General features: G+C 73.6%; 55 protein-coding genes (2 of these 55 only partly in view). 22 read left to right on the top strand and 33 right to left on the bottom strand.

The annotated features are described in order from the left end of the window. Positions 1–393: the start of a zinc-dependent alcohol dehydrogenase gene (locus Phou_RS42445; protein WP_173068732.1), read on the bottom strand. Its footprint begins 597 nt before the window's first position; the window shows 393 of its 990 coding nt (coding positions 1–393); its start codon is at positions 391–393; its stop codon lies beyond the left edge, outside the window. 116 nt (positions 394–509) lie between these two features. On the opposite strand from Phou_RS42445, the gene Phou_RS53925 reads away from it, so the two are divergent. Both Phou_RS53925 and Phou_RS53920 read left to right on the top strand, forming a co-directional pair. Then, the gene (locus Phou_RS53925; RefSeq protein WP_246274389.1) at positions 510–947 is read left to right on the top strand and encodes a CDP-alcohol phosphatidyltransferase family protein; all 438 of its coding nucleotides are present in this window, start codon (positions 510–512) and stop codon (positions 945–947) included. Then, the gene (locus Phou_RS53920) at positions 914–1,345 is read left to right on the top strand and encodes a hypothetical protein (protein ID WP_246274388.1); all 432 of its coding nucleotides are present in this window, start codon (positions 914–916) and stop codon (positions 1,343–1,345) included. The genes Phou_RS53925 and Phou_RS53920 overlap by 34 nt, the downstream gene beginning before the upstream one ends. Here the strand turns inward: Phou_RS53920 and Phou_RS42435 are convergent. Further along, positions 1,261–1,980, bottom strand: a complete 720-nt coding sequence (locus Phou_RS42435) for an NUDIX hydrolase (protein ID WP_173068729.1) — start codon at positions 1,978–1,980, stop codon at positions 1,261–1,263. The genes Phou_RS53920 and Phou_RS42435 overlap by 85 nt on opposite strands. 35 nt (positions 1,981–2,015) lie before the next feature. After that, a complete protein-coding gene (locus tag Phou_RS42430) occupies positions 2,016–4,154 on the bottom strand; it encodes a glycoside hydrolase family 99 protein (RefSeq protein ID WP_173068725.1) in 2,139 nt (712 codons plus the stop codon). 226 nt (positions 4,155–4,380) lie between these two features. Between Phou_RS42430 and Phou_RS42425 the strand changes: the two genes are divergently transcribed. Together Phou_RS42425 and Phou_RS42420 are read left to right on the top strand one after the other, a co-directional pair. Further along, entirely contained in the window at positions 4,381–4,503 is a 123-nt protein-coding gene (locus Phou_RS42425; RefSeq protein ID WP_173068722.1) for a 50S ribosomal protein L36, read from the top strand. 25 nt (positions 4,504–4,528) lie between these two features. Beyond that, the gene (locus Phou_RS42420) at positions 4,529–5,431 is read left to right on the top strand and encodes a ketopantoate reductase family protein (protein WP_173068719.1); all 903 of its coding nucleotides are present in this window, start codon (positions 4,529–4,531) and stop codon (positions 5,429–5,431) included. Positions 5,432–5,466: 35 nt separating this feature from the next. Here the strand turns inward: Phou_RS42420 and Phou_RS42415 are convergent, their stop codons facing one another. The 8 genes from Phou_RS42415 to Phou_RS42380 form a co-directional block, all read right to left on the bottom strand. Continuing rightward, entirely contained in the window at positions 5,467–6,258 is a 792-nt protein-coding gene (locus Phou_RS42415; RefSeq protein ID WP_246274387.1) for a class I SAM-dependent methyltransferase, read from the bottom strand. Positions 6,259–6,309: 51 nt separating this feature from the next. After that, entirely contained in the window at positions 6,310–6,858 is a 549-nt protein-coding gene (locus Phou_RS42410; protein ID WP_246274386.1) for an anthrone oxygenase family protein, read from the bottom strand. Between the two features lie 71 nt (positions 6,859–6,929). Continuing rightward, positions 6,930–9,362 (bottom strand): glycoside hydrolase family 44 protein, encoded by a 2,433-nt coding sequence (locus tag Phou_RS42405; protein ID WP_173068716.1) that lies wholly within the window; start codon positions 9,360–9,362, stop codon positions 6,930–6,932. Positions 9,363–9,519: 157 nt separating this feature from the next. After that, positions 9,520–10,386: a peptidoglycan-binding domain-containing protein gene (locus tag Phou_RS42400; protein WP_173068713.1), complete on the bottom strand. Its 867-nt coding sequence runs from the start codon at positions 10,384–10,386 to the stop codon at positions 9,520–9,522. A gap of 149 nt (positions 10,387–10,535) precedes the next feature. Then, a complete protein-coding gene (locus Phou_RS42395; protein WP_246274385.1) occupies positions 10,536–11,147 on the bottom strand; it encodes a histidine phosphatase family protein in 612 nt (203 codons plus the stop codon). Further along, positions 11,135–12,550, bottom strand: coding sequence for a hypothetical protein (locus tag Phou_RS42390; protein ID WP_173068710.1), 1,416 nt, complete (start codon positions 12,548–12,550; stop codon positions 11,135–11,137). The genes Phou_RS42395 and Phou_RS42390 overlap by 13 nt, the downstream gene beginning before the upstream one ends. A 5-nt stretch (positions 12,551–12,555) precedes the next feature. Next, positions 12,556–12,885: a PadR family transcriptional regulator gene (locus tag Phou_RS42385; RefSeq protein WP_173069201.1), complete on the bottom strand. Its 330-nt coding sequence runs from the start codon at positions 12,883–12,885 to the stop codon at positions 12,556–12,558. 38 nt (positions 12,886–12,923) lie between these two features. Further along, a complete protein-coding gene (locus Phou_RS42380) occupies positions 12,924–13,322 on the bottom strand; it encodes a DUF1622 domain-containing protein (protein WP_173068707.1) in 399 nt (132 codons plus the stop codon). 84 nt (positions 13,323–13,406) lie between these two features. Between Phou_RS42380 and Phou_RS42375 the strand changes: the two genes are divergently transcribed. From Phou_RS42375 to Phou_RS42365, 3 genes are read left to right on the top strand one after another with little or no spacing between them, the layout of a single operon-like run. Continuing rightward, entirely contained in the window at positions 13,407–14,168 is a 762-nt protein-coding gene (locus tag Phou_RS42375; RefSeq protein WP_173068704.1) for a YdcF family protein, read from the top strand. A gap of 38 nt (positions 14,169–14,206) precedes the next feature. Continuing rightward, on the top strand, positions 14,207–16,387 hold the full coding sequence (locus Phou_RS42370; protein WP_173068701.1) for an ArnT family glycosyltransferase: 2,181 nt from the start codon (positions 14,207–14,209) through the stop codon (positions 16,385–16,387). A gap of 17 nt (positions 16,388–16,404) precedes the next feature. Then, entirely contained in the window at positions 16,405–17,454 is a 1,050-nt protein-coding gene (locus tag Phou_RS42365; protein ID WP_173068698.1) for an aldo/keto reductase, read from the top strand. A 1,173-nt stretch (positions 17,455–18,627) separates the two neighbouring features. On the opposite strand, the gene Phou_RS42360 is transcribed toward Phou_RS42365, so the two are convergent. The 3 genes from Phou_RS42360 to Phou_RS42350 form a co-directional block, all read right to left on the bottom strand. Then, positions 18,628–19,503, bottom strand: a complete 876-nt coding sequence (locus Phou_RS42360; protein WP_173068695.1) for an endonuclease/exonuclease/phosphatase family protein — start codon at positions 19,501–19,503, stop codon at positions 18,628–18,630. Further along, positions 19,500–19,691, bottom strand: a complete 192-nt coding sequence (locus tag Phou_RS42355) for a hypothetical protein (RefSeq protein ID WP_173068692.1) — start codon at positions 19,689–19,691, stop codon at positions 19,500–19,502. The genes Phou_RS42360 and Phou_RS42355 overlap by 4 nt, the downstream gene beginning before the upstream one ends. An 81-nt stretch (positions 19,692–19,772) precedes the next feature. Further along, entirely contained in the window at positions 19,773–20,996 is a 1,224-nt protein-coding gene (locus Phou_RS42350) for a serine hydrolase domain-containing protein (protein ID WP_246274384.1), read from the bottom strand. A gap of 173 nt (positions 20,997–21,169) precedes the next feature. Between Phou_RS42350 and Phou_RS50765 the strand changes: the two genes are divergently transcribed. Further along, on the top strand, positions 21,170–22,684 hold the full coding sequence (locus Phou_RS50765) for a serine/threonine-protein kinase (protein ID WP_246274383.1): 1,515 nt from the start codon (positions 21,170–21,172) through the stop codon (positions 22,682–22,684). On the opposite strand, the gene Phou_RS42340 is transcribed toward Phou_RS50765, so the two are convergent. From Phou_RS42340 to Phou_RS42320, 5 genes are read right to left on the bottom strand one after another with little or no spacing between them, the layout of a single operon-like run. Then, a complete protein-coding gene (locus Phou_RS42340; protein WP_173068690.1) occupies positions 22,668–24,728 on the bottom strand; it encodes an alpha-galactosidase in 2,061 nt (686 codons plus the stop codon). The genes Phou_RS50765 and Phou_RS42340 overlap by 17 nt on opposite strands. Next, entirely contained in the window at positions 24,725–25,969 is a 1,245-nt protein-coding gene (locus Phou_RS42335) for a cellulase-like family protein (RefSeq protein WP_218579516.1), read from the bottom strand. Before Phou_RS42335 ends, Phou_RS42340 begins: the two co-directional genes overlap by 4 nt. Continuing rightward, complete coding sequence (locus Phou_RS42330) at positions 25,966–26,790, bottom strand: carbohydrate ABC transporter permease (protein ID WP_246274382.1); 825 nt, start codon at positions 26,788–26,790, stop codon at positions 25,966–25,968. Before Phou_RS42330 ends, Phou_RS42335 begins: the two co-directional genes overlap by 4 nt. Continuing rightward, positions 26,787–27,680, bottom strand: coding sequence for a carbohydrate ABC transporter permease (locus tag Phou_RS42325; protein WP_173068687.1), 894 nt, complete (start codon positions 27,678–27,680; stop codon positions 26,787–26,789). The genes Phou_RS42330 and Phou_RS42325 overlap by 4 nt, the downstream gene beginning before the upstream one ends. After that, a complete protein-coding gene (locus Phou_RS42320) occupies positions 27,677–28,957 on the bottom strand; it encodes an ABC transporter substrate-binding protein (RefSeq protein ID WP_173068685.1) in 1,281 nt (426 codons plus the stop codon). The genes Phou_RS42325 and Phou_RS42320 overlap by 4 nt, the downstream gene beginning before the upstream one ends. A 212-nt stretch (positions 28,958–29,169) precedes the next feature. Here Phou_RS42320 and Phou_RS42315 point away from each other — a divergent pair, with 212 nt between their 5' ends. Genes Phou_RS42315 through Phou_RS42300 form a run of 4 tightly spaced genes read left to right on the top strand, consistent with a single transcriptional unit; the run spans position 29,170 to position 32,579 of the window. Further along, on the top strand, positions 29,170–29,901 hold the full coding sequence (locus Phou_RS42315) for an SDR family NAD(P)-dependent oxidoreductase (RefSeq protein WP_173068683.1): 732 nt from the start codon (positions 29,170–29,172) through the stop codon (positions 29,899–29,901). A gap of 25 nt (positions 29,902–29,926) precedes the next feature. After that, positions 29,927–30,622, top strand: a complete 696-nt coding sequence (locus Phou_RS42310; RefSeq protein WP_173068681.1) for a FadR/GntR family transcriptional regulator — start codon at positions 29,927–29,929, stop codon at positions 30,620–30,622. Continuing rightward, a complete protein-coding gene (gene dgoD, locus Phou_RS42305) occupies positions 30,619–31,764 on the top strand; it encodes a galactonate dehydratase (RefSeq protein WP_173068679.1) in 1,146 nt (381 codons plus the stop codon). Before Phou_RS42310 ends, dgoD begins: the two co-directional genes overlap by 4 nt. Beyond that, positions 31,758–32,579 (top strand): hypothetical protein, encoded by an 822-nt coding sequence (locus tag Phou_RS42300; protein ID WP_173068676.1) that lies wholly within the window; start codon positions 31,758–31,760, stop codon positions 32,577–32,579. The genes dgoD and Phou_RS42300 overlap by 7 nt, the downstream gene beginning before the upstream one ends. Here Phou_RS42300 and Phou_RS42295 read toward each other — a convergent pair. After that, the gene (locus tag Phou_RS42295; protein ID WP_173068673.1) at positions 32,506–33,207 is read right to left on the bottom strand and encodes an alpha/beta fold hydrolase; all 702 of its coding nucleotides are present in this window, start codon (positions 33,205–33,207) and stop codon (positions 32,506–32,508) included. The two genes, Phou_RS42300 and Phou_RS42295, sit on opposite strands and share 74 nt — an antisense overlap. Position 33,208: 1 nt before the next feature. Beyond that, positions 33,209–33,697 carry a pyridoxamine 5'-phosphate oxidase family protein gene (locus Phou_RS42290; RefSeq protein WP_173068671.1) on the bottom strand — a complete coding sequence of 163 codons (489 nt, stop codon included), beginning with the start codon at positions 33,695–33,697 and terminating at the stop codon, positions 33,209–33,211. Between the two features lie 57 nt (positions 33,698–33,754). Between Phou_RS42290 and Phou_RS42285 the strand changes: the two genes are divergently transcribed. Further along, entirely contained in the window at positions 33,755–34,420 is a 666-nt protein-coding gene (locus Phou_RS42285; protein WP_218579515.1) for a winged helix-turn-helix transcriptional regulator, read from the top strand. Between the two features lie 73 nt (positions 34,421–34,493). Then, complete coding sequence (locus tag Phou_RS42280) at positions 34,494–34,973, top strand: peroxiredoxin (protein ID WP_281365165.1); 480 nt, start codon at positions 34,494–34,496, stop codon at positions 34,971–34,973. Positions 34,974–34,976: 3 nt separating this feature from the next. On the opposite strand, the gene Phou_RS42275 is transcribed toward Phou_RS42280, so the two are convergent. The 3 genes from Phou_RS42275 to Phou_RS42265 all read right to left on the bottom strand — a co-directional run bounded on the left by Phou_RS42275 (position 34,977) and on the right by Phou_RS42265 (position 37,217). Then, the gene (locus Phou_RS42275; protein WP_173068668.1) at positions 34,977–35,924 is read right to left on the bottom strand and encodes an AraC family transcriptional regulator; all 948 of its coding nucleotides are present in this window, start codon (positions 35,922–35,924) and stop codon (positions 34,977–34,979) included. A gap of 65 nt (positions 35,925–35,989) precedes the next feature. Then, positions 35,990–36,373, bottom strand: a complete 384-nt coding sequence (locus tag Phou_RS42270; protein WP_173068665.1) for a VOC family protein — start codon at positions 36,371–36,373, stop codon at positions 35,990–35,992. Between the two features lie 55 nt (positions 36,374–36,428). Then, a complete protein-coding gene (locus tag Phou_RS42265; protein WP_173068662.1) occupies positions 36,429–37,217 on the bottom strand; it encodes a helix-turn-helix domain-containing protein in 789 nt (262 codons plus the stop codon). 78 nt (positions 37,218–37,295) lie between these two features. Between Phou_RS42265 and Phou_RS42260 the strand changes: the two genes are divergently transcribed. Next, entirely contained in the window at positions 37,296–38,264 is a 969-nt protein-coding gene (locus Phou_RS42260; RefSeq protein WP_281365164.1) for an acetylxylan esterase, read from the top strand. Here the strand turns inward: Phou_RS42260 and Phou_RS42255 are convergent, their stop codons facing one another. Further along, complete coding sequence (locus Phou_RS42255; RefSeq protein WP_173068659.1) at positions 38,265–39,980, bottom strand: IlvD/Edd family dehydratase; 1,716 nt, start codon at positions 39,978–39,980, stop codon at positions 38,265–38,267. Between the two features lie 66 nt (positions 39,981–40,046). Here Phou_RS42255 and Phou_RS42250 point away from each other — a divergent pair, with 66 nt between their 5' ends. Next, positions 40,047–41,573 (top strand): class I SAM-dependent methyltransferase, encoded by a 1,527-nt coding sequence (locus tag Phou_RS42250; protein ID WP_246274381.1) that lies wholly within the window; start codon positions 40,047–40,049, stop codon positions 41,571–41,573. Between the two features lie 15 nt (positions 41,574–41,588). Here Phou_RS42250 and Phou_RS42245 read toward each other — a convergent pair whose 3' ends face one another. The 5 genes from Phou_RS42245 to Phou_RS42225 form a co-directional block, all read right to left on the bottom strand. Then, the gene (locus Phou_RS42245) at positions 41,589–42,140 is read right to left on the bottom strand and encodes a DsbA family protein (protein WP_173068653.1); all 552 of its coding nucleotides are present in this window, start codon (positions 42,138–42,140) and stop codon (positions 41,589–41,591) included. Positions 42,141–42,175: 35 nt separating this feature from the next. Continuing rightward, on the bottom strand, positions 42,176–43,864 hold the full coding sequence (locus Phou_RS42240; protein WP_173068650.1) for an MFS transporter: 1,689 nt from the start codon (positions 43,862–43,864) through the stop codon (positions 42,176–42,178). Continuing rightward, the gene (locus Phou_RS42235; RefSeq protein ID WP_173068647.1) at positions 43,861–44,547 is read right to left on the bottom strand and encodes an SDR family NAD(P)-dependent oxidoreductase; all 687 of its coding nucleotides are present in this window, start codon (positions 44,545–44,547) and stop codon (positions 43,861–43,863) included. The genes Phou_RS42240 and Phou_RS42235 overlap by 4 nt, the downstream gene beginning before the upstream one ends. Positions 44,548–44,673: 126 nt before the next feature. Further along, positions 44,674–47,610: a LuxR family transcriptional regulator gene (locus tag Phou_RS42230; protein ID WP_173068644.1), complete on the bottom strand. Its 2,937-nt coding sequence runs from the start codon at positions 47,608–47,610 to the stop codon at positions 44,674–44,676. 80 nt (positions 47,611–47,690) lie between these two features. Next, entirely contained in the window at positions 47,691–48,578 is an 888-nt protein-coding gene (locus Phou_RS42225; protein WP_173068642.1) for a LysR family transcriptional regulator, read from the bottom strand. A gap of 81 nt (positions 48,579–48,659) precedes the next feature. Between Phou_RS42225 and Phou_RS42220 the strand changes: the two genes are divergently transcribed. Next, positions 48,660–49,514 (top strand): oxidoreductase, encoded by an 855-nt coding sequence (locus Phou_RS42220; protein ID WP_173068640.1) that lies wholly within the window; start codon positions 48,660–48,662, stop codon positions 49,512–49,514. Between the two features lie 489 nt (positions 49,515–50,003). Further along, on the top strand, positions 50,004–50,336 hold the full coding sequence (locus Phou_RS42215; protein WP_173068638.1) for a hypothetical protein: 333 nt from the start codon (positions 50,004–50,006) through the stop codon (positions 50,334–50,336). Here the strand turns inward: Phou_RS42215 and Phou_RS42210 are convergent. Continuing rightward, positions 50,314–51,216, bottom strand: a complete 903-nt coding sequence (locus Phou_RS42210) for a bile acid:sodium symporter family protein (RefSeq protein ID WP_173068636.1) — start codon at positions 51,214–51,216, stop codon at positions 50,314–50,316. The genes Phou_RS42215 and Phou_RS42210 overlap by 23 nt on opposite strands. A 94-nt stretch (positions 51,217–51,310) precedes the next feature. Here Phou_RS42210 and Phou_RS42205 point away from each other — a divergent pair, with 94 nt between their 5' ends. From Phou_RS42205 to Phou_RS42195, 3 genes are read left to right on the top strand one after another with little or no spacing between them, the layout of a single operon-like run. Beyond that, the gene (locus Phou_RS42205; RefSeq protein WP_173068634.1) at positions 51,311–52,174 is read left to right on the top strand and encodes an MEDS and STAS domain-containing protein; all 864 of its coding nucleotides are present in this window, start codon (positions 51,311–51,313) and stop codon (positions 52,172–52,174) included. Further along, complete coding sequence (locus tag Phou_RS42200) at positions 52,161–52,610, top strand: ATP-binding protein (protein ID WP_173068632.1); 450 nt, start codon at positions 52,161–52,163, stop codon at positions 52,608–52,610. The genes Phou_RS42205 and Phou_RS42200 overlap by 14 nt, the downstream gene beginning before the upstream one ends. A 45-nt stretch (positions 52,611–52,655) precedes the next feature. Next, on the top strand, positions 52,656–53,324 hold the full coding sequence (locus Phou_RS42195; protein WP_173068630.1) for a class I SAM-dependent methyltransferase: 669 nt from the start codon (positions 52,656–52,658) through the stop codon (positions 53,322–53,324). A 106-nt stretch (positions 53,325–53,430) separates the two neighbouring features. Here Phou_RS42195 and Phou_RS42190 read toward each other — a convergent pair whose 3' ends face one another. Beyond that, positions 53,431–54,123, bottom strand: coding sequence for a hypothetical protein (locus Phou_RS42190; RefSeq protein WP_173068628.1), 693 nt, complete (start codon positions 54,121–54,123; stop codon positions 53,431–53,433). Positions 54,124–54,318: 195 nt separating this feature from the next. Here Phou_RS42190 and Phou_RS42185 point away from each other — a divergent pair, with 195 nt between their 5' ends. Further along, positions 54,319–55,239, top strand: a complete 921-nt coding sequence (locus Phou_RS42185; protein ID WP_281365163.1) for a TAXI family TRAP transporter solute-binding subunit — start codon at positions 54,319–54,321, stop codon at positions 55,237–55,239. Here Phou_RS42185 and Phou_RS42180 read toward each other — a convergent pair. Beyond that, a protein-coding gene (locus tag Phou_RS42180) for a sensor histidine kinase (RefSeq protein WP_173068624.1) crosses the window boundary here: on the bottom strand, positions 55,236–56,243 show its 3' portion. 459 nt of this gene lie beyond the right edge of the window; the window shows 1,008 of its 1,467 coding nt (coding positions 460–1,467); its start codon lies beyond the right edge, outside the window — the gene reads right to left on this strand; its stop codon occupies positions 55,236–55,238. The genes Phou_RS42185 and Phou_RS42180 overlap by 4 nt on opposite strands.

The raw sequence follows: 56,243 nt of genomic DNA, 5'->3' as shown, positions 1-56,243 counted from the left end.
CACCGTGCCGGCCAGGACCGCCCGCCGCGCCGGCACCGCCTCGGGCACCGGGGTCACCGCGGACGCCGGGACGACGTAGCGCGTCTGGTGCGGGTACAGGCAGAAGACCGTGCGCCCGCGCAGCTCGTCGGGTCCTTCCTCGACGGTCCCGACGTTGAGGTAGCCGTACTTGACCGGCGCCGGGAAGTCGCCCTCCTGGAAGGGCGCGCGCATCGCCGCGTGCTGGCTGTGCGGCACGCCGCCGCGGAAGACGAGCGTCTCGGTGCCCCGGCTCACGCCCGACCAGAGCGCGCGCACGACCACCTCGTCCGGACCGGGTGGATCGAGGGTGACGGGGCGGATCTCACCGGCGCCGGGAGACCCGAGCCAGAACGCTCGACCACGGAGCGTCATGGATCTCCTTCCGCGACACGGTGAACCAAACCGGCCCGTTTCCCGTTTTCCAGACCGTGGGCCTTGGTAACCATACGTGGTGGGGCCCTACCCGCCCAGACAACTACGGAGGAACGTTGACCGTCAGCGACCGGCCCCTCGAAACCACACCAGCCGTCGAAGGGCATACCGCGGGCCTGGCGGTGCAGTTCGTCCTGCTCGGCATGCTGGCCGCGGGCGTCGGCCTGAACACGGCCGGCTGGGCGGTCGGCGTCGTCTTCGCCGCCGGCACCTGGGTCCTGCTCGGCCGCGCCCTCCGCCGTTCCGGCACCACGTTCCTCGGCCCGGCCAACCAGGTCACGCTCGCCCGCGCCACGCTGGTCGGCGGCGTGGCGGCGCTGGCCGCGGACTGGCTCACCGGGCACGCGGTACCCGTCGCGGTCTTCGTCACGCTGGCCGCCGTGGCGCTCGCGCTCGACGCCGTCGACGGGCAGGTGGCCCGCCGCACGAACAGCACCTCGGCGCTCGGGCCCGCTTCGACATGGAGGTCGACGCGATCCTCATCCTCGTGCTGAGCGCGGTGGTCGCGCAGTCGCTCGGCGTGTGGGTGCTGGCGATCGGCGCGTTCCGGTACGCGTTCGTGGTGGCGAGCTGGGCGCTGCCGTGGCTGCGGGCCGCGCTGCCGCACCGCCTGTCGCGCAAGGTGGTCGCCGCGATCCAGGGCATCGTGCTGGCGGTGGCCAGCTCCGGGCTGCTGCCGTACCCGCTGGCGATGGCCGTCGTGGGCACGGCGCTGGCGCTGCTGGTCTGGTCCTTCACCCGCGACGTGGCCTGGCTGTGGAGCGCCCACCAGTTCCGCCGCCACGTGCTGGCCGGCGTGAACCTGCCTCAGGTGGTGGTGCCGGAGGGCGCCGGCGGAAACGCGCCGCGCAGCATCGGGGGAAACAGGGTCCTGGCCGCGCCGCGGCGGTAGAGCGCGGCCGGGCGGCCGGTCGAAAGGACCCGCCGCTCGCCGGTCGGCTCCAGGAAGTCGTCCGCGGTGGTGACCTTGCGGTGGAAGTTGCGGGCGTCGATCGACACGCCCCACACCACCTCGTACACCCGGCGCAGCTCGGACATCGTGAAGACCTCGGGGCAGAAGGCCGTGGCGAGCGTCGTGTACTCCAGTTTGGACCGCGCGCGGTCGACCGCGTGCACGACGATCTCGCGGTGGTCGAAGGCGAGCGCGACCGTGCCGGCCAGGACCGAGGCCACCGGCTGCCAGCGGGCGGCGCGGGCGTCGCTGCCGCCGACCGGCACCGGAAGGTCGGGCGCGATCGCCAGGTAGGCGATGGTGACGACCCGGCCGCGGGGGTCGCGCTCCGGCGCGGCGAACGTGCGCAGCTGCTCGAGGTAGAGGCCGCCGCCGTCGAGCGCGGTCTCCTCGGCCAGCTCGCGGCGGGCGGCGGGCTCGGCGTCCTCGTGCTCCCGGATGAACCCGCCGGGCAGCGCCAGCGTCCCGCGGAACGGCTCGATGCCGCGCTCGACGAGGAGCACCTGGAGCTGGTCGTCGCGGATCGTCAGCACGACCACGTCGACGGTCACGGCCACCCCGGTCACGGTCGCCATGCTAGCTTATCGTCGCCGTGACGCGAATGCGCCGCTCAGGACGCGTACACCTCCAGTTCGGAGAGCTGCCCCGCCGGCCAGCCGGTGTTGGCGGTGACGTGTATCCGCACGTAGCGCGCGGTCTCCGGGGTGAACGTGAGCGTCACGGTGTTGCCGGTCGCCGGGTTGAAGGTACGCCCGGCGGAGGCGACCAGCGTCGTGAAGCTCGTGCCGTTGGCGCTGCCCTGTACCGAGAGCGTCTGCGTCCGGGTGGCCCAGGCGGCGGCCGGCGGGAGCTTCAGCACCACGCGGCCCACCGCGAGGGCCGAGCCGAGGTCGGCCTGTATCCACTGTGGAAACGCGTTGTTCGCGCTCTCCCAGTAGCTGCCCGCGTTGCCGTCGAGCGCGTTGCCCGGCCCGAAGCTCTGGGTCTGGCTGCTCGCGCTCGCCGGCCGCCCCGCCGCCAGGTTGCCGCCCGGCTGCGGCGGCGGGTCGGTGGGCTGGCCGTCGGCCGCGTACACCTCGACGGCGGCGAGCTGGGCGGCCGGCCAGCCGGTGTTCGCCGTGACGGTGACCCGCACGTAGCGCGCGCTCGTCGCCGGGAACGTCAGCGTCACCGTGTTGCCGGACGCGGGGTCGAAGACCCGCCCGGCCGAGGCGACCAGCGTCGTGAACGTCGAGCCGTTGGCGCTGCCCTGCACCGACAGCGTCTGCGTGCGCGCGCCCCAGCCCGCGGGCAGCCTGAGCACCACCCGGTTGACCGACGCGGCCGTGCCGAGGTCGACCTGCAGCCACTGTGGGAACGCGCCGTTGACGCCCTCCCAGTAGGTGCCGCCGTTGTTGTCCACCGCGTTGGCGGCGACGAAACCGCCGTTCTGGCTGCTGGCCGACGCGGGCCGCCCGGCCGCCAGGTCGCCGCCGGGCTGCGGGCCGGGTCCCCCTCCGGCGACCGGTGGCGTGGGGCGCACCGCGGTGAGCGCGAGCTGGCCCTTGAGCATCCGGCCGCCGTCCGCGGTGATCCGCAGGTAGTAGTCGGAGGAGCAGAACGTGCCGTCCTCGTCGAGCGGCCGGATCCCGCTGCCGGCCGGCACGGTCGCCGCGGTCTCGGCCGTCTTGGCGATCTGGTTGCCCTCGTTGTACTCGTCGAACATCGAGATGTAGATGCCCTGGCAGCCGACCCGCACCATGTTGTAGAAGTGCCGCCAGTAGAAGTCGCCGTGCCGGCGGGCCCCGGTGGACAGGTCGCCGGGCATCACGCAGGGCTGGTAGTCGATGCCGTGGGCGTTGCAGTCGGCCTGGTCGGGCACGTTGACGTTGGTGTAGAACCAGTCCAGCCCGTCGAGCGTGCCGGTGCGGCCCACCATCCACGGCGAGATCATGTTGAACGCGTGGTACACGTCGAGGAAGCCCGGCCGGGAGTCGTTGATGCCCTGCCGCCAGTACGTGGGCACGCCGCCGATCACGTAGCAGCCCTGCGCCTTGAACCAGTTGACCACCTCGAGGCAGGGTGCCGGCGCGAACGGGCGGCCCGAGTCGTTGAAGCCGAAGCCCCAGATGCACACCACGGGCTTGCCGTTCTGCCGGGCGTACGCCGGTGACGCGGTGTGCGCCGACATCTTTGTCGTCCAGTCGGTCTTGAGCTCGGACTGCATGTTCGTCCAGCTCGTAACGTCGTACATGATGTAGAACTTGCGCCCGGTCCGCTCCGCGGCGCCGCGCACCTTCACCGCCATGGCGTCCCGCGTGGGGCCTTCGTCGCCGAACGGGTTGAACCGCTGCAGCGCCGCGGTGTCGCAGCCGTTCTCCTGCATCCACCGGAAGTGGGTGTCGACGGTCTGCTGGTCGTACGAGGAGAACAGCTGTGCCGGCTGCCCGTTGCCGAGGTTCGGGTACGCCGTCGGGTAGCCCCGCGTGATCTCCCGCATGTCCGGCCACGAGACGATCGTGGTGTTGCTCGGCGAGGGCGGCTGGAAGCGGTCGCGGCTCCAGTGCCACCAGCCGCCGATCGGCGCGCCGTCGCCGGGGCAGGCGAACCACCCCTGGTAGCCGACGGAGATCTTTCCCACCACGTCGCCGGGCGGGCTGGCGGCGCTGGCCGCGCTGGTCAGGGCGGAGACGACCTCGGTGGTCGACACGGCGGCCAGGGCGGAGCCGGCGGCCACGGACGTCACGAAGGTGCGGCGCGAAACAGCCATGTCAGGCTCCTCGAGGGGCGGGGGATCGACGGCCATCGTGCCAGGACCCGACGCATCCCCGCAATAGTTGAATCGAAACTCGAAATCTTGCGACAATCTCGCCGTAAGAATCGATGGACGCTGCCGGGAATCATGGGCGGCCCCCTCGCGTTCCGTATGCCGCGACGGCTCCGGCGAGATACCGGAGACACGCGATAGTGAAACGCCAGGTGGAAAGAGGACGATGATGAAGGTTCGTAGCTCGCTACGTTCGCTGGCCCGCAAGCCCGGCGCGGTGGTGGTCCGCCGCGGCGGCCGGGTCCGCGTGATCAACCGGCGCGACCCCCGGTGGAACGGCCGCCAGGGCTGACGCCGGCGACCCTGAGGGAGGGCACGTGACGCAGTCGCCGTGGAGTGTTGCGGTGGTCGGGCCGGGTGGCGTGGGAGGTCTGGTCGGCGCGGTGCTGACCCGGGCCGGCCACCCCGTGGTGTACGTGGCGCGGCCGCAGACCGCGGCCGCGCTGACCGCCGGCGGACTTTCCGTGACAAGCCCCCAGTACGGAGACTTCCACGTGCCCGCCGTCGCGGAGCACAAGCTCGCCGCGCCGGTCGACCTGTGCGTGATCGCGACCAAGGCCACCGACCTCGACGCCGCCCTCGACGGGGTGCCCGCGGAGGCGCTCGGCGCCGGCCTGGTGCTGCCGCTGCTCAACGGCGTCGACCACGTCGCCGCGCTGCGCGAGCGCTTTCCAGCCGCCCAGGTGCTCGCCGGTGCCATCCGGGTCGCCTCCGCGCGGACCGCGCCCGGCCAGATCGCGCACACCACCCCCTTCTGCAAGATCGAGGTGGCCGGCGACAACACCGCCCGCGAGCGCCTCGACACCCTCGCCGGGCAGCTGAACGCGGCCGGCATCGAAACGGCGGTGCGCGACTCCGAGGCCGCCGTGCTCTGGGACAAGCTCGCCTTCCTGGCGCCGCTGGCGCTGCTCACCACCGCCAACGGCGCGACCACCGGCGAGGTGCGGGACAAGTACCGCCCGGACCTGGAGGCCGTCATCGGCGAGGTGGTGGCGGTGGCACACGCCGCGGGCGCGACAGCGGACGCCGGCGCGGTCCTCGCGCTCTTCGACGGCGCGCCACCGGCGATGAAGTCCTCGATGCAGCGCGACGTCGAGGCCGGCCGCCCGGCCGAGGTCGACGCGATCGGCGGCGCCGTGCTCCGCGCGGCGGCGGCCCACGGCGTCGACGTGCCGGTGACCACCCGGTTGGTCGAGGACCTGCGCGAGCGCGGCGTCTGACCGTCGCCCGCGCGGATGGGCGGCCGCGGCAGCGCTCAGGCGGCGTGGCCGCGGACCGCCCACGCGCGTGCGGTCAGCTCGATCGCACCGTCCGGGTTGGACGGCAGGCGGTCGCGGAGCAGGTCGCGCACCGCGTCGCGGCGCTCTTCGCCGAGCGACATCGCGTACGCCGGCGCGGCGCCCTGCCCGCCCAGGAACGGCTCCCAGTAGTCCTCGAAGCTCGTGAACACGGTGGGGATGTCGATCGCCTCGACGCAGACGTCCACGAGGCCCGCGTCCATCCACAGTGCACGCAGCGGGCCTGGCCGGCAGACCGGAAACCGGCGGCCCTCGTCGAGCTCGGCGCCGTCCGGGTCGAGGGCGGCCGCCGCGTCCCAGAAGTGGCGCATCAGCTGCATGCCCTCGGCGTAGTCCCACACGTACGCGGCGACGACGCCGCCGGGCGCGGCGACCCGCGCGAACTCGGCGGCCGCCAGCTCCGGCTCGGGCACGAAGTTGACCGCCAGGCCGCTCACCACCGCGTCGAAGCGGTCGTCCGGCAGCGGCAGTGCGCGCGCGTCACCGGTCAGAAAGGACACCCGCGGGTCGGCGAGCTGGGCGTGCGCGGTCGCCAGGAAGCCGTCCGACGGGTCGACGCCGGCCACCTCGGCCGGGTCGGTGAGCGTCAGCACCGTCGCGCTGAGCGCGCCGGTGCCGCACCCCACGTCGAGCCACCGCCGCCCGGCCGGGACGTCGAGCCACCGGACGAACGTCGCCGCCACCCGCCGGCTCCACCGCCCCACGTACGCCTCGTACGCGTCTCCGCGCGCCCACACCTCGCGTGCCACGCCGCCCAGCCTATGCCCGAAGCGGCCGCGCCATCGCCAACCTGGGGGACCCTAGCGCCGCCGGCCGTTCAGCAGCAGCGCGACGCAGAGCAGCGCGAACGAGCCGGTGGTCAGCACGACCCGGACCCAGTTGAAGGCACGCCACCGGGCCTCGTCGAAGTCGCGGCGCACCTGGGCCAGGTCGCTGATGCTGTCCGGCGCGCCGGCCGACTTGATGGCGTCGTTGAGCGGCACGTTCACCGCCATCGTGATGATCACGACGACCAGGTACAGCGCGAACGCGACCGCGATCCACGGCAGCGCGCGCCGGCCGGCGGCGCCGAGGTGCAGCGCCCCGGCCAGCCCGGTGAGGATGAGCGCGCCGAAGAAGAACGTCATGAACAGCGGGTTGATGATGGCCCGGTCGATCTGCTGGAACGCCCCGACAAAGGTGCGGTCGTCGGTTTTGCCCAGTCCGGGCATGATCGTGTTCGCGTACAGGCCGAAGACGCCGGTGATGACACCGGTGGTCATGGTGGCCAGGACGAGCACGATCCCGGCGAGCAGCGAGGGGCCGGCGGCCTGTTCGGCGGCCACCTGGTACGAGGCGGGAGCGTTCACCCCGCCATCACACCACAGCCCTCCTTTCATGATCCTTTCATTTGCCCACGTCAGCGCGGGGTCGGGGACGATCAGGGCTCGGTGCCGCCGACGCGGACGCCGTCGAGGTACACGGTCACCCTCGCGGTGTTGGCGTACGAGGGCGCGTTCGGCGACCAGCTGTAGTCGTTCGACTCGGTGAACGCGCTCTGGTCGCGCTTGGCCACCCGCAGCTGCACCGGCCCGGTCACCGACGAGCCGCCCAGGATGCCCGCCGCGCCCGTGAAACCGACCTCGAGGTAGGCGTCGGCGCGCGGCCGGGGCGTCGCCAGCGTCACGACGCGTCTGGTCACCGCGCCGCACCCGACCGCCGCGGAGTCGCACCAGGTCTGGAAGGACGGCGCGCCGCCGTCGCGGGTGAACCAGTAGCGCAGCTTGAGCCGGGACAGGGCGATCGGCGTCGTGGTGGTGTTGGCCAGGCGCAGGCCCGGCCGGATCAGGCCGTCGGTGGGCGCCCAGTCGAGGTTGAGGTACTGGGCGACGAGCGGCGGGCCGCCCGGACGCTGGGCGGTCACCACGGTCACGGCCGGCGACGGCGGCGACTCGCGTCCGGCCGCGTCCCGGGCCCGCACGGTGAAGCGGTACTCGCCGGCCGGGTTCAGCCCGGTGACGGTCACCGAGGGACCGGTGGACGTGGCGGCCTTGTAAACGACGTCGGTGTGCTGCGCCCACACGTCGTACCCGGTCACGCCCACGTCGTCTGTGGACGGTGCCCAGCGCAGCCCGACGGACGTGTCGGTCACCCCGGTCACCTGCGGCTGGCCCGGCGCGGTCGGCGGCTGGCTGTCCACAGGGGAGCGCGGCAGCACGAAGAGCGTGACCGAGTCGGCCGGGTACGTGTGCGTGAAGCCGGCGTCGGCCGCCCCGCTCGGCATCAGCGCCACGGGCTGGTCCGGCGCGCGGGTGATGGCGGTGAGGTCGGCGGCACCGTACCGGTAGACCTGCGCCGTGCCCCCACGGCGGCCGAACATCCGCAGCTGGCTGGTCAGCTCCGTGCCGCTCTTGTTGACAACCATGAGCGTGAGCGCGCCGTCGGCGGTGCGCTCCGCGCCGTACACCGAAAGCTTTTCCTGGTCGGCGCTGGTGGCGCGGACGTTGACGTCGCCGAACCGGCCGCCGCTCCCGTCGTAGTTGCGGTACATGCGGAAGGCGTACGCGCCGGGCTCGCCCGCGGCCGGCGGCGCCCACAGCGTGGCCAGGTCGAGGCCCTCGCGGCCGAAGATGCCCAGGACGTCGGCCTGGGTGAGCGCGCCGTTGATGTGCCCGAGCGCACCCCAGTTGTACTCGGTGATCGCCGTCTTGGTGCCCGGGTAGTTGGCGGCGACGAGCTCGCGCATGCGCGGCACGAGGCGCACCTGCGTGTTGATCCAGCTCTCGTCCACGTAGGACGGATCCCACAGCGCGCGGGTGGAGCGCAGCCGCAGCGCGTTCGTCGCCGGGTCGGTGCCGCTGCCGAACGCGACGCCGGAGGCCTGAGGGTAGAAGTGCATGTCGAAGTAGTCCAGGACGCGGACGCCGTGCGCCTGCTCGTAGTCCCGCATCTGCCGCAGGTACCAGGTGGTGAACGGCAGCCCGTCGCGCGCCGGGCGGTCCGGCGGGTTTGCCCAGCAGCCGGTGCGGCCGCAGGTCTCCTGGTCCAGGCCGGAGTGATCCCACGACGTCCAGCCCCAGCCGACCGGGCCGAGCGTCGCGGCGGAGGGGTCGGCGGCCTTCACGGCGGCGCCGATCGCGTACGCCTGGTCGCGCAGCTCCGCCGAGCTCGCGCCGGTGGGGTGCACGTCGCGGTGGGTGCTGTGCCAGATGTCCGGCTCGTTGTCGAGGTTGTAGAACTTCACCCCGCCCTCGGCCGCGGTGCCGTACTTGGCGGTGAGGTGCGAAAGCCACGCCGTCACGTACTCCGGACCGACCGGCACGCTCGTGTCCCGCGGGTCGTTGCCGGTGACCGGGGTACCGTCCGGGCGCACGCCGTTTCCGCAGTCCGGCCGCCACTCGTCGGTGCGCTCCTGCGGGCCGTACTTGGCGACCGAGAAGCCGCACGAGCCGTCGCGCGCCTTCGGCGCCCACCCGATCAGCGGCAGCGTGAGGATGCTGTCGGTGCCGGTCCGCCGGTCCTGCTCGACGAACTCGTCGGTGGACGAGCCGTCCGGCAGCGCCGCCGGGTCCGCGTTCTCCTCGGCGATGTTTTCGAAGAACCAGTCCGAGGCGCGGTTCGTGGTGTCGTACGCGTAGTGGTAGCGGGTGGTCGCGTTGCCGCCCCAGCGCCGCACCGGCAGGTCGAGCTCGTCCGCGAGGGCCTCGTCGGCGAAGTTCATGCCGTAGACGTGCGGGCTGATCGGGTGCCGGTCGTTGGTGAGGTCGACGAAGAGGGCCGGCCCGTCGGCCGCCGCGGCGGGTGGCGTCGCGACGAAGGCACCGGTGGTGGCGAGCAGCGTCGCGGCGGCGAGCGGGAGGAGTCTTGTGCGCACAGGAGTCCCCGAGGTGTGAAAGGCGCCCCGGGCGCGCGGGCCCCGGGCATGCGGACGGTGGGCGGGCACCTGCCGCGGTGCCGTGGGTCCAGCCCGGACCCGGTCACGCTATCGCCACGTGGCGTGACCGGTCAATGACAAACGTCGATCCCGTTGCTCATCCCCGCCGGTACTGCTCCCACCACGTGAAGGGGACGCGGTAGGCGGTGGGCGTGTCGTCGGCCGCGTGGTTGGCCAGCCCGTTGCGGCCGAAGTAGTGGTCGTGCACCTGGTTGCGGGCGGCCTGGGCGAGGTCCGGGTCGGAGACGGCGACGGCGTGGATGTGGTACGGCCAGTCGCCCTGGGACGGGTTGCGCAGCCAGGCGGCGAAGCCGACCGTGCGCAGCGCCCGCACCGCCTGCCAGCGTTGCGTGGTGGTCAGGCTCGTCACCGAGATGTCGACGACCCCGCCGCCGTCGTGGGTGCCGGCGGAGCTGGGGTTCGACGACGTGTACGAGCCCTGGCTGAGCACCAGGCCGAAGGAGAGCGTGGCGTCGGCGGCGGCGAGCATGTCGCGGGTGCGGGTGTTGACCCGGCGGCCGCCGTACGTGTCGGTGCGGGAGCCGGTGGACACGGCCCTGGTCACCGTGAACCGGCCCTCGCCGAGCCGGGTCAGCGACGTGGGTCCGGGAATGCCGTTGGCGTCGAGGCCGGTGTAGCCGAGCGACCGCTGCCAGGCCGCGTAGGCCGAGACCGTCGAGGTGCCGAAGTGGCCGTCGACGGCGCCGGCGGAGAGCAGGCCCTTGGCGTTCAGCGCGGCCTCGACCTCGCGCACGTGGCCACTCGCGCCGGGGGTGAGGCCGGTGTCGGGCTTCGGCGGGTCGACCTGCGCGGCGAGCAGGACCAGCTCCATGTCGACGGCCGGCAGCGCGGACGCCCGGCCGGCGAAGATCGCGTTGGCGCCGGCGGCCGCCGCCGCGACGGTCAGGCCGCGGGCGAGCAGCCATCGCCTCGTCCGGCCGGTCAGGGGAAGTGGCAGCGCCATGTCGAGCTCCGTTCCGTATCCACCGACACCGATGGAGTGAATCTACGGCCCGCACCCGCCCTTTGGCAAAAACTTTCTCCCGCGACGTGATCGACGAAGAGTATTGACACCGTGGGTCGTGGGCTTGCCGACCGCGGAGGGTGAGGCCCCTAGACCGGGGGAGCGGTGCCCGGCGGGAAGCCGGTCCAGCGAAGGCGCTGCGGCAGGTGGCTCAGGTCGTTGAAGGCGACCAGCGCCGGTGGCCGGTCCGGGCGGTAGAGGATCGTGGTCAGGCCGGTGTTGGCCGCGTTCAGGCCGATCCACCGCGCGTCCGGCGCGGACAGGGCGTGCCGCACGAACCAGGCGACCGTGAAGCTGTGCGTGATGATCAGCTCGTGTGGCGGGCCGTCGGGGTGGGCGTGCCGGGCGATGGCGGCGGCGGCCAGTTCGGCGCCGTGCGCGTACTCGTCGGGGGTGACCCCGGCCAGGAAGCGGGCGTACGGCTCGGGCAGCGCCGCCGGGTCCGGCACCGGCGGGACGTAGTCGCCGGCCTCCGGTGCCGCGTGGACGGGGACGCCGGGCAGGTGGGCGGCGACGATCGCGGCGGTCTGCGCGGCGCGCGGCAACGGTCCATGGTGGACGGCCGCGACCGGCAGGCGGGACAGCCGGCGGCCCAGCAGCGTGGCCTGCTCGCGGCCGTCCGGGCTCAGGTCGCCGTCGTCGACCGCGTCGCCGTGCCGGGCGAGGTGCAGGAAGCGGTGCGCCGCCATCAGTCCAGCCACCAGGTGAGCGCGTCGCGGCCCAGGGGAGTGGCGGTCATCAGCGGGAGTGCCAGGGCGGTCGCGGCCGCCACCAGCAGCACGCGCCACGCGGTGCGGCCGGCGGCGGGGGTCACGGTGCGGCGGCTGGCCACGAGCAGGGGGACGGAGAGGCCGAGCAGGCCGGGGCTGGCCAGGAAACCCAGCAGGAACAGCAGGCTGACCAGGCTGTACCCCCAGGCGAACGGGTTGAGCGGGCCGACGCCGAACGGCACCAGATCCTTCGGGTCGTAGGCGCCGCCGAGCATGCCCTGGCGGTCGCCGCCGCTGGTGGCCAGGCGGGTCAGGTAGAGGGCGACGACGAAGCACCAGGCGCCGGCGAACGCCAGGTGCGCCGTGGCCGCCGACCACAGGCCGAGCCGCCACGGCTGCACGCCGCGGCCCGGGCGGGGTGGCAGGGCGGCGGCGAGCGCGGCCACCAGCAGCCACGCGCCGGCGAACAGGCTCAGCGGCTGCGCCCGGCTCAGCGCGACCGCCGGGAACATCGCGTCCATCGTGGACCATCCGCCGGCCGCGGTCGCGGCCACGCCGTGGTAGGCGGTGGAGAGCAGCACCGGCACGCCGGCCAGCAGACCCAGCCCGCCGAACACGACGACCACCGGGCGCAGGCGGCCGTCGTCGCGGCGGCAGCGGCGCAGCGCCCACCCGGCGCAGAGCCACCCGGCGAGCGCGCCGGCCCCGGCCCCGGCCAGGACGAGCGGTGCGAACCAGCCGGGCGCGCGGGTGTGCACGTCGGCCCAGAGTGGCTCGCTCGCGCCGGGATCCAGCGGGTACCCACCGATGTGGACGATCGTCCCGTCGCGGGCGGCCCAGAAGTCGAGCAGGCCGCCGTCGTCGCGGACCGGGGTCACCTCCCAGCCGGCGGCGGCGAGGCGGTCGCGCGCGGCGGCCACCTCGGCCGGTATCGCGCTCGGCGGCACGGCGTACGAGTAGCCGATCCGGGCCGACGCCGGGTCGAACCTGCCCTCCCCGGCCAGGTCGAACGGCTGGTCGTAGTGGAGCGGGTCGCGGACGGGCGGCCGCGCGATCGCGCTGTCGACGGCCGCGCGGGCCGCCGCCAGGTCGGGCGTGGTCGCGGTTGTCCGCCAGGACACCCAGCCGGCGCCGGCCGCGGTGGCGACGGCGGCCAGCAGGGCGACGAGCGTCGCCGCGAGCCCGGGCAGCGGGCCGCGCGGCACGGCCAGCCGGCGGCGCAGGCCGCCGAGCACCAGGTCGAGGGCGTCGCGGGCGGCCGGGCGGCGCTGGCCCGGCCGGGCCGCGTCGAGCAGCGTCGTCAGGATCTCGGTGCCCCGCTCGCGGCGGTAGCGGCGGGGGTAGGCCAGCAGCAGCCTGCGGTAGGCGCGCTCCAGCGCGCTCTCCGTCTCCACCGCGGTCAGCCGATCCCGCCAAAGGCGAACCCGGCGCGGCGCAGCTTGCCGGCGGCCAGCGACGCGTTCGCCCGCAGGCGGGTCACCTCGCGCTCCAGCTCGGCGGCGCCGTGGTCGGTCAGCCGGTAGTAGCGGCGCAGGCGGCCGTCGACCGCCTCCTCGCGGTCGACGGTGAGCAACCCGTCCTCGGTCAGCCGGTCGAGCGCGGCGTAGAGCGTGCCGGCGCGCAGCGACAGCCGCCCCTCGGAAAGGTCGGACACCGCGCGCATCACGCCGTAGCCGTGCAACGGCTCCTCGGCGAGCGCGGTGAGGATGAAGAACGTCGGCTCCTGCATCGCCATGCGGGCAACGTACCGGCCATCGGTATATGCCGTCAATCGGCAGGAGGCTCGGCGCGCTTCGCGGCCCGCGACATCATCGTCGCCCCGCTGGTCAGGGCGCGGCGCCACGGGGGTACGCCGTCGATCTCGATCTGCAGCGAGAAGCTGAGGAACGTCCGGATGAGCACGATCAGCCCCAGGACCCCCACGCTCTCCAGGGTCGGGGTCACCGCGACCGTGCGGATGAGGTCGGCGGCGACCAGCACCTCCAGGCCGAGCAGCAGCGCGCCGCCGAAGAGCTCGCGCAGCGACTGGTACGCCCGCCGGCCGCTCTCGCGCCGCCACACCCGGGCCGCGACCACGACCGACCAGACCAGGCCGACGACCAGCACCGCGGCGCCGATCAGCTCGAAGCCGCGGGCGACGTGCTCCATCAGGTCCTCGAACCCCACGGCGGCACGCTACCAACAAAACGGGCTATCCAGGCGCTACCCTGTGTGATCGCACAAATACATCTAGTCGCGAGGAAGCCCCGCATGCCCATCACGTCCGTCGCTGGCCTCCTGAGCGCCAGCGAGGCCGCCCGCTGTGCCGTCGTCGTCGAGCAGAAAGGGGACGATCCGGTCGAGTACCGTGAACGGGTCATGGCCGGCCTGGTCCTGCACCGCGCCATCGCCCGCGGCCGCTCGTGCGACTTCGTGGTCGTGGGCGGCGCCGGCGGCGACGCACCGCCGGAGGCGATCCGCGAGTGGTGCGCGGGCAGCGACGCCGAGCCGGTCATCTGCCACGAGTCGCGCAACACGCGCGACAAGGCCGAGTCGATCGCCCGCTTCGCCGCCGAGCGGCGCACCACGGCGGTCATCCAGGTCACCGCGCTGTACCACTCGCTGCGCGCCTACCTCACCACCGTCGCCGCGCTGCGGGACAGCGGCGCCGCCGTCCCCGTCCTCAACTACGTCAGCGACGCGGACGACGTGGCGAGCATCCACGCCTGCGTACTCGACGAGATCTTCCTGGCCAAGGAGCTCGACGACCGCCTCGGCTTCGGCCTGGAGCCGGACGCCTACACCGCCTACCTCCAGGCGTCGCGGGAGATGCGGGCGACCCCCGGGCACCGCACCTACCTCGCCCGGCGGCACGGCGAGGCGCGGCGGCTCGTGGCGTACTCGGAGATCGGCAAGGGACACCTGGTCACCGGCCTGCCGACCAAGGAGATCCTCAACAGCTACCTGCCCTGGACCATCGGCGCGAAACAACCCTGTCACCTTGACGTTTCCGCAGATCGGCAGGCTTGGTAGCTTGATGGCGTGCGGTCGAGGTGGCGAGAGGACGTGTGGTGACGAGGCGTCCGGCCACGTCGCTCCCGCTGCTCGGCTGGGTCTTCCTGGCGGTTCTGTATGTCGCGACGGTCTACGTGACGATCGTGACGCGGGTGCAGTGGGGCCCGGACACGGCGTTCCACCTGGCGTGGACCTTCCGGCTGCTCGGTGACTCGGAGCCGGAGGCGGTGCGGCGCACGGTCGAGTTCCTCGCCGACAAGGACGGCATCGACTGCGCCACCTCCAGCCTCCCGTGGTGCAAGCCCGAGAACTACCAGATGTACTTCGCCGGCGACTACGCCGCGACCGTCGGCCCGCGGGTGATGACGCGGCTGCTGTCGGCGCCGTTCGTCGCGGTGTTCGGGCCGTGGTCGATGGTGGGGCTCTCCGTCGTGGCGTACGCGGCGGGCGTCGCCTGCCTCACCGTCCTCGCCACCCGCATGTTCGGTCCGCGGTGGGGGCTGCTCGCCGGCACGCTCGCGATCACGCCGTGGCTCGCCGCCAACTGGGCGGTGCACGCCAACACCGAGGCGCTCGCGATGGCGTTCACCACGGCGGCGCTGCTCGCGCTGCCGCTGCGCCGCCGCACCGGCTGGCGTGACGTGGTGGCGTTCGTGGTGCTCTTGGGGCTCGGGCTCTTCACCCGGCAGTTTGCGATCTCGCTGACCGCCGGCACCGCGCTCGCCTGGCTGCTCGTGGCGGTGCGCGACCGGCAGCTCAAGAACGCGTGGGCGCCGTTCGCGCTCGCCGGCGTCGCGGCCAGCGGCGTGATCGTCTGGGTGCAGGGGCAGATGACCGCCCCGTACGCGAGCAGCTTCTCCACGTTCGCCACCTATGAGAACAACACCGGCACCCACGGCCTCGCCGAGGTTGTCGCGTCGGTGCCCGCGACGGCCGGGCGCATCGTGGCCGGCGACTGGAACCACGTCCGCACCGACCTGGTGCTGACCGCGGTGCTGCTGGCGATGCTGGTCAGCCTGGGGTGGCGCTTCCGCAGCGAGCTGTCCGCGCTGGCCGTGGGCATGATCGTCACCACGCTCGCGCTCAACCTGATCGTCAACGACGACTCGATCTTCCGGTACCACACGCCGAACTACCCGGTGTACGTGATCGCCGCCCTCGCCCTCCTCGCCGACCTCGCGGCCGGCCGCCGCCCGTCCGCCGCCACCGAGTCGCCGCCGGCGGGTCCGCCGCCCGAGCCGCCGGCACGGGTGCCGGTCGCCGCCTGGGTCGCGCTCGCCGCCGTGTACCTGGTGCTGTCGCTGGTCATCCGCAACGTCAACGTGCGCAAGGCCTCGGTGGGCAGCGGCCCCGCCCTGCCCGAGCCGATCGTGGCGAGCTGGCCGGAGAGCGTGACGCCGATCCTCGTGTACGGCGCGGCCGTCGCGCTCGTCGCCTGGCAGGGCAGCCGCCTCTGGGGCCGGTGGGGCCTTGTCGCGGCGGCACTGATGATGGTGCCGTCGGTGATGGTGCCGCTCGCCCGGCCCGAGTTTCTCGAACCCTTCGCCGCCCTCGCCGTCGCCGCGGCGCTCTGCGCGCTGCCCTGGCAGGGCCACACCCCGCGCGGCGGACCGTGGTGGTTCGGGGCGGGGGTGCTGCTGGCCACCGCGATGGACCCGTTCGCCGGCGTGGTCGTCGCGGGCGCGCTCGCGGCCTGGGCCACCCAGCTCGACCGGGGCCTGTTCCCGCCCCGCTCGGCCCGCCCGCCGTGGACCTCCGACCGCCGGCGCGCCCCGGCCCCGTCGCAGCGCACCCCGGACGTCACCGAGGCGGCACCGCGGCCCGGCAACCCGTGGGCGCCGTACCCGCTCGTCGGGGTGGCCGCCGTCGCCGCCGCGCTCGGCGCGCGCGTCGCCTCCGGCCGCGACCTCGTGAACACCGCCGCGGGCGACCCGGCGGTGGCGGTGGACTGGATCCCGGCGGGCTCCGACTTCATGCTGATCGCGGTGGCCGCGCTGGTCGCCGTCGTGGGCGTACGCGCCTGGCGGGACGAGCCGGCCGTGCCGCTCGCCTTCGGCGCGGTGGCCGCCGCGCTCGTGCTCTGCGCGACCGTCGACACGGTCACCGGCCTGCGCCCGGTGGCCGCGCTGATGCCGGTGCTCGCCCTGGCCGGCGCGGCCGCGGTGGTCCGCCCGCTGGGGCACGGCATCGGCATCCGCCTGCGGCGGCGGGAACGCTTGACTTCGAGCGCGCTCTAGCTCCTAGGCTCGCGATCATGCATTACCGCGTACTCGGGGGCACCGGTATCCACGTGAGCGTCCACTGCCTGGGCGCCATGATGTTCGGCTCGGTGGGCAACCCCGACCACGACGACTCCGTACGGATCATCCACGCCGCACTCGACCAGGGCATCAACTTCGTCGACACCGCCGACATGTACTCCATGGGCGAGTCGGAGGAGATCGTCGGCAAGGCACTGGAAGGGCGCCGCGACGACGTCGTGCTCGCCACGAAGGTGCACTTCCCGATGGGCGAGGGCCCCAACCTCGGCGGCAACTCGCGCCGGTGGATCGTCCGCGAGGTCGAGGCCAGCCTGCGCCGGCTGCGCACCGACTGGATCGACCTCTACCAGATCCACCGCCCGGACCACACGACCGACGTCGAGGAGACCCTCTCCGCCCTCACCGACCTGGTGCGGGCCGGAAAGATCCGGGCGTTCGGCTGCTCGGCCTTCCCGCCCGAGGAGATCGTCGAGGCGCACCACGTCGCCGAGCGGCGCGGGCTGGGCCGATTCCGCACCGAGCAGCCGCCCTACTCCCTGCTCGCGCGGGGCATCGAGGCCGCGGTGCTGCCGGTCGCCCAGCGCTACGGCATGGGCGTGCTCACCTGGAGCCCGCTCGCCTCGGGCTTCCTCTCCGGCAAGATCCGCAAGGACCAGCCGGTCGACCTCACGACCGGCCGCGCCGGCCTCTTCCCGGCCCGCTTCGACCCGTCCATCCCGGGCAACGCCGCCAAGTTCGAGGCGCTGGAGAAGCTCATCGCGCTCGCCGGCGACGTGGGGTGCACGCTGCCCGAGCTGGCGGTCGCGTTCGCCGCGGTCCACCCGGCGGTCACCTCGGTCATCATCGGCCCGCGCACGATGGAGCAGCTGGAGGGCCTGCTCAAGGGCGCCGCACTCACCCTCGACGACGCGACGCTCGACCGCATCGACGAGATCGTGCCGCCGGGCACCGACCTGTACCGCGCGGACGGCGCCTGGCAGACCCCGTACCTGACCGACGCGACCAAGCGCCGCCGCCCACTCGCCGACCGCGCCGCCGCGTAGGCATTGACCAGGCAAGATGCAAGATCCACCTGTCTGGGTCCGCTGCGGTTCGGCCCCGTCGTCGCTGTCGGTGACTGTCGATCAGGTGCAGGCGGTGTGAGCTTCGAGATCTTGGTGAGTTGGCGCGTTATTTCGACGCTAACTTGCCAAGATCTGCCGGAGCGGGCACCTGGGTTGAGCTGGCCGATCGCGGAGGGTGAGGCGGCAACCGCGGGCATAGCGGCAGCTCACCTCTAACTCAAAGGTCGGACTTTAGAAGGCTCACCCTGACCGCGGAAGGACTCCAGACGACGAAAACTCCGAAAGTCGAGCAGCACTAACTCCCCTAGATCTCGAAGTTCACGCCGCCTGCCCTTGATCGATGGTCACGGACCGCAACGACGATGCCGCTTTTGTTCCGGGCCGGGCGGCGAAGTCAAGGGGTACTCAGACCTGGCCCTTGTGCGGGTTGGCTGGGGGTCGGGGTGCATCAATGTGCCCTCGCAGGGGGGCGCCTTTTCGCCACAAAGGGACCGGCCGCGCATGGATCAGGGACCCGGGTGGCCGGTATGGGGGTCCCAGGTCTGCGACAAGCCAGCCGCACCCGCGCCGGCCAAGTCCCGCGGCTGCGGCCGGTCAACCCCGGCAAAGCTTTAGCGCCCAAGCCGCTCTGACGCCAGCCCGTGGCGGTGCGCGGTCAACGGCGTTGGTCCGTTGCTCGCTGGTGGGCGCATTCGTGCGCCCAGCTCGAGAGCCGCTCACGGCCACCCCTTGGAACAGATCGTCCAGGGCTGGTGCGGGGTGCAGGGGTTGGACGGTGTCCCGAGGGCCGGTGCGGGCCCGGGGCGGAGCGTGGGGTTTGGGCGGTGGCCCGACGGCTGGTGCGGAGCTCCGGGCGGGGCGCGGGGGCGTGTCGCGCGGGCCTGGCAGCGGAGGTCGGGGGTCTCGGCGAGCGCCAGCGAGCCGCCGACCTGCGCGGTCTCCGGCGGGAGCAACGGTCCGCCGCTGACGCGGACCCGGGCAGGAAATGCCGTGCGCCTACCAGCGGCGGAGGATGTCCTGCCAGGGTCGTAGTCGGCGTCGTTGATCAGCCCTTCGGCACGCAGGCGGGCCAGGTCACGCAGGCGCGCCGGCGCGTCGAGGGCGCCGGGGCGACCGCGGCGGCCGGTGCGCGCCCGCGCCTGGCCGCCGCGGTCAGAGGTCGAGGTCGACGCAGGCCGGGTCGTGGTCGGAGCCGTCGCCGCTGATCTGGGTGCGGCGCATCACGTGGGCGCCGGCGACCGGCAGGTCCGGGCTGGTCCAGATCTGGTCGAACAGGTTGAACGTGGTCACGCCCTTGGCCCGGTGCCGGTTGGTCCACATGTGCGGGCTGAGGTCGCCGAAGGCGTCGTCCGTCAGGGCGCCGTTGCGCTTCGGGCCGGCGATGGTCGTGCCCTTGCCGATCTGCTCGACGAGGCCGGCGTCGGCCAGTGGGGCGAGGGTCGGCGCGTCGGGTGCGTCGTTCATGTCGCCGGTCATCACGACGCGGCTGGTCATCCGCAGCTTGCGCAGGATCGCCCGGATGGCCTTGGCCTGCGCGGTGCGGCGGGCGTCGATGCGCTCCCGCTCCTGCGCGATCTCGGCCGGGCTGAGCGTGAACTCGTCCTGGATGAACTGGCTCTTCAGGTGGTTGACGAAGATCCGCAGCGGCTTGCCGTCGGGGGCGGTGACCTCGGCCTGGAGCAGGTCGCGGCTGAACACGGCGGCGCCGTCCGGGCCGGGCCAGAAGCGCCACGAGCTGATCCGGGTGATCGGCAGGCGGGAGCAGATGGCCACGTCGATGCGGCGGCGGTCGTTGCCCTCGACGACCACGCGGAACGGGTACTGGATGCCGCGCTTGTCCAGGTCGTCGCGGTGGAAGGCGTCCAGCGCGTCCTGGTCCTCGACCTCCTGGAGGCAGAGCACGTCGGCGTCGAGGGCGGCGATGCGGCGGGCGATCCAGTCGCGGGCCTTCGGGTCCTTGCCGCGCACGAGCTTGCCCTGGAACGTGCGGAGCACCCCCGTCAGCGGCGTGTCGCCGGGCACGGTCACCTCGACGACCTCGGGGTGGGCACTGGCTGGGCGCCGGTGGCCGCGTTGCCGGCGACGCCCGCGGCCTCGGCGGCGCTGGCGTTCAGCGTGGGCACGGCCTTGTCGGAGAGGGTGCGGGGAAGGTCCGCCTCGAAGGACCAGCGGGAGAAGAGATTGTTGGCGTTGAATGTCGCGATCCGGATCGACACGGGTACCGCCTCACGGTCTGAGCTGCGCTTTCGTTCAAAATAGGGCGGTACCCGGCCGCATGTTGTCAGAACTGTGACGTATCAACCCATGGACACGCCGATCGCGCCCGGAAGGGGGAGGCGCAGGGTGCCCTCGGCCGCCCGCCGGGCTGTCGCGTCTGGACAGAGGCCGACCACCAGCGCGTCGAGCCACGCCGTGTCGATCGGGTGCTCCTCGGGGATGCCGGCCTGGTAGTGGCTGAGGTTGGTGGCCACCGACAGCTGCCGGTCGCCGTCCACAGTGTGCAGCGAGATCGTGATCTGCCCGATCACGCCGCCGTCGTGCCCCCACCGCTCGCCGCACGGCGTCGGCACCGAGTAGACACCCAGCCCGTAGCCGCCCGCTTCGGGCACCGCCGGGTCCATCGGCACGGTGGTGCGCATCTCGGCGAGCTGGGCCGGCGGCAGCAGCCGGCCGCCGAACAGCGCCCGGTAGAACGTGTCCAGGTCGGACGGTGTGGAGATCAGCTCGCCCGCGGTCCAGGCCCACGACATGTGGTACCGCGCCAGGTCGCGGACGCCGAACAGCGCGAAGTGCGCGCCGGCGTGCGGGCCGCGGATCGCCGGGTCGGCACCGGGGAAGTACGTGTCCGCGAGCCGCAGCGGCCGGATGACGCGCCGGGTCACCTCGGCGGCCGCGTCGTTGCCGGTGACCTTTTCGATCAGCAGGCCGGCGAGGATGTAGCCGGTGTTGGAGTACGAGTACCGCTCGCCGGGCGCCCCGGTCGCGGGCAGCGACAGTCCGATCCGGACCAGCTCCTGCGGCGCGAACGAGGTCTGGCCCACGCTGATCACCTCGGCCAGCGTGTCGAGCAGCGCGTCGGTGTAGTTGCCGATGCCGCTGGTGTGGTTGAGCAGCATCCGGATGGTGACCCGCTGGCCCAGCTCGCCCGGGACGAGGTCGGGCAGCCACCGCCCGACCGGGTCGTCGAGCCCGACCCTCCGCTCGGCGGCGAGCTGGAGGACCGTGGTGGCCACGAAGCTCTTGGTGATGCTGCCGACGCGGTGCCGCATGCCGGCCTCGGCCGGGCGTCCGGTGGACAGGTCGGCGACGCCGGCGGCGCCCGACCAGGTGCGGCCCCCGTCGCGGACCTCGGCCTGCACGGCGGGCACCCCGGCCGCGTGCACGGCGGCGAGCGCCGCGCGGAGGGCACCGCGGTCGATCGGGCCGGCGGGCGCGGACGAAGCCGCGGCGGGCAGCCCGGCGACCACCGCGAGCAGCACGGCGGCGGCCGCGACGGCGCGCACCATCTGTCGTCTTCTCATCCGCCCATCGTCGGCGGCCGATCCCGTGAGCGCGTCACCCCACGGCGGGAACCGCGTGTCCGTCCGAAGTGGGAGGCGACGGGGGCTCATCTGATACGTGGCGGAGTGGTCGGACATCCGTCGTACGGACGGCGGGCTGCCGACCACCGTTTCGGTGGTGCAGACTGTGCCGCGTGGAAGCGCTGCGGCTCTTGGGCGGCCGATACCGGCTGGAGGACCAGATCGGCACCGGCGGCATGTCGGTGGTCTGGCGGGCCACCGACGAGGTGCTGCGCCGGCCGGTCGCGGTGAAGGTGCTGGCCGGTCGCCTCGCCACCGACGCCGGCGCCCGCCTGCGCATCCAGGCCGAGGCCCGGTCCGCCGCCCGCCTCGCCCACCCGCACGTGTGCGGGGTGTTCGACTTCGGCGAGTCGACCGACGAGTCCGGGCGCGCGGAGCCGTTCGTGGTGATGGAGCTGCTGCGCGGGCCGACGCTGAGCCAGCGGATCGCCGACGGGCCACTGCCCCCGCTCGAGGCGATGCGGGTCTGCGCCGAGGTGGCCAGCGGCGTCGCCGCCGCGCACGACGCCGGCCTCGTGCACCGCGACATCAAGCCGTCCAATGTGATCCTCACGCCCGGCGGGGCGAAGGTGGTCGACTTCGGCATCGCCGCCGCGGCCGGCCCGCTCGAAGACCTCGACCAGGACGACCGCATGATCGGCACGCCCGCCTACCTGGCGCCCGAGCGGCTCACCGGCGACCAGGTCGTGCCCGCCTCCGACGTGTACGCGCTGGGGCTGCTCGTCCACTATGTCCTCGTCGGCAGGCTGCCGTGGGCCGCCGAGACCACGACGCAGATGCTGCGCGCGCACACCTACTCCGAGCCCGACCCGCTGCCCCCGGTCGCCGGCGTGCCCGCGGAGATCGCCGACCTGTGCGGCCGCTGCCTGGCCAAGGACCCGGCCGACCGGCCGACGGCCGCCGAGGTCGCGGACGCGCTGGCCCGCGCGGCGGGTGTGGTCCTGCGACCCGCCGCCGCGCCGCGCGAGGTCGCTCCGGCCGGCGATGTGGCGGCCGACAACGAGCCGACGGTGGAGCCCGGTGGCCAGCGGCGCCGGCAGCGCACGCTCGCGGTCGCGGTGGGCGCCGCCACGGTGGTCGCGACGGTCCTGGTGGCCGCGTTGATCGCCGGCCCGGGCGGCGGCTCGCCGGGTGCGCTCGCCGAGCAGCGCCCGCCGGACGCGGAGACGACCGCCAGGGCCGGCGACCCGGCCACGGCGGCGACGGTGCCGGGCGGTTCCGACGGCGCGCAGTCCGGCGGCGGCGGGCCTGTTCCCGGCGGGCAGCCGGGCCCCGTCCCGGCCACCGGCGACGTGTCGGGCGCTCCGGCCGGCTCGCAGACGCCCACCACGACCCCGGCGCCGGAGATCACCACGGCGGAGCCCGAGCCGACGCCGTCGGTGATGCGCTCGCCCGACCCGCCGCGGACCGTCACGCTCACCTCCGACGGCGGCAGCGTCGTCGCCCGGTGCCAGCGCGACGGCGAGGTCAAGGCGCTGACCTGGAAGGCGGCCGAGGGTTACCAGGTGGTCAGGAAGGAGCCGGGGCCCGCGCTCGTCGCGCGCATCTGGTTTGCCGGCCCGACCGTGGTCCGCATGAAGATCCGCTGCGTGGACGGCTCGCCCACCTGGGTCAACTCGCCGGACTGACCTCGATCAGGTCCGCGTCGTAGGTGCCGGTCCACCGCACGGGCAGGCCGGCCGCCATCAGGTGCGCGCCCGAGTAGGTCACCCCGCCGGCCGTGTACCTGGCCGACGGGTCCAGGCCGCGCAGCGGGAGGCGGACCGGGCGTGCCGGCACGGTGCCGAGGCCGTCGAGCGGGCCCGGGTTCCAGGCGAGCACCACCACCCGGCCGCCGAGCGTGTACTGCACCGCGCAGCGCGCGCCGTCCGGACCGCCGATCCGGTGCACCTCACCGCCGGTGACGACGTCGCGGACCTCCTTGTACCGGGCGATCCACCGCGCCGCCTCGGCCCGCTCGGCGGCGCTCCAGTGCCGGATGTCCGCGCCGATGCCGAGCACGCCGGCGCTGGCCAGGACGAACCGGAAGGCGAGCGACCTCGGCCGCACGTCGAACAGCCCGGTCGCGTCGGTCACCCACGAGCTCATCAGGTGCGGCGCGTGGGCGCGCAGGAAGCCGTCCTGGATGCGCAGCCGGTCGATCGGCGCGGTGTTGTCGCTGGGCCACACCACGTCCACCCGGGACGCCATCGCCAGGTCGACCCGACCCCCGCCGGCCGCGCAGCCTTCGACGGTCACGTGCGGGTGGTCGCGGCGCAGCGCCTCCAGGATCCGGTACAGCGCGGCCACGTGCGCGCCGTCGAGGTCCGGCTCATCCAGGGGTACGCCCGTGCGGCCCGGCTCCGTGCGCGGGCGGTTGAAGTCCCACTTGAGGTACGAGATGTCGTACCCCCGCAGCAGGCCGTCCAGTGTGGAGTGGACGAACTCCTCGACCTCCGGCCGGCCGAGGTCCAGCAGGTACTGGTTGCGGATGGTGGTGCGGGGCCGGCCGTCCACCTGGTACACCCAGTCGGGGTGCGCCTCGTACAGGGCGGAGCGGGGGTTGACCATCTCCGGCTCGACCCAGAGCCCGAACTCCAGCCCCAGCTCGCGCACCCGGCCGACGAACGTGTCGAACCCGTCCGGAAACTTCGCCGGGTCGGGTGTCCAGTCGCCGAGCCCGGCGGTGTCGTCGCCGCGCCCGACGAACCAGCCGTCGTCCACCACGAACGTCTCCACGCCGATCTCCGCCGCCACCTCGGCGAGGGCGAGCTGCCCGGCGGCGGTGACGTCGAAGAACGTGGCCTCCCACGAGTTGTAGATGACCCGGCGGGTGCGGGTGAGGCGGTCGCCGGCCAGCCGCCGCTCGTACGCGTGCCAGACCCGGGCGAGCCCGTCGACGCCGTCCGCGCTGTACGCCCCGGCGGCCACCGGCGTGACCAGCGTGTCACCGGGCGCCAGGGTCAGCGGCCAGTCGACGGCGACCCGGCCGGCGCGCACGCGGGTGAGGCCGGCGGCGTCCCGCTCGGCCGCGATCCGCCACGAGCCGGTCCAGGCGAGCGCGACACCCCAGGTGGGGCCGGCGTCCGCGGCGTCCTGGACGGCGAGGTACGGCGAGAACTGGTGCCCGGTCACGCCGAGCGCGCTGCCGATCTCGAACCGGCCGCGCCACAGCTCGGTGGTCGCCGGCGTGAACTCCTGCGCCCACTGTCCACTCAGGTACGTCAGGCGGGCGCCGTGCGGGGTGGGCACCGAGAAGCCGGCCGAGCCGAACTCCACGAGCCGCAGCGGCGCGCCGCCGGTGTTTGTCAGCTCGACCCACCGCTCCACGACGTCCGAGTCGGGCGCCAGCCGGTAGTGCAGGGCGGCCCGCAGCCCGGTCGCCGCGTCGGCGAAGTCCACGCGCAGCAGCTCACCCTCGTGGGAGGCGCCGTCGAAGGTCCAGGACAGCGCCCGCGCCGGCCGCACCACCAGGTCCGGTCCGGCGAACGGGCGGGCGCCGTCCGGCGCGTACTCGACCGGGGCCACGTCGCCGGGCGTCATGTACTGCGCATTGCCCAGCCAAGCCACGGGCGAGGGGCCGTCGCCGACCCCGTGCGGACCCCAGGCGCGCAGCTCCAGCCAGCCGCCGTGCTCGGGCAGGCCGACCGTGTACTCGGTGGTCGCGCCGGTGAGCGTCCACTCACGACTCACTTCGAGAACCCTTCGTTGAGCCGCCGCTGCAGGTCCACATCGTTCCACATGGGATGGTGCGGCGCCGCGTTCGAGCAGACGAGGGTGCCCCACGCGCCGACCTCCGCCGAGCGGGCGACGGCGTGCGCACAGATCTCGGCGCCGACCGGCCCTTCCTCGAACGTGCCGTACAGCGGGGTGTAGCCGACCCACCCCTCGCCGAACACGAGCGGCACCGAGCGCTCGGCGGCCCAGTCGGCGGCGACGTCGATCCAGGTGTCGAGGGTGGCGCGCATGGCCCGGCGGTGCTCGCCGTACCGGTCGTAGAGCCAGCGGTCCCACTTGACCGGGTCGCACCAGTCGTGCGTGTACATCTCGCGGTGCCGCACGGCCGTCGCGTCCAGGCGCCACCGGTCGGCGGCCGGCGGCTGCCAGTCGTCCAGCGCGGGAGCGCCGTCCCGCAGCAGCTCGGCGTAGGCGCGCTCCTGCGGGTACGGGCGGGTGCCGTCGCGCAGCGCGAACTCGTCGACGAGCTGGTCGAGCACGCCGTACACGTACGGGTGGAAGACCGCGACGTCGGCGTTGCGGGGCAGCCCCCGCATGTACCCGACGGGCACCCGCGCGTAGTTGGCGGTGACCGGCACCTGCGGGTGGCGGGCCCGGAAGCGGTCGATGCCGCCCTCCAGGTACGGCTGGAGGCCGAGGATGGCCGCCTCGCCGCGGGTGCCGGTGACGTCGGCGAGCCGGCCGATCTGCACCTCGTTGTGCAGCTCCACGAACGCCACCCGGTCGTCGAGCCCTTCGGCCTTGAGCAGGTCGACGAGGGAGGCCAGGGCGTCGGCGAGCGCGTTCGCCCGGTCGGCGGGCGGGATCGCGGTGACCGCGCGGTGCCAGGAGTCGTCGGCGAGGAACGAGGGGCTCTGCTGGTACTCCCAGCTGGACACGATCACCGTGAAGCCGTGCCGGGCCGCGCCGCGGAAGAGCGCGAGCAGCTGGGCCCGGCCGTCGACGGTCGTGGTGTGCCGCACGTCGTACCAGCGGGTGCGCTGGCCGTAGTCGCCGCCGAGGCCGCTGAGCCGCAGCGCGCCCGTGTCCAGCGAGGTGCCGAACAGCAGCAGCGGCATCGCGCAGATCCGGATCGTGTTGTAGCCGCGCTCGGCCGCCTGCCGGTACGCCTCGTCGAGGTCCTCGAAGGGCTCGCCGGGGCCGGTGCGCGTGTACCAGGTGAAGTCCCAGAGCGTGATGGTGAGGCGGTCACTCACTTTGTGGATCCCATCAGTAGGCCTGAAACGAAGTGGCGCTGGAACGCGAAGAAGACGATCGCGGTCGGGATGGCGGCCATGATCGAGGCGGCCGCGACGACGTTCCAGTTGCTCACGTAGCCGCCCTGGAGGTTGAGCAGCGCCGCGGTGACCGGAAACTTCGCCTGGGTGCGCAGCACGGTGATCGACCAGATCAGGTCGTTGAAGATCCAGGTGGTGGCGAGCGCGCCGAGCGCCGCCAGCGACGGCCGGCACAGCGGCATGACGATCCGCGCGTACACCGCGAGCGGTCCGGCGCCGTCGATCCGCGCCGCCTCGGTCACCTCGGCCGGGATCGAGCGCATGAAGCCGTGCAGCACGAACGTGTAGAAGCCGAGGCCGAAGCCGACGTGGATGGCGATCAGGCCGACCAGCGTGTCGTAGATGCCGAGCGACTCGGTGATCCGGGAGACCGGGATCAGCAGGATCTGCGGGGGCAGCAGATTGCCCGCCAGCATCACCAGCAGGATGGCCCGGCGGCCCGGGATCGGGTACCGGCTCAGCGCGAACGCCGCCATCGACGACAGCAGCAGGCTGAGGACGACCGCCGGCACCGTCACCTGCACGCTGGTCCACAGCGCCGCGCCCATCGAGCCCTCGCCGAACGCGGTGCGGAAGCCGTCGAACGTGAAGCTGTCCGGCAGCGCGGCCGTGCCCCGGGCCGCGATGTCGTCGAAGCTGCGGATCGAGATCAGCACGACGAACACCATCGGCGCGACCCACAGCAGCGTCAGCGGCACCATGATCGCGTGGAACAACCGGGAGGATCGCGCGGTGGTCACGCCACCTCCTCCTTCAGGGTGCGTACCAGGTACGTGATGATGAACAGCAGCGCGAGGGCGAAGATGACGACGGCGACCGCGGAGGCGTAGCCGAGGTTCAGGAACGTGAAGCCCTGCTGGAACATGTAGGTGCTCAGCAGCTCCGAGGAGTGGTACGGGCCGCCCTGCGTCATCGCCCACACGATGTCGAACGTGCGCAGCGAGTCGATCACGGTCACCGCGAACACGACGGTGTTGACGCCGCGCAGCTGCGGCCAGGTGACGTACCAGAAGCGCTGCCACGGCCCGGCACCGTCCACGGCGGACGCGTCGTCGAGGGACGGGTCGGTGCCCTTGAGGCCGGCGAGGTAGAGCACCATCACGTAGCCGACCTGCCGCCACACGGCCGCGACGAGCACGGCGTAGAGGGCGGTCTTCGGGTCGGCGAGCCACTGCCGTTCCAGGCTTTCCAGCCCGACCGCGCCGAGCATGGTGTTGACGGTGCCGTCCGGCTGGTACTGCACGCGCCAGAACAGGCCGGTGACCGCCAGCGAGAAAACCATCGGCAGGTAGATCGCGCTGCGGTAGACGCCGACGCCGCGGCGTGGCTTGTTCAGCGCGACGGCCAGCGCGAGGCCGCCGGCCACGGAGAGTCCTCCGAAGCCGACGGCCCAGATCACGTTGTTGCCCAGCGCTTCCCGGAACACGTCGTCCGAGAAGAGGTCGCGGTAGTTGTCGAGCCCGACCTGCTCGGGCGCGCCGAGCCCGTTCCACCGGGTGAGCGAGAGGTAGAAGCTGTTGAGGGCGGGCCAGAAGACGAGCCCGACCTCGATGGCGGCGGGTACGAGCAGGAAGAGCCACACCACCGGCGAGAGGTGGCGCCGTTTTCTCGATGCGGCGGCAGCCGTCACGAGCCCCGGACCTTCTGGGCAGAGGACTGCCAGGTGGCGAGGATCGAGTTGACGTCACCGGGGGAGTCGAGAAACTTCGTGAGCGCGGTGTCGGCGGTGCTCTGCAGCTCGTCGCTGGAGTCGCGGTTGAAGAACTGGGTGATCGCCGCGCTCTCGTTCAGCAGCTTGATGCCCTTCTGCACCAGCGGGGAGAACCCGGAGGTGCTCACCTGTGGCGAGGTGGGCAGGTTGGACGACGCGGACTCCTTGATGAACAGCTCCTGCGCCGGCGCGGACGCCAGGTACGAGAGCAGTTCCTTGGCGCCGGCGACGTTCTTGGACTTGGCGCTGGCGAAGTACCCGTCGGTCGGCGCCTCCTCAGCCACCGGCACGCTCGGGTCGATGATCGGCACCCGGAAGAAGTCGATGTCGTCGACCACGTCCTTGGGCACCGACTGGGTGATGAACGCGCCGATCAGGTACATGCCGGCCTTCTTGCTGGCCAGCGGCGTGACCGCGTCCTGCCACGAGTACGAGCGGCCCTTCGGGTCGATGTAGGGCAGCAGCTCGCGGTAGTGCTCCATGACCGCCTTGACCTCGGGGCCGTCGAAGGAGTGCTTGCCGGCCAGCAGGTCGCGGTGGAACTGGGCGCCGTTGACGCGCAGGTTGAGGTAGTCGAACCAGCCGGAGGCGACCCAGGGTGTGGAGCCGGTGCCCATCGAGAGCGGGGCGACGCCCTTGGCCTTGAGCGCCTTGCACAGGTTGATGAACTCGTCCCACGTGGTCGCCGGCTGCACGCCCCACTCCTGGAACGCGCTCTTGCGGTAGAAGACGCCCCACCAGTAGTAGTTCGTCGGTACGAAGATCTGCTTGCCGTCGGCGCCGGTGGAGAGCTCCTTGAGCGCGGGGGAGAAGCTGGCGCAGGCGCCGTCTCCGCTCCACAGGTCGGAGACGTCGAGCAGGAAGCCCTTGCCGGCGTAGTCGCGGGCCACCGAGCCGGCGTACCAGGTGAGCACGTCCGGGGGCGTGGCCGAGTTCAGGTACGTCGGCAGCTGGGCGCGGAAGGTCTCGATCGCGATCGTGTTGAGGGTGACCTTGGTCTTCGTGTAGCCCTCGACCACCTTTGTCAGCGCGGCCTTGGGGGACGGGTCGGACAGCGACGACTGGAGCGTGAGGGTCGCCGAGGAGCCGCCGCCGCTGTCGGAGCTGCTTGTCGCGCAGCCGCCGAGGAGGGCGGCCGCACCCAGGCCGCCGAGGCCGGCCAGGAAGCCGCGGCGGCTGAGTTCGCTGTGAACCATCGTTGTCCTCCTGCGAAACAAGGCTTCCGGGGCTGGCGGGATCCATGACTGGGCGCGGAGCGACCAGCTCGGATCGGGCCGGCGGCCGGGACGGATGCGAGCGGATGTGAGCCAGTTGGCTTTGTAAGCGGTGTGTTTCCGAAAGGTTGCATCAGCCGCAGCCGGCTGTCAAGATATCTTCGTAATTAATGATTAGTTGCTGGGGGTCGTAGGTGAGTCGCCGCCTTGAGGGCAAGAATGCCCTGGTCACGGGCGCTGCGTCAGGCATCGGCGCGGCTTGCGCGCGCCGCCTCGCGGCCGAAGGGGCCTCGGTCGTGCTCGCCGACCTGCGCCCGTGCGACGGCGTGGTGGACGGCCGCTCCCTGCCGGTGCGCGCCGACGTGTCCGACGAGGGGGACTGGGCCGCGCTCGTGGCGGCCGCCCGCGAGCGCTTCGGGCCGATCCACGTCCTTGTCTCCAACGCGTACGCCGTCGAGGTCGCCCCCGCCCACGACACGAGCCGCGCCTCCTGGGACCACCAGATCGCGGTCAGCCTCACCGGCACGTTTCTCGGCGTCCGCGCCTGCCTGCCCGACCTGCGCGCGACCGGCGGCAGCGTCGTCGTGGTGTCGTCGGTGCACGCGCTGGTCGGGCTTCCCGGCCGCCCCGCGTACGCGGCCGCGAAGGGCGGGCTTGTCGCGCTCGCCCGCCAGCTCGCCGTGGAGTACGGGCCCGAGGTGCGGGTCAACACCGTGCTGCCCGGTCCCATCCTCACGCCGGCGTGGGACGGGGTCTCGGAGGCTGACCGTTCGCGCAGTCTGGCCGAGACGATCGCCGGACGCTTCGGTACCCCGGACGAGGTGGCCGCGGCGGTAGCGTTCCTCGCGTCGCCGGACGCCAGCTACGTCACGGGCGCCAGCCTCGTCGTCGACGGGGGCTGGACAGCGGTGAAGTCGTCATCCTGACAGGTCGGACGGAGCGAGGTAAGCAATGCAGCAGTACGCGGCGCGCGGCGTGCACGGCCAGACGGTGGAGGTCATCGCACAGCGGATCCTCACCGGCCAGTTCGCCGAGGGCTCCACACTGGACATCACGGCGCTCCAGGCGGAGTTCGACGTCAGCCTGACCGTGCTCCGCGAGGCGCTCAAGGTGCTCGCCGCCAAGGGCATGGTCGACGCGCGTCCCAAACGCGGCACGTTCGTGCGGCCCCGCGCCGACTGGAGCCTGCTCGACGGCGACGTCCTGCGGTGGCAGTTCGCGCGCGCCGCACAGCCGAGCCTCTTCGAGGACCTGCACGAGCTGCGCAGCATCGTCGAGCCGGGCGCGGCCAGCCTCGCCGCCGTCCGCGCCACCGACGCCGACGTGGCGGCCCTCGACGCGGCGCTCGCCGCCATGGCCGCGGCCGGCTCCGACGCGGCCGCCGCGGTCGCGGCCGACCTCGCGTTCCACCGCGCGCTGCTCTCCGCGACCCACAACGAGCTGCTGGTACGGATGGAGGTCGTGATCGAGACCGGCCTCGCCGAACGGGACCGCATGGTGCACGGCGCGCTCGGCACCGACGACCCGGTCCCCTCGCACCGCGCGGTGGTCGACGCGATCCGCGCCCACGACCCGGCGTCCGCCGCCGACGCCATGCGGCTGCTGCTCAAGAAGGCCTTCGACGACGTCGCCCGGATCGGCTCATGAAGATCGACCGGGTCGAGACGTTCCTCGTGCCGCCCCGCTGGCTCTTCTGCCGCGTCACGACGGACGAGGGGATCGTCGGCTGGGGCGAGCCGGTCGTCGAGGGGCGCGCCGAGGTCGTGCGGGCCGCGGTGGACGTGCTCGCCGAGTACCTTGTCGGCGAGGACCCGCTCCGCGTCGAGCACCACTGGCAGGTGCTCACCAAGGGCGGCTTCTACCGCGGCGGGCCGGTGCTCTCCAGCGCCGTCGCCGGGCTCGACCAGGCGCTGTGGGACATCGCCGGCAAGGCGTACGGCGCACCGGTGCACGCCCTGCTCGGCGGCCCGGTCCGGGACCGCGTCCGGGTGTACGCGTGGGTCGGCGGCGACGACCCCGCCGAGATCGCCGAGGCGGTGGCCGCGCACGTCGAGGCGGGCATGACCGCCGTGAAGATGAACGCCTCCGGCCGCCTGGCCCCGGTGCCCACACTGGCCGATGTGGACGATGTGGTGCGCCGCCTCGCCGCCGCCCGCGAGGTGCTCGGCCCGCACCGCGACGTCGCGCTCGACCTGCACGGCCGGGCCACGTACCCGGCCGCCCGCCTCCTGCTTCCCGCCGTGGCCGCCCTGCACCCGCTGCTGGTGGAGGAGCCGCTCGTGCCCGAGCACGGCCACCGCCTCGCCGAGCTCGTCGCCTGCGCGCCGGTACCGGTGGCCACCGGCGAGCGGCTGTACGGCCGCGCCGACTTCCTGCCCGCCCTGCAGGCCGGGGTAAGCGTCGTGCAGCCCGACCCGTCGCACGCCGGCGGCATCTCCGAGGTGCGGCGGATCGCCGCGCTCGCCGAGACGTACGGCGCGCTGCTCGCCCCGCACTGTCCACTGGGGCCGATCTCGCTCGCGGCCAGCCTCCAGATCGCGCTCGCCACGCCCAACTTCCTCATCCAGGAGCAGAGCATCGGCATCCACTACAACGGCGGCACCGAGCTGCTCGACTACCTCGTCGACCCGGCGCCGCTGCGCATCGTGGACGGTCACATCGCCCGGCTGGAGGCGCCGGGCCTGGGTATCGAGGTGGACGAGGCGGCGGTGCGCCGGGCCGACCGCGCCGGCCACGCGTGGCGCAACCCGGTGTGGCGGCAGGACGACGGCTCGTTCGCCGAATGGTAGACCTGACCTTCGAGGTCGACCTCGTCCACGGTGGACGGTGGACGAGCCTGCGCGCCGGCCCGCGGGAGTGGCTGTGGCGCGGCACCGCTCCCGGTCGCTCGGCGGTGCGGCCCGGTGACGCGTTCGTGGACGCCGGCGGCCTGGAGGAGTGCCTGCCGACCGTGCGCGGCACGCCCGACCACGGCCACGTGTGGTCCCGCCCGTGGCACCCGCCGGGCGTCGTCGAAGGCCCGGACTTCGCGCTGCGCCGCGACATCTGCGTCGTGGACGGCGCGGTGGTGGCGGCCTACACGCTGACCGCCGCACCCGGCTTCCGCTTCCTGTGGGCCGCGCACGCGCTGCTCGACCTGTCGCCGTCCGCGCGCGTGGTCGCCCCCGCCGGCGTACCGACAAGGGTCTTCCCGCTGTCCGGCCCGTGGTCCCACGGCCCGTGGCCGGCGCCGCTCGGCGCGCGGCTCGACGTCTGCGGCCCGGACGACGGCACGGCGACCGGCGCCATCCTGACCGACTGTCCACAGGTGACGGTCGAGGACGGCGAGGCGCTGACCTTCGCGCTCGCGGCTCCCGGCCAGCCGGTCTCCGTCGCCCTGTGGCGCAACCTGCGCGGCTGGCCCGCGGGCGACCCCTACCGCAGCATCGGCGTGGAGCCCATGCTCGGCCGCGTCTTCGACCTCGCCGAGGCGGGCCCGGACGACGCCGCCGTCGTGCCCGCGTCCGGCACGCTGCGGTGGCGCCTGACGGTCACCGGCCGCCGGGGCCAGCCAGCTCCGAACGGTAGCGCTCCAGCCGCTCCACCAGCTCCGCCGGCCGGCTGAGCGCCACGAGGTGCCCGCCGGGCATCTCGTCGATCCCGATGCCGAGACGGTCGCGGGCCTGCTCGCGCTGGAACTCCACCGGAAAGAACCGGTCGTCGCGGCCCTGCAGGAACCGGGTCGGCACGTCCGGCCACGCCTCCAGCGGCCACGGCTTTTCGAACGGCGTGCCCGACTGCGGCGCCTCCCCGCGCGCGAACACCGCCGCCTTCACCTGCGCCGGCACGTCGTGGAAGAAGCGGGTCTCCAGGTCGAACGCTTCGGGCAGCCCTTCCCGCGCCGCCATCCGCGCCGCCGCCTCGGCCTGACCGGTGTTGCCCCACCAGTCGCCGCCGGACTCGCCGGGCCGCGGGATCATCGCGTTGAGGAGCACGAGCAGGTCCACCGGTACGCGCGTGGCGACGATCGGCGCGCTCAGCCCGCCCATCGACTGGGCGACGAGCACCAGGCCGGTGCGGTCGCCGATGGCGTCGACGACCGCGTCCGCGTACTCCTCGAGTCCCGCCGCGTCGTCGCCGGCGGGCAGGTCGACGGCGATCACGTCGTGGCCGCGCTCGCGCAGCATCGGCTCCACGCGGTGCCAGTAGAAGGCGGTGCCGCCGGCGCCCGGGATCAGCACGTACGTCGCCACGTCAGGCGTCCCTGCCGGACAGCGGGGCGGGCAGCCGGGTCTGGAAGTCGACGAGCCCGACCCAGGTGGGGCGCACCGCGATGCGCGCCATCCGCAGCCCCGGCCGGTCGATCTCGGCGATGTTGCGGGCGCCCTGCTCCGGACCGTAGTAGTGGTGGTGGATCCACGCGTACTCCGGCACGAGGCCCTCGACCTCGGTGACCTGCGCGGGCCCGCGCAGCAGCAGGATCTCCGGCGGCGGGCCGGGCCGGTCGATGGTCACGGCGACGTGCGGCCGCGCGCGCAGCGCCCGGATCTTCCGCGCGCCCTCGAAGGTGGCGAACACGAGCTCCTCGCCGGTCCACTTGAACATCATCGGGAAGAGGCGCGGCGTGCCGTCCTTCGCCACGTACGCCATCCGGGCCAGCTCGGTCGAGGCGAGCAGCCCGCGGGCCAGCTCGGTGCCGAGCAGCCGCACGTCGCCCTGCGGCAAGGTCATCAGATCCGTCATGCTCCTAACTTAGGAGCGACTACCACTAACACGCAAGTACAAGCTAATGTTTTCGTCGTGACTGGGAAGCGGACGTACGCCGACCCCTGTGGCGTGGCGCGGGCCTTGAGCGTGGTGGGCGAGCGGTGGGCGCTGCTGGTGGTGCGCGAGCTGCTGTTCGGCCCGAAGCGCTTCAGCGACCTGAGCCGCGGCCTGCCCGGCATGAGCCAAAACGTGCTGTCCCAGCGCCTGCGCGAGCTGGAGGAGGCCGGCGTCGTGCGGCGCGGCCGGCTTGGCCCGCCGGCGAGCATCCAGGTGTACGAGCTGACCGACCGCGGCCAGCGCCTGGAGCCGGTGCTGCTCGCCCTTTCCGCGTGGGGCAGCCGCCTGCCCCTGCCCAGCGGCGGCGAGCTGAGCGTCGACGCGCTGATGCTCGCGCTCCGCTCGACGTTCGACCCGTCCGCGGCCGGCGACCTGTCCGCGCGGGTCGAGCTGCGACTGGGCGACGACCGCTTCCGCGTCGAGGTGGCCGGCGGCGCGCTGAGCCTGGCCCGCGGCGGCTACACCGCGGCGCCGGACGCCGTCCTCACCACGGGTCCGGCGACCCTGCGCGCCCTCGTCTTCGCCGGCCGCAGGACGGCGGACGCGCTGCGCAAGGGCGACCTGCACATCGACGGCGACCGTAAGGTGGCCGAGCGCCTGCTGCGCTGCTTTCCCCGCCCCGCGGCCGAAGCCGTTGAGTAATCGTCATCTCACGGTGTGCTGGGCCACTGGTCGCAGTCTATGGGTGCGCTCGCGGTGCGCGTAGCCTTGCCGCATGGCTTCTGGTGTGGACAAGGGGGACCTGGTCCCGGACTTCGATCTGCCCGACCAGACCGGCACGTCGCGGCGCCTCTCCGAGCTGCTCGCCGGCGGGCCGGTCGTCCTGTTCTTCTACCCGGCGGCCTTCACCCGGGGCTGCACCGCGGAGAGCTGCCACTTCCGCGACCTCGCCCGCGAGTTCAAGGCGGCCGGCGCCCAGCGGGTCGGCATCAGCCGGGACAGCGTCGAGCGGCAGCGCGAGTTTTCCGACAAGCACGGGTTCGACTACCCGCTGCTGTCGGACGCGGACGGTGAGGTGGCGGAGGCGCTCGGCGTGAAGCGGAAGCTGCCGCTCGGTCCGATGAGCATGAAGCGGATGACGTTCGTCATCGGCACCGACCGCCGCGTGCTCGGCGTCATCCACAGCGAGCTGTCGATGGACCAGCACGCCGACCGTGCACTGGAAGTGCTGCGCAACCGCGGCGTCCGGCACTAAGCCCTAGTCGTCGAGGGTCTCGGCCGGGGAGACGCCGTAGGCGCGGCGGTAGGCGGCGGCGAAGCGGCCCAGGTGCACGAAGCCCCAGCGGCTGGCGACGCTCGCCACCGTGGCCTCGCCGCGGCTGTAGACGCGCAGCTCCTCGTGGGCCCGGGCCAGGCGCAGCCGGCGCAGGTAGGCCATCGGGGAGAGGCCGACGTGGCGGTGGAAGCCCTCCTGCAGCGCGCGCACCCCCACGCCGGAGATGCGCGCCAGGTCGTGGACGGTGACCGGCAGGGCGGGATCGGCCTCCATCACGTCGATGGCCCGCTTGACGTGGCGGGGGCGGCTCGGCCGGGCCTGCTCGGTGAGCTCGTCGTGGTACGGGTGGTCGGCGGCCAGCAGCAGCCCGGTCAGGATGCCGTGCCACAGCCGGCCCGCGATCATCGGGTGGTAGATGAGGCCGCCCTCGTCGTGCAGCTCGGCGCCGGCCAGCCGCACCAGGCGGGAGAGGCTGCGCCCCGGGCCGCTGGTCAGGTCGAAGCTGCGGGACAGCCGCAACGGCGCCCGCACCGGGTGGCCCAGCAGGCTCTCCAGCTCCGCCTCGAGGCCGGCCGGCTCGATCTTCGCGCTCAGCAGGCGGCAGTCGCGGCTGATGCGGGGTGCCGAGACGCCGGCGCCGGGGCGGTACAGCGTGGCCCGCTGGGGTGTCGCCATGACCAGCTGGCCGGACTGCACGGTCTCCGCGCAGCCGGCCAGCGGCAGGTCCATGTGGTAGGTCGTCATACGGTCGATCTCCACCGAGATCTCCGCGCCGAACCGGATCTCGGCGAGCGTGACCGGCCCGAGCTGGAGCACGTCCAGGTCGAGCGCGAACGTGTCGGCGGACCCCCGGACGTCCATCGCGATGGCGTAGAAGTACTCGGCCACCAGGGCCCGGGTCTCGTCGACACTCTTGGTGACAAAGGACATCGACGGCGGCATCCTTCGGAGTATGCCGGCTGCCGCCAGGGGGAGCGTAGGACAGCGGGTCCCCGTTACGTACCAACGCGTTGGGCGATCATCCAAAGATGGCCGAAGGGGTCGGCGAGGCGCCCGCCGCGCTCACCGTAGGGCTGGTCTTCGATCGGAAACACCACCGTGGCCCCGTTTTCCTCCATCCGCCGGCCGACCGCGTCCGCGTCGTCCACGTACAGCGCCATCACCACCGGCGAGCCACCGAGCGTCGGCGGCGCCGGATCGCCGTCACCCTCGTCCTTGACCGCGAACGTCACGCCGCCCAGCTCCAGCTCGGCATGGTGGATGCGGCCGCTGGCCTCGTCCGTGAACCGGCTGATCTCCTTGGCGCCGAAGGACCTGGTGTAGAAGTCGATTGCCTGCGCGGCACCTTTCACCACGAGGCGGGCGTACAGATCACTCATGCCCCGATCATGCCGCCGCACCGGGCCGCCGCATTGTAAAAATGCGCCCGCAGAGCTACAGGGGCACGTGGTTGCGCTCCTCCGGCGAGCGCGGCGTGTACTCGCTCGGGCTCTGCCCCGCGAACGAGCGGAAGTCGTGGATCATGTGGGCCTGGTCGTGGTAGCCACAGTCGGCCGCCAGGCGCGCCCAGTCGCCGCCGGTGCCGGCGAGGCGGGTCGCCGCGGCGGACAACAGGCGCTGAAACCGACGTACCCGGGCAAATCTCTTGGGAGCCAGACCCACCTGGGCGCCGAACAGGCGCACGAGCCGCTTGGTGGTCCAACCCAGGCGGTCGGCGGCCTCCGCGACGGACGCCCCACCGTGCAGGGCGGCCACCGCCGCGCGCAACGCCGGGTCCGGCCGCGCGGGCTCGGCGGCCGCGAGCAGCGCGTCCTCGACCGCGGCCCGCACGGCCTCGACGGAACCGGCCGCCAGCAGCCGGTCGCGCAGCGCCGCACCGCGGGCGCCCCACACCGCGTCCAGCGGCACCAGCAGGTCGGAGGTCTCGGCCAGGCCGGGGAAGAACGGCGCCGCACCACCCGGCCGGAACGCCACCCACACGATCGCCCGCTGGTCGGCGGTGTCCACCACGGCCGGGCGCGTGCTCGGCCCCTGCAGCGCCGCCCCGCCGGTGCGGACCGGCGCGAGGCCCTCGGGCGCCGAGTACAGCGCGTCGCGGTCGAGGTTGACCAGCAGCTGCACGGTGCCGGTGGGTAGCGCCCGCTCGAGGCCGTGCGCGAACCGCCCTTCGAGATAGCCCATCGAGGCGATGAAGGGCGCCAGCGCGGGTGAACGCGGCCGCATGGCTCGACCCTACCGAGGAGCGGGCACGCGCGGTTAGGGTGAAACCGTTCAGGGGGAAAGAGCAAGAAGGAGTGCCGCGTGTTCGTCGACATGCCACTTGACCAGTTGCGCGCCTACCGGCCGGAGCGTGACGAGCCCGACGACTTCGGCGCGTTCTGGACCGCCACGCTCGACGCGGCCCGGGCGGCGGCGGTGCCGGCCACGTTCACGCTTTATGACAGTCGGCTGTCCACAGTGGATGTTTACGACGTGACGTTCAGCGGCTTCAAGGGGCATCCGATCAAAGGCTGGTTCCTCGCGCCGCGCGGCGCCGAGGGCCCGCTGCCGTGCGTGGTCGAGTTCATCGGGTACGGCGGCGGCCGTGGCCTCCCGCTCGACTGGCTGTCGTGGAGCGCCGCCGGGTACGCGCACCTGGTCATGGACACCCGCGGACAGGGCAGCGGCTGGCTCGCCGGCGACACCCCCGACCCGGCCGAGGCCGGCGGCCCGCACACGCCCGGCTTCATGACCCGCGGCATCCTCGACCCACACACCTACTACTACCGCCGGCTGATCACCGACGGGGTACGCGCCGTGGAGACCGCCCGCGAGCACCCGCTCGTCGACAACGCCCGCCTCGCCATCTGCGGCACCAGCCAGGGCGGCGGCATCGCGGTCGCGGTGGGCGGCCTTGTCGACGGGCTGGCCGCGGTGATGCCGGACGTGCCGTTCCTGTCCCACTACCGCCGGGCCACCGAGATCACCGACAGCGCGCCGTACTTCGAGCTCACCACGTACTGCAAGACGCACCGCGACCACGTGGAGAAGGTGTTCGACACGCTGCGGTACTTCGACGGCGTCAACTTCGCCGCGCACGCCACCGCGCCCTCGCTCTTCTCGGTCGCGCTGATGGACGACGTCTGCCCACCCTCCACTGTGTACGCGGCGTACAACCACTGGGCGGCGGAGAAGGACATCCGCGTGTGGTCGTACAACGGGCACGAGGGCGGCCAGAACGTGCAGCGGGTCGAGCAGATCGCCTACCTCGGCGAGCTCCTCAAGCCCTGATCAGTGCGACTCGCGGCCGACGTCGGGCCCGCTGCCGCCGGTCAGGAAGTCGAGGTCGGCGCCCTTGTCGGCCTGCATGACGTGCTCGACGTAGAGGCGCTCCCAGCCGCGGCTCGGCGCCGCGAACGCGGCCCGGCTCGCCTCCGACGGATCCCGGGTGGCCAGCTCCTCGACGGGCAGGTCGATGTCGAGCCGGCGGGCCGGCACGTCGAGCACGATCGGGTCGCCGGTGCGCACCAGCGCGAGCGGCCCGCCGACCGCGGCCTCGGGCGCGGCGTGCAGCACCACCGTGCCGTACGCGGTGCCGCTCATCCGGGCGTCGCTGACCCGCACCATGTCGCGCACGCCCTTGGCGAGCAGCTTGGCCGGCAGCGGGAGGTTGCCCACCTCGGGCATCCCCGGGTAGCCCTTCGGGCCGCAGCCACGCAGGATCAGCACCGAGGTCTCGTCGACGTCCAGGTCGGGGGAGTCGAGGCGGGCGTGCAGGTCCTCGACGCTCTCGAAGACCACCGCGCGCCCGCGGTGCCGCAGCAGCTCCGGTGAGGCGGCCGCCGGCTTGATGACCGCGCCGTCGGGGGCGAGGTTTCCCTTCAGCACCGCGATGCCCGCGTCGGGAAGCAGCGGCGTGGCGCGGCGGCGGATGACCTCCTCGTCCCAGATCTCCGCGCCGGCGAGGTGCTCGACCAGCGGGCGCCCGGTCACCGTGATCGCCTCGCCGTCGAGCAGGTCGCCGACCTCCTTGAGGACCGCGTGCAGGCCGCCGGCCCGGTACAGGTCGTCCATCAGGTGGCGGCCGGCCGGCTGCAGGTCGACCAGCAGCGGCACGCCGGAGCCGATCTCGTCGAAGTCGTCCAGCGTCAGCTCGACCCCGGCCCGCCCGGCGATCGCGAGCAGGTGGACGACCGCGTTTGTGGAGCCGCCGATCGCGGCGAGCGTGACGATCGCGTTCCGGAAGGACGCCTTCGACAGCACCTCGCTGGGGCGGCGGCCGGCCGCCACGAGGTCGACGGCGAGCTTGCCGGTCTCGTGGGAGAGCGCGAGCAGCCGGCTGTCCGGCGCGGGCGTGCCGGCGATGCCCGGCAACGTCATGCCGAGCGCCTCGGCCATGCTCGCCATCGTCGAGGCGGTGCCCATCGTGTTGCAGTGGCCGCGGCTGCGGATCATCGCGGACTCCGAGCGCATGAACGCCTCCTGCGACAGCGTCCCGGCACGCACCTCCTCGCTGAGCCGCCACACGTCGGTGCCGCAGCCCAGCGGCACGCCCCGGAAGTGCCCGGTCAGCATCGGCCCGCCCGGCACCACCACCGCCGGCAGGTCGACCGACGCGGCGGCCATCAGCAGCGCCGGTATCGTCTTGTCGCAGCCGCCCAGCAGCACCACGCCGTCGATCGGGTTGGCCCGCAGCATCTCCTCGATCGCCATCGCGGCGAGGTTGCGCCACAGCATCGCGGTGGGCCGCACCTGCGTCTCGCCGATCGAGACCACCGGCAGGTTGAGCGGCACGCCGCCGGCCTCCCACACGCCGGCCTTGACGCTCTCCGCGACGTCGTTGAGGTGCATGTTGCAGGGGGTCAGGTCGGAGGCGGTGTTGGCGATCGCGATGTGCGGCCGGCCGGAGAACGCGCCGTCCGGCAGGCCGCGCCGCATCCAGGCACGGTGGATGTACGCGTTGCGGTCGTCGCCGCTGTACCACTGGGCGCTGCGGAGATCCGTCACCGCCCGAGCGTACCGCCGCCCGCCCTCGGCGAATGTCGTGCATGATCGCCAGGCATGATGGCAGCGATGGAACAGCAGTTCGTCCTCTTCCCGGGCCGCCACCACCTGCTGACCCGCTTCCAGGCGGTGTACCTGAGCGGGCTCGTCGCGCCGGCCGGCGCCACCGTCGTGTGGGCGGTGACCTCCGCCAACCACGAGAACACCCGGCGCAACCCGGTGCCGTACCACCGGCGGGAGGCGGCGATCGAGCGGTTCAGTGTGCTCACCGGCCTGCGGTCGCTGGTGGTACCGGTCTTCGACACCGCGCCGACCGACCGGTTCGCCGACGTGACGCTCAAGAGCGTGGCGGTGGCGACCGGGCTGGAGCTGACGCCCGGGAACACGGTGGTCGCCTGCTCCACCCCCGAGGTGGCGGTGCTCTACGAGAAGCTGGGCTTCACGATCGCGCCGGTGGAGGCCGACCCCTCACTGGGCGCCCCGCCGCCTGCGCGGCCGTGGGACGTGCTCACCCGGCTGGCCGCCGGCGACGAGACCTGGCGGGAGCTGGCCCACCCGGCGACGATCGACGTCTTCGCGCGGTACCGCCTCGTCGAGCAGGTACGCACCGTCGCCAACGATCCCGTCGTCGGCGACGAGGGCGGGCTGACCGCGACCCGCGACTACCGCACCTACGTGGAGGCGTTCGCCGACGGCGCGGCCCGCAAGTGGGAGCTGGTGCGCCGGCACGTGCGCCCCGGCCGCATCGTCGACGTCGGCTGCGGCGCCGGCGCCATCCTGGAGCTCGCCGACCGCGAGCCGGCGCTGCGCGAGAGCGACCTGATCGGCGTCGAGATCGCCCGCCACCTGTACGAGGAGTGCGTGCACAAGAAGGCGCAGGGCGCGTTCACCAACCCCAACGTCCACTTCTACCGGCGCAACGTCCTGGGCGGCGCGGTCTTCCCGCCCCGGTCGGTGGACACCACGCTCACGTTCGCGCTGACCCACGAGATCTGGTCGTACGGCGAGCGGTGGGACTCGCTGCGCGCCTTCGTACAGGCCATCTACGACCACACCGTGCCCGGCGGCGTATGGGTCAACAGCGACGTCTGCGGCCCGGACGGCAAGGACCGCCCCGTCGTGCTGCGGCTGGACACCGCCGACGGCGCCAACCCGCCCGCGCCCCGCACCGGCCTCGCCGCGCTGCCACCGGCCGACGTCGCGGCCTACGTGGCGGGGCTGTCCACGCGGGCCCGGCTGGACCAGTTCGCCGAGGACCACCGCTTCCCCCTGCCGTACGAGCCGGTCGCCGGCGACCCGGCCCGCGTCACGATGCCGCTGGGCGCCGCGATGGACTACCTGACCCGCAAGGACTACACCGACAACTGGCTCTCCGAGGCGCAGGAGCAGTTCTGCGGCCTGGAGTTCGCCGACTGGAAGGCCCTGCTGGCGGACGCCGGCTTCGAGATCGACTTCGCCTCGCGCACGTACCGCAACGACTGGATCGTCGAACACCGCCTCGCGCCGGTCGCGTCGCTCACCCGCGCGGACGGCCGTCCCCTCGACTGGCCGGCGACCCACATCCTGCTCGTCGCCCGCCGCCCCCTCAACACGTAGCGGGGGTGCCCGGACCTACGTGTCGGCCGCGTCGTCCACAGCGGACAGCAGGGCCTCCAGCGAGTGCGGCGCGTCGTGTCGGATGCCGTTGACGAAGAAGGTGGGCGTGCCGGCCACGCCGCTGCGCACGCCGCTGCCGAAGTCGCGGCGGATGCGCGACAGGTAGTGGTGGCCGCCCATCGCGCGCCCGACGCGTTCGATGTCGAGGCCCAGCTTGTCCACCGCGAGCGCCAGCTGCAACGGCTTCAGCTGGTCCTGGTGGGCGAAGAGCCAGTCGTGCATCTGCCAGAAGCGGCCGCGCGCGGCGGCGGCCTCCGCCGCCTCGGCGGCGATCTCCGAGTACGGGTGCACGTCCGTCAGCGGGAAGTGCCGGTAGACGAACGCCACCTTGGTGGGGCGCTGGTGGAGTATCTCCCGGACCACCCCGTGCGCGAGCGCCGAGCCGGGGCACTGGTAGTCCCCGTACTCGACCAGGGTGACCGGGGCGTACGAGCTGCCGAGGAGGTGGTCCTCCTCGGTGACCGGCCCGCGGAGCCGGCTCATCGTCAAGCGGAAAGGATCATCCATGCCGGCATGATCGCCAATGGTGGGGTGAACACGCGTCATGCCCGCCGGGTGACCGTTCCGGCGCCGACGTCCGGGCCGCCCTCGTCCGCGTCGGCGGGCGCCGCGCCCACCTCCCGCGCGCCGGTGCCCGGGTCGCGGGCCTGCGCGTCGGCGGGGAGCAGGTGCCACGCCCGCGGGCCGTCGTCGGCGATCGACTTCGCGCGGTCCTCGGACTCCTTGTCGGCACCGGTGAAACGGTTGCCGTGCTGCCGCACGTGCTCGTCCCACGTCGCCAGCTGGTACACCTCGACGAACCGCTGCGGCTCCTCGCCGACCCGGAACAGTCCCCACCTCAGCGCGCCGGTGCGCAGGCGGGTGCCGCGGACCAGGCGCATCGCCTCCATGAACTCCTTCTCGCGCTCGGGCCGCACCCGGTACGCCGAGGTGACCAGCACCGGGCCGGCCTGCGGGTCGGGGTGGACGGCGAGCTCCACCTCGGGCCAGATCACGGCCGGCTGGCGGTCGACGTCGCGCAGGTCGGGCAGCGGCCACAGGGCGAGCGCGACCGCGTCGAAGAGCATGATGGCGGCCGCGAGCAGGAACGTCATCTCCAGCCCGATCGCCTGCGCCACGCCGCCCCAGGCCAGCGCGCCGATCGCCTGCCCGCCGGCGAAGACGACCTGGTAGACGGCGAGCCCCCGGGCGCGTACCCAGTTGGGCAGGAAGAGCTGGATCTCCGCGTTCAGGTTGGCCAGCACCACGACCCAGGCCGCGCCGGCCGGGGCGAGCGCGACCGCGACGGCGGTCAGGTCGTTGAGCGTGGCCACGTCGAGCAGGACCAGGCCGAAGATGAGGCCGGCGAGGCCCAGCAGCTTGCTGACCGACATGCGGGCGCGCAGCTTGGGCAGCGCCACACCGCCGGCGATCGCGCCGATGCCCAGCGCGGCGAGCAGCAGGCCGTACCCGTGCGAGCTGGTGCCCAGCTGCTGGCTGGCCACCAGCGGCAGCAGCGCCCACAGCGCGCTTCCGGGCAGGATGAACAGCACGATCCGCAGCAGCATGCGGCGCAGCGTGGGGGAGTAGCGCACGTACCGGCCGCCGGCCCGCAGCGCGGCGGTGAAGCGCTCCGGCGACTCGGTCGGCTTGGCGTCGCGCGGCTTCCACCGGATCAGGGTGGCGGCGAAGACGATGAACGTGACCGCGTTCAGTCCGAAGACCACCGCGACGCCGGCCTCCGCCACCAGGACGCCGGCGACCGCGGGGCCGATCGCGCGGGCCACGTTGACGCTGATCGCCCCCAGCGCCGACGCGGACCGGATCTGGTCGCGCGGCACGAGCTGCGGGATCACCGCGGCCCAGGCGGGCAGCGTCAGCGCCTGACCGGTACCCAGCGCGAACGTCAGTGTCAGCAGCAGCGGCGGCCGCATGTGTCCGGTCGCGGTCAGCACCGTCATCACGATGCCGACCGCGGCCAGGAACCCCTGGACCGAGATGAGCAGGTGCCGCCGGTCGAACGCGTCCGCCAGCACGCCGGCCGGCAGCGCGAAGAGCAGGATCGGCAGCATGCTGGCGGTCTGTACGGCCGCCACCAGCGTCTCCGCGTGCGAGTGGGTGACCAGCAGCCACTGGGCACCCACCGTCTGCATCCAGGTGCCGATGTTCGCGGCGAGAAGTGCCAGCCACAGGTTCCGGTACGCCGCCACGCGCAGCGGCGCCCATGCCTGCGCCTGGCTTTCGGCGCTCACCACCTACCGTCGGCCTGCAGCACCCTCAGGTCGGAGACGTACGGGTCCTCCGGCGCGAGCAGGAGCAGCCGCACGATCTCCCGGGCCACCGCGGCCGGCGGGGTGTAGACCGTGTCGAGGAACGAGTCGCCCACGCGCTCCTGCAGCCGGGTGGGCATCGGGCCGGGGTGCACCTGCATCACCTTGACCCCGTTGCTGCCGGTGTTCTGCGCGACCGACTCCACCAGGCTCTTGCCGTAGCTCTTGGTGGCCCGGTAGACGGGGATGCCGGGGCGCGCGACGTCGACCGCGATCGCGCCGACGTACACGACGTTGCCGTGGCCCTGTGCGCGCATGTGGCGCAGTGCCTCGCGGAGCACGTACGTGGGGCCGAGCACGTTCACGTCCACCGCGCGGCGGATCGTCTCCGGCGCCAGGTCGGTGAGCGTGCCGCCGATCCACATGGCCGCGCAGTGCGCCACCCCGTGTACGGCCCCGCGCATCGCGATCTCGTCGAACGCGCGCTCCACCTGCTCGTACTGGGACACGTCGCAGGGCATCCCGTCACAGCCGAGGTCGGCGGACGCGTCCTTCACCTCGCCGGCCTTGTCGCCGAGGATCACGACCCGGTGCTCGGGCGCGAGGGCCCGAGCCACTTCGAGCCCGAGCCCACTGGTCCCGCCAACAACCACAAACGTCTTCACCCCACGACCCTCCGCCAAGGCCGGGTGACCCCGTATCGCGCCCGCCGGGTGAGGTTGATCAGGGACCTGGTGGGCGTGTGTGCCGGCGTTTCCACCCACGAGGTCCCTGATCAACGCCGGGAGGGCTCAGATCAGGCGCAGCTCGCGCCCGCGGCGGACCGCCTCGCGGCGGCGTGTCGCGGACAGCTTGCGGTAGATGTTGCGCACGTGCGTCTTGACGGTGTTGACCGACAGCGACAGCTCGCCCGCTATCTCCACTGTGGACAGCATGCTCTGCAGGTACCGCAGGACGGTCAGCTCCCGTTCGGTGAGCGTCTCGCCCGTCTCCGGCGAGGCCGGCGGGTCGGCCGCGGCCGCCGGTGGCATGGCCGCCACGAGGTCGGCGACGAGCGGCCAGTACGCGGTGCCGGCGTCGAGGTGCGCGGCGAGCAGGTCACGCGCGTCCGTGCCGCCCCGCGTGAACACCCGCCGGAACCCCTCCGGCCCGGCCAGCCCCAGCACCGCCTCCACGTCCCGCGCGGCCCGGCGGTGGTCGCCGGTGCGGCGGGCCGCGATGGCCGCGAGCAGGCCGGCGTCCACGCGTACCGCGAGCGGGACGGCGGCCTCCAGGTCGTCCCACGGCGGCAGCACGCGCGCCGCGGCCGCGGGGTCACCGGCGCAGAGGTAGGCCCGGGCGAGGGCGACCGCGCCCGCGGCCTCACCCGCCGCGCGCCGCCCGCCGGCCTCGTCGCGGCCCGAGTCCCGGACGGCCGGGCCGAGCAGGCCGCGGGCGCCGGACGCGTCGCCGCGCGCGGTGTGCAGGTCGGCCTCGGCTATCGCCAGCCAGCGCTCCACCAGCGGCGGCAGCGCCCGGTCGGCGCGGGCCGCGGCGATCGCCCGGTGCGCCCCGGCCAGGTCGCCACGGGCCTCGGACAACCCGGCCCGGACCACCGCGACCAGCGCCGGGAACGTGGTCCCCGCCCGGTCCGCCGGCGGTACGCCGCCGTGCGCCGGAGCGGGCGGGGCCGCGCGGTCCAGGTGCGCGGCGGCCTCCGCGAGCTCGTCGCGGTGCAGCGCCACGAGGGCGAGAGCCAGGTGCGCGTGGGCGCGGTCCGCCACAGACCCGCCGGGGTACGCGCGGGCGGCCTCGCCGGCGTCCCGCAGCTCGCCCCGCACGGCGTGCACGACGGCGAGCCGCCCGGCGCACGCGGACGCGGGACGGGTGAGCCCCGCCGCGCGCGCCTCGGACAGGCCGGCGGCCAGCGCGTAGCCGGCGGCGACGAGGTCACCGCTCTCCATCTCGGCCACACCGACCGCCGCGAGCGCCACGGCCCGCGTGACCGGGTCGGCGGCGCGGAACGCCCGTTCGCCGGCGCCGACACCGTCCCCGGCCCGCCCGAACGGGGACAGCTCCTCCGTCGCGGCACCCGCCGCGGCCGGGCCGCTGTTGCGGGCCAGCGTGGCGGCGCTCGCGGGCACACCGTGGCCGCCCGCGTTCCGGGCCGGTGAGCCGGTCGCGGCCGGGCCGCCGTTGCCGCGCACCGGCGGCGTCGCCGAGCCGGCGGGACCGCCGTTGCGCATCCCCGCCGGTGTGCCGCCGGCCGTGGCGCCTGGCCGGGCCGCCGCCGCGACACCCGCGTTGGCGGACAGGTCGAGCATCTGGCGGGCGGCCGGAAGCACGGCCGCCTGGTCGCCGTACAGCTGGGCTTCGGAGAGCCGGAGCGCGGCCGCGACAAGCGCGTACCGGGCCCGCTGCCCCTGCGGCATCCGGTCGCGGTGCCGCTGCGCCAGCCGCAGGAACGCGGTCGCCGACGTGCGGTCCTGCGCGTCCAGGAAAGCGGCCGCGTACGCGAGCGCGAGCGCCGGGTCGGCCCGCAGCGCGCTGGCCGGCGGCGGCGGGATCGGCGGCGCCGGCGGCTGGTCGTTCTCCGGGCCGTACGGGATCAGCTCCGGCCAGTGCAGCACGAGCAGCTCGGTCGCCCTGTTCCAGTCGTTTCCGGCCAGCGCGTGCCGCAGCGCGTCCGGCGGCATGTGCCGGTCGGCGTGCCACGCGGCGGCCCGCCGGTGCAGGTCGGTGACCTGGTCGGGCGAGCGGCGGCGCAGCTCGGCGCGGAGCAGCTCGCCGAACATCCGGTGGTACCGGTACGCGCCCGGCCGGCTCTTGAGCGGCACCACGAAACCGTTTGTGCGCTCCAGCTCCGCGAGCATCCGCGCGGCGTCCTCCCGCCCGGTCAGCGCGTCCGCGAGCTCGCCGCTCACCGGCTCGGCGATCGACGTGCGCAGCAGCATGTCCCGCGCTTCGGCCGGATGGCCGGCGAGCACCTCGTCGACAAGGTAGCTGGCGACGCTCGGATGCTCCCCGCCGTACCCGGCGATGAACCTGTCCGGGTCCGGGTGCGCGTACAGCGAGTGCGCCGCGAAGCGCAACCCCGCCGGCCAGCCCTCGGTGCGCAGGTGCAGGTCGCCGACCCGCCGCGCGCTCGCCGGCACCCGGTGGCGGGCCAGCAGCTCGGCCGTCTCCTCCCGGGTGAACGCGAGGTCGTGCGCGTGTACCTCGGTGAGCCCGCCCGAAAGGCGCCACCGGTGCAGCCCGAGCGGCGGCTCGGTGCGCGTGGCGGCGACCAGGTTGAGCCGCCGGTCGGCGTGCCGCACCAGGAAGTCCAGCCCCTCGGCCACCGACTGGTCGACCGCCAGGTGCAGGTCGTCCAGCAGCAGCACGATCGGCCGCTCCAGCCGCGCGACCGCGGCGGCGATCCGCTCCGGGTCGGCGTCCTCGGGCACCGCGGCGCCGTGGCGGCCCAGTGCGGCGCCCACGTACGTCCAGAACCTCGGGCCGTCGCCCGCCTCGACCGTGTACCAGGCGACCGGCAGGTCCGGTTGCGCCCGGGCCCACGTGCCCAGCAGTACCGTCTTTCCCCACCCCGCCGGTGCGGCCACCAGTGTCACCGGCCCACGCGCCCCGGCATCGAGCAACCGGGTGAGGCGTGGGCGGGCGAGCGTGACCTCCGGCGGTGGTGGCACCGAGAGCTTGGACGCCAGCAGGGGGATGGCGTGCTCTTCGGTCCCGACGTGCCATTCATGCATCCGTCGCACCCCCGTGATGAGGCTAGGGGACCGTTTCGCGTACCAGGGCGGGCTTGTGGTTTTTGTCCGCCATCCGCGAATCACCCCGTTTGTGCGCTCAGCTCCCGCACCACGCCGGCGAAGCCGCGCACCAACGGCGTGTCGGCCCCGGCTACCCACGCGAGGGCGACCCGCAGCGGATCCACGTCGGTGAGCGGCACCCAGGCCAGGTCCGGGCGGGCGTAGTACCGCGCCATGCTGGCCGGCGCGAAGCAGATCGCGACGCCCTCGGCGACCTGTTCGAGCATCTCCTCGACGTTGTCGTTGGTCGGGCCCCAGTTGGGCGCGGAGCCGTCCGGGCGGGGGTTGACCGCCCACCAGTCCACCCAGGCGCGGGGCGCCCGCTCCGTCCACATGAGAGGCTCGTCGTTGACCTCCAGGACGCTTATCCCGGCACGCCCGGCCAGCCGGTGCCCGACCGGCAGCCCGGCGACCCGGGGCTCGGTGTGCACGACCTCGGACCGCATGCCTTCCAGGTCGGCCGGCAGCCAGACGAACGCCACGTCCACCCGGCCGTCGCGCAGCGCCGCCACCTCGCCGCCCCAGTCGTACCGCTTCGGCTCCACCCGCACGCCCGGGTGCCGCCGCGCGAACTCGGCCCGCGCCCGCGTGGTCAGCTCGCCCGCGCCGCTCGCCTCGAACCCGACCCGCAGCACCCCCGTGTCGCCGCGCCGGTGCCGCTCGGCGGCCGCGGTGAGCCGGTCGGCCTGGCGCAGCACCCGCTTCGCCTCGGCCACCACGTCGCGCCCCGCCGCGGTGGCGGTCACCCCGGCCGCGTGGCGGTCGAAGAGCCGCACGCCCAGCTCGGACTCCAGCGTGCGCAGGGCGTAGGAGAGCGCGGGCTGGCTCACGAAGAGGCGCTCGGCCGCCCGCCCCAGGTTGCCCGCCTCGTCGATCGCCACCAGGTACCGCAGCTGCCGCAGCTCCACGCTGCGATGATAAACGCGCTTTATCGCCTCGGTGGTCTTCTGTCTTGGACGGGCGCGGGCTCGCGGGGCGATAACGGACGCATGACTGACGCACACCGCACCCCCGCCGGCCGGGTCTGGCTGGTCACCGGCGCCGCCACCGGCTTCGGCCGGGCCATCGCCGAGGCCGCGCTCGCCGCCGGCGACACCGTCGTGGCCACCGCACGCCGCCCCGAGGCGCTCGACGACCTTGTCGCCGCCTACCCCGAGCGGGCGGTCGCGAGCGCCCTCGACGTCACCGACACCGCGCGCGTCGCGGCCGTCGTGGCCGAGGTCGTCCTCTGGTACGGCCGCGTCGACGTCCTGGTCAACAACGCCGGCCGCGGGCTCGTCGGCGCGGTCGAGGAGACCACGGAACGGGAGCTGCGCGACCTCATGGAGCTGCACTTCTTCGGGCCGGCGGCGCTCACCCGCGCGGTGCTGCCGCACATGCGCCGGCAGGGCTCGGGCGCGATCGTGCAGCTGAGCAGCATGGGCGGCCGCCTGTCGTTCGCCGGTGTGGGCGGGTACTCGGCGACCAAGTTCGCCCTGGAAGGACTCTCCGAAGCCCTCGCGGCGGAGGTCGGCGGCTTCGGCATCAAGGTGCTGATCGTGGAGCCGGGCGCGTTCCGCACCAGCTTCAACGGCGCCAACGCGCTGCTGCTGTCCCCACCCCTGCCCGCCTACGAGGAGGTCGTCGGCCCGATCCGCACGAACCTGCCCAGCGCCGACGGCAAGCAGCCCGGCGACCCCACCAAGGCCGCGGCGGCCATCCTTGCCGCGCTCGACGCGCCCGACACCCCGCTCCGCCTGCCGTTGGGCAACGACGCCGCGGACGCGATCGGCGGGTCGCTGGCCCGCCACCAGGCCGAGTTCGCGAGGTGGGAGCCGGTGGCCCGGGCCACCGACCACGCCTGAAGACCTCTCGGCGTCGGGGTGGGGCGCGACCGCCGTTTCAGAAGATCCAACCCGAACAGATCCGGGCTACCGCGACGTCCGCGGTCGTCCGGACCGTTGCTCCCGCGGCCTCACCCTCCGCGTCGCACAACCACCCCGGGCGCGGCTGGGCTGCGGCCGCGGGAGCCTACCGAGCTGGTAGCACCGATGCGCCCAGCCCGTGGGCGGGCGCCGTGGTCCAGAGCTGGGCGCATTGCTGCGCCCAGCTCCGGAGCCTGCCGCGGCTCAGCCCTACCGCGGATCGTGCAACGGTCGGACGACGGCATCGTGGCAGGACAGACCTCTTGGAAGGATCGCCACGGGAAAATGTCGGTGCGCCTTTTGGGGTGAGCTGGGCGACCGCGGAGGGTGAGGCCGCGGGAGCAACGGTCTGGACCACGACGGGCATCGCGGTAGCTCGCTGCGGCTTTGTTGTTGTGGGGCGTCCCCACCGCTTGCGGGAACCGGGTCGTGCTGGACGCGGTGGCGCTGCCCGCCGGCGTGCTGGAGCCGCAGCCGTCGGGTGCGGCGGGGTGGCTGTTCGCCAAGCAGGGGCTGCTCGTGCGGGCCGGCACCGCCGTGGAGGTCGGGGTGGCGCCGGAGGCGGCCGGCGACGTGCGGATCGGCTGGGGCAGCCCGGGCCCTGAGGGTGCGCTGATCCGGGTGCCGGCGTGCCCGAGCGGAAACGAGTGGCTGGCGTTCGCCGGTGGGTACACGGTGCGGGGGCCGGTGTGCGTGCCGCTCGTCGTGCGGGCGCACGGCCGGCAGGAGCGGGCTCGCGTCAGTGTGGGGGCGGCGTGTTGAGGGTGCCGGCGGGGGCCGGGTCTTCGGCGGCGGTGCGCGGGTGGATGAGGTAGCCGAAGCCGGCGGCGGTGAAGAACATGATCAGGCTGTAGACCGCTGCCGGTATGGCGATCTCGGTACTGTCCAGCAGGGTGGTGGCGATGACGATGGCGAGCGTTCCATTGTGGATGCCCACCTCCATGGCCGCCGCCACCGACTCGGGGCGGCCGACCTTGGCAAGGCGCGGTGCGAAGTAGCCGACGGCGAGGCTGACCAGGTTGAACAGCAGGGCGGCCAGGCCGGCGCGCTCGAAGGAGTCGGCGAGGTTTTCGCGCTCCTGGATGATCGCGCCGGCGATCACCAGCACCAGCACCACGACCGACAGGATCCGCACGGGGCGGTGCATCCGCTCCGCGAACGCCCGCCGGCGGGCCCGGACCAGCATGCCGAGCGCGACCGGTACCAGCACGATCGCGAAGACCTGCACCACCTTGTCGAACTGGAGCCCGACCTGGTCGGTCCCGTCCAGGAAGTGGTCGAGCGACAGGTTGACCACGATCGGCAGCGTGAACACCGCGAGGACGGAGTTGACCGCGGTCAGGGTGACGTTCAGGGCGACGTTGCCGCCGAAGAGGTGGCTGTAGAGGTTGGCCGTCGTGCCGCCGGGGGAGGCGGCCAGCAGCATCATGCCCACCGCCAGCACGGGTGGCAGGTCCAGCGCCAGCACCAGGCCGAAACAGACCACCGGCAGCAGCAGGACCTGGCAGGCCAGTGCGACGAGCACCGCCTTGGGAAACACGACGACGCGCCGGAAGTCGGCCACGGCGAGGCCGAGCCCCAGGCCGAGCATGACGATCCCGAGGGCGATCGGTAGGAGCACCTGGGTCAGCGCCGAATCCATGGCCGAGGATTCTTCACGTCAGCCGCGCGCCATGCCCATCGACCGAACGGGTGGCGCCGAGCGGCCGCCGCCAAGGTCGTCTATGGTGGCCGCAATGGCCAGTGCTTCTTCGGTGGAGGACCTCCGTCCCGGCGACCACGCGTGTCTGACGTACTCGGACGCCGAGGAGCGGTTGGACATCGTGGCCGCGTTCGTGCGCGACGGCATCGGCGCCGGCCAGAAGGTCGTCTGCTTCACCGACCAGAGCGGCCCGCCCGACCTCGCCGGCGAGCTCGCCGAGCGGGACGTCAAGCCGACCGACGGCGGTCAGCTCACGATCCGCGACAACGACGCGGCGTGGCTGTCCGGCGGGCAGGTCTCGGCCGCCAACATGATCGAGATGCTGAGCGTCGAGCTGGAGGCGGCACACCGCGACGGGTACGCGGGGCTGCGGGTCACCGCCGACATGTGCTGGGCCACTCGCCCGGTCGCGGCCGTCGACGAGCTGCTGGTCTTCGAGACGCGCGTAGCCGACCTGTTCGCCGAGGGCCGGCTGATCGCGGTGTGCCAGTACGACCGGCAGCGCTTCGACCACGTGACGCTCGCGTTCGCGGCGAAGGCGCACGCCCGCGCGGTCGCCGCCGCCGTCTACCACGAGGACCCGCTGCTGCGCATCTGCCGCCAGCACGCGCCGCCCGGCATCCGGCTCGCCGGCGAGATCGACTACCGGCGCGTGCCCGAGCTCAACCACGCCCTCGCGGAGGCGCTGCGGCTGGGCGGCGACATCCACGTCAACCTGGCACACCTGACGTTCATGGACGCGGCCGCGGCCGCCGCGATCGGCCAGGCCGCGCTCAGCCTCCAGCCCGGCCGCGCGATGGCGATCGTGTGCGGGCGGGCCGTCCGCAAGGTGCTGGACCTGGTCGGTGCGACCGACCAGCCGGCGGTGCGGGTAAGGCTGGCTCATGGCCGCCCGTGAGCCCGGAGCCTCACCGCCGGACGGCGCGGGCCCGACGTCCCCGCCGAACGGCAAGGTGGCGCTGGACCAGCCTTTCGACGCCGACGCCCTGTACGCGCTGCGCGCCGCCGTCGCCGCCCACGCCGCCGACCTCGGTGCCGGCGAGGAGCAGGTCGAGGAGCTGGTGGTCGTCGCGAACGAGCTGGCCAGCAACGCGGTCCGCCACGGCGGCGGCAGCGGCCGGCTCCGCCTCTGGCGCGCCGGCGACCTCATCCACTGCGAGGTCAGCGACACGGGGCCGGGCATGGCCGACAGCAAGCTGGGGTTCGAGCCGGTGCCGCTGACCGCGTACGGCGGCCGTGGCATGTGGGTCGTCCGCCAGATGTCCCAGCACGTCGACGTCCGTACCGGCCCGGACGGCGCGACCGTCAACGCGGCGTTCCTCGTACGCCCGTAGCGAGCGGACCTGACCCTCGCCCGCGGGCGGCCATACGATGCGGGCATGCCGCTGACCGCCGCGTACGACGCGCACGCCGACTGGTACGAGGACTACGTCTCCGGCCGGGCCGCGCCCTACACCCGGCGCAGCGGCGAGCTCCTCGCCTCGCTGCTCGGCCCCGGCGCGGGTGCGTGCCTCGACCTGTGCTGCGGTACCGGCGTGCGCGCCGGAACCCTGCGCGCGCTGGGCTGGACGCCGCTCGGCGTCGACCTGTCCCGCGGCCAGCTCCGCCACGCCGCCGCCCGCCTGCCGGTCGCCGCCGGCGACGCCGCCGCGCTGCCGGTCGCCACCGCGTCGCTGCCCGCGGTCGCCTGCTCGCTGGCGCACACCGACCTGCCCGACTACGCCGCCGTGCTGCGCGAGGTCGCGCGGGTGCTGCGGCCGGGCGGGCGGTTCGCGCACGTGGGGGTGCATCCGTGCTTCGTGGGCGCGTTCGCCGACTGGAGTGACCGCCCGCGGGTCTTCGTCGACGAGCGGTACGCCGACCGCTCGTACACGACGCAGGCGTGGGACCCGACCGGGGTGCGCGCGCGGGTCGGCGCCTGGCACGTGCCGCTCGCCGACCTGCTCAACGGCCTCGCGGACGCGGGGCTGCGGCTGGTGCGGGCGATGGAGAGCGGGCCCGGCGGGGTGGCCGACGTGCTCGGGCTGCTGGCGGTCAAGCCGGTCTGACGCCGGGGCTGGCGGTAACGGGCGGGGCGCTGATGTGCTCGGGCTGCTGGCGGTCAAGCCCGGCTGACACGGGGGATGCGCGGGTGCGTGTCCGGCGCGGGTTTGGTCAGACGAGGGCGGGCACTCGGGCCGGCGCGGACGCGCGGGTCGTGTGGAGGGTGCGCAGCACGCGGGTGCGTTCGTCCACATCGGAGACCGTCACCAGCAGGCAGCCCGGCCGGCTCATCACGCCGGCCGTGACGCCCAGCAGGCGCGCGGCGCGGACCAGGACGGCGGCCATCTCCTGGTCGCCCAGGCGGATGCCGAGGAAGTCGGCGCGCAGCCGTCGCCCGCCGGCCAGCAGCGCCGCGCGCCAGGCGGCGCGGGCCAGGATGCCGCGCTGGGCGTTGCGCGGCGACGAGGAGCCGATCGGGTCGGTGCCGAGCAGGGCCCGCCGCCCCTGCCGCCACGCGCCCGCCAGCAGGCGGCTCGCGTCCTCGCGCTGTGCGGGCGGCACGACCACGCCGTGCACCTGGTACCGCCGGCGACCGCCGCCCATCGTCACCTCGTGGATGGCCGCGAAGCCGAGGTCGCCGAGGAGCGTGGAGAGGCGGACCGCCGCCTCCTCGTGGTCGAACTCGGCGAGCGTGGGCAGGACCATCGGCGCCGCGGAACGCCACTCCGGGCGGCGGCGGCCGGGCACGCGGCTCACGTCGGTGCACTGGATGAGCGACGTGGCCTCGAATGCGGCGGGGAGCACGTCGGTGGGGACGACCGTTTCTGGTGTGAGTCTTGCCGGGCGTACCGGATCGTCGATCATCCTCAGTCCCCTTCCCCGCGGTTCCGCAATCACGGTCGCTGATCCGCCCGTTCGGCCGGTACACCGGCGGGGAGGACTTGAGGGAAACTTGCGCGGACCGGACCGAGTGCATTGAGGACCGCACTGTCGAGAGGGCCGTGCTGGGTGGAGGGACGCGGGGTGACCTCCCAGACAAGACCTCTGCGGCGTCGCCGTTTGGCGCGCCGCAGCGTGTTGTCCGGTTTGTCGGCGATGGCCGTGGTCGCGGTCACCGGCTGTATGGGCGGCGCTCCGGAGCGGCGTCGCATCCGCATCGCGACCGGCAGCCGCACGGCGGTCTATTTCGCGGTCGGCACCGCGTTGGCCGCCATCATCGAGCAGGAGCTGCCGGAGACCGACGCCGAGGCGATGGTGACCGCGGCGTCGGCGGAAAACGTCCAGCTCATCGTCGACAACGAGGCGGAGATCGGTTTCACGCAGTCCGACATCCTCGTCGCCGGCGCCACACCCGACCCGCGGATCGCCGCGCTCGCCCGCGTCTACGACGACCTGCTGCACCTCGTCGTGCGCAACGACGGCCCGATCAAGTCGCTCGACCACCTGCGCGGCCGGAAGGTGTCGGTGGGCGCCCGGGGCTCCGGCACCGGCGTGACGGTGCGCCGGCTGCTCGAGGTCGCCGGGCTGAGCGGCACCCAGCTCCTGACGCCGGTGGAGCTCAACCTCGACGACTCGCTCAAGGCGCTGAGCACCGGCGAGATCGACGCGTTCTTCTTCTCCGGCGGCCTTCCCGTCTCCGGCATCAAGCAGCTCGCCGGCAAGCGGATCGTCGACCTGTCCCGGTGGGTGACGAAGATGCGCGAGAAGTACAGCGACGTGTACGTGGTGCGTGACGTGCCCGCCTCCGCCTACCAGCTCGACCCGGTCGCCACGATCGCCGTGCCCAACTTCCTCGTCGTGCCGCGGGACATGGCCGACGACCTCGCGTTCGACCTGGCGCGGATGCTGCTGGAGCGGCGCGACGTGCTGGCGCAGGCCCACCCGGCCGCGGAAAACCTCGACATCCGCTCGGCGGTGGCCACGCTCCCGGTGCCGCTGCACCCCGGCGCCGCGGAGTACTTCAAGTCCGTGAAACCCTAGCTTCCACCCCGGGAAAACGCCCCGCTGCGCTCCACGTTTGCTCCGCGCCGCTCGGGCGGTGCGGCGACCGGCGGCGGGGGAGCGGGGGCGGGGCCGGCGGGAAACCACATCCGCGCCTCCAGCCCGTGCGGCTCGGCCGACCCCAGCGTGAAGCGGCCGCCGGACGCCTCCACCAGCACCATCACGATCGGCAGGCCGAGGCCGGCGCCCTCGACGTTCTGCGCGTCCGGCGCCCGCCAGAAGCGTTCCGTGGCAAGGCGGCACTGCTCGTCGGTCATGCCGCAGCCGTTGTCCCGCACGGTCACCGCCACGCCGTCCTCGCGGGCGGCGACCTCGATCTCGACCCGCCCGCCGGTCGGCGTGAACTTCAACGCGTTGTCCACCAAGGCGTCCAGCGACTGGTCGAGCGCGGTGGCCACGTGCCGCGCGTACAACGGCTCGTCCGGAACCAGGGTGACCAGGTCGATGCCGCGACGTTCGGTCATCGGGCGCCACGCCAGCCATCGGTTGAGCGCGACCTCGACCGCGTCGACGACCTCGAAGTGCTTCTGCCCCCGCTCGGCGCGGGCGAGCGCGAGCAGGCCGTCGAGCACACCGGCCAGGCGGTCGGTCTCGGCGAGCGCGATCTCGTGGTCGGCGCGGGCCACGTCGTCGTCGACGAGCTTGGTGCCGAGGTCCTCGACGCGCAGCCGCAGCACGGTGAGCGGGTTGCGCAGCTGGTGGCTGGCGTGCGCGACGAACGACTGCTGCCGCTCGAGCGCCTCGGCGAGCGCGTCGGCCATCTCGTTGAAGCTGGCGGACATCCGGCGCAACTCGGGCGGACCGTGCTCGGGCTGCACCCGCGCGCCGCTGTCACCGGCCGTGATCTCGTGCGCGACCGCGTCGAGGCGGGTCACCGGCCGCAACACCCAGCCGGCCATGCGCAGCGCGGTGACCACGCAGGCGGCGACCGCGAGCAGGCCGAGAAGGCCGAGCTCCAACCAGGACGAGATCACCACGCGCCG

The organism is Phytohabitans houttuyneae, from assembly GCF_011764425.1.
GTDB classification, from domain to species: domain Bacteria; phylum Actinomycetota; class Actinomycetes; order Mycobacteriales; family Micromonosporaceae; genus Phytohabitans; species Phytohabitans houttuyneae.
Note: the sequence above shows the minus strand (reverse complement) of the source record. Positions and strands in the feature narration are given on the sequence as shown.

Excerpts from the sequence above, each read along its gene's own strand:
- Phou_RS53920 (WP_246274388.1), top strand. The coding sequence starts at position 914 with ATGGAGGTCGACGCGATCCTCATCCTCGTGCTGAGCGCGGTGGTCGCG.
- Phou_RS42435 (WP_173068729.1), bottom strand. The coding sequence starts at position 1,980 with ATGGCGACCGTGACCGGGGTGGCCGTGACCGTCGACGTGGTCGTGCTG.
- Phou_RS42430 (WP_173068725.1), bottom strand. The coding sequence starts at position 4,154 with ATGGCTGTTTCGCGCCGCACCTTCGTGACGTCCGTGGCCGCCGGCTCC.
- Phou_RS42425 (WP_173068722.1), top strand. The coding sequence starts at position 4,381 with ATGAAGGTTCGTAGCTCGCTACGTTCGCTGGCCCGCAAGCCCGGCGCG.
- Phou_RS42400 (WP_173068713.1), bottom strand. The coding sequence starts at position 10,386 with ATGGCGCTGCCACTTCCCCTGACCGGCCGGACGAGGCGATGGCTGCTC.
- Phou_RS42385 (WP_173069201.1), bottom strand. The coding sequence starts at position 12,885 with ATGCAGGAGCCGACGTTCTTCATCCTCACCGCGCTCGCCGAGGAGCCG.
- Phou_RS42375 (WP_173068704.1), top strand. The coding sequence starts at position 13,407 with ATGCCCATCACGTCCGTCGCTGGCCTCCTGAGCGCCAGCGAGGCCGCC.
- Phou_RS42365 (WP_173068698.1), top strand. The coding sequence starts at position 16,405 with ATGCATTACCGCGTACTCGGGGGCACCGGTATCCACGTGAGCGTCCAC.
- Phou_RS42350 (WP_246274384.1), bottom strand. The coding sequence starts at position 20,996 with ATGAGAAGACGACAGATGGTGCGCGCCGTCGCGGCCGCCGCCGTGCTG.
- Phou_RS42320 (WP_173068685.1), bottom strand. The coding sequence starts at position 28,957 with ATGGTTCACAGCGAACTCAGCCGCCGCGGCTTCCTGGCCGGCCTCGGC.
- Phou_RS42310 (WP_173068681.1), top strand. The coding sequence starts at position 29,927 with ATGCAGCAGTACGCGGCGCGCGGCGTGCACGGCCAGACGGTGGAGGTC.
- dgoD (WP_173068679.1), top strand. The coding sequence starts at position 30,619 with ATGAAGATCGACCGGGTCGAGACGTTCCTCGTGCCGCCCCGCTGGCTC.
- Phou_RS42300 (WP_173068676.1), top strand. The coding sequence starts at position 31,758 with ATGGTAGACCTGACCTTCGAGGTCGACCTCGTCCACGGTGGACGGTGG.
- Phou_RS42290 (WP_173068671.1), bottom strand. The coding sequence starts at position 33,697 with ATGACGGATCTGATGACCTTGCCGCAGGGCGACGTGCGGCTGCTCGGC.
- Phou_RS42280 (WP_281365165.1), top strand. The coding sequence starts at position 34,494 with ATGGCTTCTGGTGTGGACAAGGGGGACCTGGTCCCGGACTTCGATCTG.
- Phou_RS42275 (WP_173068668.1), bottom strand. The coding sequence starts at position 35,924 with ATGTCCTTTGTCACCAAGAGTGTCGACGAGACCCGGGCCCTGGTGGCC.
- Phou_RS42270 (WP_173068665.1), bottom strand. The coding sequence starts at position 36,373 with ATGAGTGATCTGTACGCCCGCCTCGTGGTGAAAGGTGCCGCGCAGGCA.
- Phou_RS42265 (WP_173068662.1), bottom strand. The coding sequence starts at position 37,217 with ATGCGGCCGCGTTCACCCGCGCTGGCGCCCTTCATCGCCTCGATGGGC.
- Phou_RS42250 (WP_246274381.1), top strand. The coding sequence starts at position 40,047 with ATGGAACAGCAGTTCGTCCTCTTCCCGGGCCGCCACCACCTGCTGACC.
- Phou_RS42245 (WP_173068653.1), bottom strand. The coding sequence starts at position 42,140 with ATGGATGATCCTTTCCGCTTGACGATGAGCCGGCTCCGCGGGCCGGTC.
- Phou_RS42230 (WP_173068644.1), bottom strand. The coding sequence starts at position 47,610 with ATGCATGAATGGCACGTCGGGACCGAAGAGCACGCCATCCCCCTGCTG.
- Phou_RS42220 (WP_173068640.1), top strand. The coding sequence starts at position 48,660 with ATGACTGACGCACACCGCACCCCCGCCGGCCGGGTCTGGCTGGTCACC.
- Phou_RS42210 (WP_173068636.1), bottom strand. The coding sequence starts at position 51,216 with ATGGATTCGGCGCTGACCCAGGTGCTCCTACCGATCGCCCTCGGGATC.
- Phou_RS42205 (WP_173068634.1), top strand. The coding sequence starts at position 51,311 with ATGGCCAGTGCTTCTTCGGTGGAGGACCTCCGTCCCGGCGACCACGCG.
- Phou_RS42200 (WP_173068632.1), top strand. The coding sequence starts at position 52,161 with ATGGCCGCCCGTGAGCCCGGAGCCTCACCGCCGGACGGCGCGGGCCCG.
- Phou_RS42195 (WP_173068630.1), top strand. The coding sequence starts at position 52,656 with ATGCCGCTGACCGCCGCGTACGACGCGCACGCCGACTGGTACGAGGAC.
- Phou_RS42190 (WP_173068628.1), bottom strand. The coding sequence starts at position 54,123 with ATGATCGACGATCCGGTACGCCCGGCAAGACTCACACCAGAAACGGTC.